The sequence below is a fragment of the Colwellia sp. BRX10-1 genome, from assembly GCF_014077545.1.
GTDB lineage: Bacteria > Pseudomonadota > Gammaproteobacteria > Enterobacterales > Alteromonadaceae > Colwellia_A.
Genome location: NZ_JACGWC010000005.1, coordinates 1 through 57,671, shown reverse-complemented (window position 1 = coordinate 57,671; position 57,671 = coordinate 1). Strand labels below are relative to the sequence as shown.

The following is a 57,671-nucleotide window of genomic DNA, read 5'->3' as shown; positions in this document are numbered from 1 at the left end:
AAAAATCACTCGCGATAAATTCAAATTTCACTCCATCACCAGCGTTAGTGTCTATGGCATCGATAAATCCTGAACCACTGATTTCAGCAGTACCTTCACCGTTTTTCATACCGTCATAGGCATAACTTTGATCAAGTGAACCAATCGCTTCAGCGACATCTTCCATTTCAGCAGTTACAGAATCACGCATTGTTGTTAACCCTACGGTTAAACCAATAACGATAGTCGTAGACAACAACAATAATTCTGACGTCATCACAAAACCGCCTTGCTTTTTCTTCATGTTCTTTTTATTGATATTAGCTTTCATAGTGTTTACCTCTGGTAGTGTTAAAAAGATATCGGCTCATCATTTGTTATTAATTTAATGAGCCTATTAAGGTTATTGCCATTGCTGTGCCAAATATAAAAAAAAACAATAAAATCACACAAAAAACATAAAAAACCAATAAAAAACAGTGTAGTAAGTTGGAAGTAACAAAAACATTTAGTCATGCATATTTACGAAGATTACCGCAATAAGTAATTTGATTTGCAAAATACAAATCAAATTATAACGAGTTACCTCTATCAAAAATGATTTATAAATTTCACTTATGGTAATGCTGTAGATCCAGATAAGAAGTTTCGATGGGTCAATAAGTACCTGTTAGGGATGTGCAAATAGCCTTTTTGGTTCCAAACAAAACCTAAGTACTCACTTCCCTGTGACCACAGGTTTTTAGTTCCAAACAAAACCTAAGTACTCACTTCCATGTGAGCACAGGTTTTTGGTTCCAAACAAAGCCTAAGTACTCACTTCCCTGTGAGCACAGGTTTTTGGTTCCAAACAAAACCTAAGTACTCACTTCCCTGTGAGCAATAATTTATGAAATGGGTATAACGATTAAATATAAAAAGGTGTACTAGTATTAAAAAAAAATCCGATTCAATCAATGTAAGACTAAACCGGAAAATTACTCAGGAGAGAGTAGAAATATTATTGTTACTACAAGTTTTGTTAATTAATAACCTGCACTCTTGTGCGGTGCACACCTGCTACCATTTCAACATTACGAAAACGTTGTTTAGGATCAATACTATATTGAGTGCCTTTTGCCATATCATGTGCACTGTGGAAAATCATCGCTACAGCGTCGCTTGCTCTAATACTGGTTAAGGGATACACATCCGATGGTCTTACGGCAACAACCAACGACAAACCGGGTTGATTACCTGCTTGTTTACCTTTAGGCATCAACATATTTTTCAGACCACTATTATCAGCCTTTCGGGCTGCAGGATGGTTGATACCAATGAGCTGCACATCTCGTGCAACCGTACGTACACCATTTCGAGCTCTTACAACCACATCAAAACGATCACCATCACTTAACTGTTCGTAAGGCATACCTTTTTGAATATGCTCTAGGGTGTATAACACCCGACCTGGTGGAATAGCATGAGATAAAGATTTTTTTTCTTTGACCTTTAAGTCACTCGGGGAAATTGTACTACCCGCACTCTTATTAACTTTTAATGTTTGGCCCATCAATCGACGGGGGTTTTGAATCGTCCCTACAAGGTTATCCAGATCAATACGTACTTGTTTAAGCAGTCCTGAAGTGATCACTTGACCTGACTGTAGATTGCTACTTACTATCCACGCCGGCTCAGTTGTCAGCTTGTCAAATTGACGCAGTCCTAGCACTGAAGCTAGCATACCCGATGCCGCAAAAAGGATCATGGCACCTGTAGCACTACCGGTTAATTTAGCTTTCATATGTCACCTCATTAATCAGATTAGAAAAACGAGGACAGGAGCGAAATACTTATCCTGCCCTTTGAGCCACGGATTAATTCAAGCTACCAACATTGTTAGCAGAAGCCGCGGCGGTGCTTGCAGTGCCACTTATATCATTAGCTGATTCAGAAAAGTCAGTATTTATAAATTCGAACTTCTGACCGTCACCAGCGTTAGCATCTACTGCATCGATGAAACCTGAACCACTGATCTCAGCAGTACCCTCACCATTTTTCATACCATCAAAAGCGTAGCTCTGGTCGAGTGAACCAATAGCTTCTGCAACATCTTCCATTTCAGCTGTTACTGCATCACGCATAGTACTTAAACCAACCACAAGACCAATGACTATCGTAGTAGATAACAACAACAACTCTGAAGTCATTACAAATCCGCCTTGCTTCTTTTTACTCGGTGTATTGTTTTTAATCGCTTTCATAGTGTTTACCTCTAAGGTTATAAAATTAGTCGTTTATAAGCCCAATTAATTTGAGCTTACATAGACTATTGCGATTGCTGTGCCAGCTTGTAAATAAATGTAAAAATCAAATGACAACACCCTGATAACTCCTTGTTAAACAACATGTTGAGTAAAAGTCACATTCATACTATTTAAGTTTACAATACCAAGAGGATCACTATCTAAAGCTAAAGTGACAAATTGATTAGCAATTTGCAAAGCAAATTTAATGAATAAATACCATGAAGTTTTGATCTTGATGTATGAAGAAAAAATAAATCAAGATTATGAGCTAGAATGATCTCTCACGATTTACGGTGATTGAGCCTTTAGTTCCAGACAGAACTTAAGTACTCACATTCACGCGTGCAGCATTGGTTGGCTGGTCTATCTTAACCAGTTCACATGAGAAAAATTTTATGAAATTAGTATGAATAACTTGAAATTTATCGACAATTACTGTGATGACTGTGCGCTAAAAAATAAAAAACCCAAGCGCTTAATAAACGGTTTGGGCTTATTTAATAAGTGGTAGTATTAGGGGGTTACCACCAATTTCAAATGCTAAGCTGGATTAACATAACAACCAATATGTTCTCTTAGTAACAGTATTTTTGCACTCATCATCTGGTTATCTGGCTGTTCTCTTAGTACACCGGTATACTCCTTACAAGCTTTATACCACTGCTGCTGCGCTTCATAAATTATGCCTCTGTGGTAATTAATACGCCAATCACTTTCCATAAAGCGTTCGGCTGATGTTATAGCTTGTAATGCTTTAGTATATTTTCCTTCAAGATAATAGTATGCCGCTTGAAGTTCATAAAGGTGCGGATTATAGGGTGTTACACTCAACTGTCGTTTGACTATTGTTCTGGCTAAAGTCAAGTTCCCTTCTTCCATTGCTATTCTACTGCGCAAAATAGCCGCTTCAGGAAATGCACCACGCTTAGACAAAATCAAATCTAATAACTGCTGGCTTGTATTAGTGTTACCAATTTCAAATTCCACTAATGCACTAGTCATCATAATTCGCTTATGATTTGGATATTTCAGATACAAGGCGTTCAATTCAGATGCAAATCGAAAACAATCAACTATCGGTTTACTATTATCATGACAGTTAAGATTAATCATTAACGCTTTAACATCGATTAAATTATGATCTTTCGCTTTTTTACAATTAGAGTTGCTTGCGAGGTTATTCAAACACATTTCTTCGCGGTTAAATGATGTCATTCGACACTTTATTAATTGTTGCGTTCGAGTTTGACACTTAGGCTTAGGTACTTTTATTTTTACATACCTAGTTAAAAGCTCATCTAACTGCTCATTGGGCGCATAAACTTGGTTACTTGTACTCTTGTTCGCACAGCCAGTGATAAATAAACCACTGAATATCATACAAATTGAAAATAATTTTTTAATATTCATTTTACTGTCTCCTTTTCTGAGGCATTGAATGCCTGGTTGACATTAAAAACCGATTTTTGTAGTAGAAACTCAGTTGAAGGGAACTGCCATAAGTTGACTTCATGCTTCATCTCACGAACGATGGTAGGTGTAACAATGATAAATAGCTCACGTTCTGTATCTGAATCGGAAGTTGACTCTGCTAATTTTCCAAGTACCGGCACGCGACTCGCACCAGGTATAAAGTCTCGATTATTGTTAATGTCACGACTGACCAGCCCTCCAATAACCATAGGTTGTCCATCACGCAAACGTGTTGATGTGCTAATACTTCTAACATTAAACGCTGAGGTATTTAATCCGCTACCTGTACTACTCGAAATTTCCTGAGTTAGAAGCGTATCAGGTGTAGAAATTGTCGGGTTTAAGTCCAAAGTAATACGGTCATGTTCGTCGACCATAGCGCGAACCTGTAACTGAACGCCGAATGATTTAAATGTTGTCCCACTAAAAACACCAGAAGTATTCGCCCCAACTTCATCACCACTTACAATGCCACTTGGTGCAAATGCAGTTGGTACAGGCACTTCACCACCTGCTGAAAATACAGCTGATTCACCAGCTAATACAGTTAAAGTAGGACGAGATAAGGTTTTAGATATTCCTTCCTCTTCTAACATTGAAAACAATAAATCAAAGGCAAAATCTTTACCTGCTACTTGCAAATTATTTACTAGCCCGCCACCTAACACCTGCAAGGCATTATTAACTTTTGTCGATGATGATTCATTAGGGCTAGCTCCTGCTAAGCCAAAATTACCACTCGTTTTATCATAGCCCTTACTAAGTACTGAAAAATCTGGACGCCACTGTTTCAAGCGACGATGGTTAACTTCGTACATTTGAACCGAGACGCGAATTAGCGGTAAATCTCGTACTTCAATCACCGATAATAATTTACCTCCAGCAATGGACAATAATTTCGCGCGGCCAATATTTGAAGCAAGGTTATTATCTGAACTTCCGCTGGATCCAGACGAACCACTAATACCAAGTCCTGCCGGGCCAGCTGAGCTTTTCTTGCTATTACTCGTAAACAGCCCGCCTGACTCGTTCGCTAGAATCGTAATAATGGCTTCTTTAGATTTTTTACTTTCTTCTCCGGTCACGAGTCTAGATGCAACAGTAAGTACTCTAACTAATTCAACTTGGTTATCTACATAACCTTTTAGTAATAAAGTGTCTTGATTAGCATTAGGAACATCTCCATGCTGAACACGTGTTACAGTGACAGACTCGCCCCCCACTAAGTTAATATTATTTTTCACCCGAGTAACAATATCTTCAGGTAATATTTCAACCTTGATTAAGTTTATAATAGCGGCTGATTTAGTCTTTCTTTTTAGCGTATGCTGAACATCTTTGTCCTGCATACGCAAATTATTAACCAATGATGCAATTGCCGATGACTGCAGCAAAACATTATCATTGTCTCCTTGACCTGCTTCGAAATAGTTACGGGCCGCCGCTTCAGCTGCTATTCGGTATTTAATAGTAGGTACTTTTCCACGTAACACTAGCGCATTACGATCAGGAGCTAGTGTCAACGAGATGTTAGGATGAATATCTTTAATGGCGTGATGTAATACACTTAAATCTGAAGTAACAGTAAATAGAAAAGTTTCTGATGTATTATCAGTATACCAAACCATAACACTAGTTCGGCCCACTTTTTTGGCCAATGCTAAAGCTTCATTTTTACTCAGTACTTCTACTTGTAAAGTTTCTTCTTGCCCAACAGCAATTCGCTCAAGCGGTTTATTGAAGACTAATCGACTGTGTGTCCACTGCACTAGTTCCCTAGTTTCTTTGGACTTTTTACTGTCTGCGGTCTCTACAAATTTCAGGCCATCAGCTGCACATACCGTTGAGAATAAAGCTAATAACCAAATATAATTAATCAAAACTAATTTAAAAAATTTCATAATGCTCTCCTGTTACATTCGTCCGCAGCTACATACTTATGGTGTTTGTTGATACGGCGGTTACTAGCTATATCGCAACATTTAGACCAAGTTGGAGATTAGTTTAAGGATTTAGATTTAATTATTATAAAACAGTAGGTTATAAATTATATTTAAAATTTATTATCAGAAAGGAATTTATCTACATGGAAAATGAAATTGAACATTCTTATATTGAATTGCGTTTTGCAAATATGTAGATTATAAGAGGCATTTTGCAACAAGTGTGCGCATTTTTAACAATCGTTGAACTTTAGTTTCATTATTTTTTTGCTTTTTATGTTCAGGTAAGTATTTAATTAACAAGCGATGTAATTCTTTGCGAATAACAGGTTTAGGCAAGAAATCATTCATACCAGCTTTCATATAACGCTCTTTGTCACCATAGACTGCGTCAGCAGTCACCGCAATAATAGGTACATGCTTAAAGTGCTCATCGCTTGAGCGTATATGAGTAGTCGTGGTTAGACCGTCCATTACCGGCATTTGGATATCCATGAGCACTAAATCAATTTCAGAATTTTTCAACATGCGTAACGCTTCAACGCCTTGGTTAGCGATTAGCACCTGACATCCGCAAGATATTAAAAATTGTTCTATAATAATTTGATTTTGTTGGTTATCTTCCACAACTAAAATAGTCGCATTACCAAAATTAATATCACTCTTATTAACGCTGAGTGCGTCATATAACTTGATACTAGCCTTCCCTAACATCTCATGCAACTGCTCCAAAATCCTACTAATGTGAGAAACTTTGATCGGGCCATTAACCAATAATTCATTTTTACTGTGCCAATGAGTGAATTTACCACTGCCCAGCAGATCCAATATTATCAAACAAGGTGTGGAGCCATCGCTGAAGTAAGGCTTTAAATACTTTCTACAACTATCGCTTTGAGCCGGCTCAGTCACTACCAAAAAGTCAGCTAACCCAATAGAAGGATCAGGTAATTCTGAGGTGGACCTAAACACTTTATATGTTACTTTGTAACGTTTGAATATCTGCTTAATTGCATCGTTTAGATTATTATCATTCCCAATTAACCAAACAATATTGTTGCGGTTATCTGGTAGTAAAGGTAATTGATTTTGTGGAACAGAAATATCAATCTCAATTGGAATTTCAATACAAAAAGTACTACCTTTATCTAATTTAGAATTGACTCTAATTGTTCCTCCTGCAGCTTCACAAATTTGATGACAGATGGCCAAACCTAAACCACTACCGCCAAATTGACGAGTGGTAGACACGTCAGATTGCATAAAAGGTTCAAATAACTGAGACATTTTTTCTTCAGCAATGCCAATACCCGTATCAATAACCTTGATTGAAAGAACACCTTGGTTATTTTCTGTGGGTTTGTATGCTACATGAATGTTAATTTCTCCAATACTCGTAAACTTAATAGCATTGGCCAGAAGATTAATTAAAATTTGGCGAAGTCTAACATTATCACCTATGACGTTCATTGGTACATTAGCATCAATACACAAAATCAGTTTCAGCTTTTTCTTAACCGCGCTGTCAGACAAAATATCAATAGCTTCATCTATACAAATACCTAAGTCGAATTTTCGATGCTCAAGTGTGACCGCATTAGCTTCAAAACGTGAATAGGTTAACACGTCGTCAAGAATACTTAATAATGCACTTCCACTCGATTGGATCATATCAGCAAAGCGTTGTTGCTCTTGATTAAGCCCAGTATCTTGTAATATTTCACTTGAGCCAATCATGGCATTTAGTGGGGTGCGAATTTCATGGCTTATATTAGCCAGAAAACGACTTTTTGCAACAGCAAGGGTTTCAGCATGCTGCTTGGCCTCTTTTAATGCATATGCTGCTGCTACACGCTCATCAACATCAACAAGCGTAGCGGCAATAGCAATTAAGGCACCATTTTGATCAACAATTGGCGTCATACTCATTTCTGCCCAAGTATGGGAACCGCCAGCACATCTCATCTGTAATTCTAATCTGCATGTGTTGTGCACGCCATTGGCAAATTGGTTCAAAGCCTTAATAACAATTGGTTGGTTAACACCACTAACAAATTCAGTGATCTCTTTACCCATACATTGACTTTCAGGCAACTTGATTAAATCACTCCATGCATGATTCATAAAAGCAATGCGTCCGTCTGGTTGAAGGCGCAGAACAACTTCACTAATATTATCGACTACTAATCGATAACTGTTTTCAGCAGCAGATGCCAACTGTTCAGCTTTTACTCGTTGGGTAATATCAGATTGGACCGCAATATAGTGGCTAACTTGACCATTTTTACTTTTTACTGGTGATGCATCCATTGCGATCCAATAAGGCTCACCATCGCGATTATAATTGATAATTTCGACGTTAAAATTCTCCTTATTTTTAATGGCTTCAGACATAACTGTAACAACGTTCTGATCAGTCATTGGCCCTTGTAGTAACTTTCCTGGTCGCTGGCCTTTAATTTCCTCAAAAGAGTACCCAGATAGTTTTTCAAAGCTGCGATTAACCCATTCAACTTCACCACATTCATTTGTTATAATCACCAAGTTGTTGGTGTGACTTGCAACCAAAGATAATTTTCGTGCTTCTTCTTTAAAGCGTAAGCGGATTTCCATATCTTTATGAGCTTGAATATCGAACAAAGATCCTATAAACCCCTCTTCAGCGTTTCTAACCATACGCATTTCAAACCATCGGTATTCACCAGATTTATCTCTAAGTAAAACCTCAACTCGCTTAGGATCACTTTTTTCACATACTGTTTCAGCCATGTTATTACAGAAAGATTCTTTACTTTTTTCATGCAAGTAAGTTGGTAAAGCACAACCCAATAATTCGTTATCGGTATACCCTAATTGCCTATTCCAGGCTGAGTTTAAATAGGTCAGCGTAAAGTTATTATCGCATTCAAATATACATTCATCTAACAACGACAGTAATTTAGCGTGAGCTTGCTGGCTTTTTGATAGCTTCTCAATTAGGGCATATTGGATTTGTACTTGGAGCTCTTTGCTGTTATCCACGCTGACATCCTATGCTATTTAGTTGAAGCTAATTGTGACCAGTGACAAACATTGGCATATAAAGGAAAAACTTCGGTGCAATAAAAGTTCTGTTCAAAAGGTGTTCGACTAGAGGTACAATCATCCAGAACTGTTACGTTAAAGCCCAAATCTATTGCGGAACGCGCAGTGGAATCGATACAGATGGAAGTAACTGTGCCTGCAAACACGATATCGGTAATACCTTTATCATGAAGTAACTTCGCTAAATCTGTATTAGAAAATGCATTCAATCCTCGCTTACCTGGAATTATAGTAACAAAATCATCAAATTTAGACAGTTGAGGAATAACTTCTGCTCCAAACGTATTTTCTTTGAAGGCTCCAACATCTTTGATGACTTTAAGAATACCTATAGGATTTGCTAGCTCATTGTAGTCAGCGGTAAAATGAATGGGCGTGTTGACCACCATCCCAAAATCACGCCCATACTCACTAAGTAACGTAAGCGTATTTTCAAGTACTCCCGTCACTCTTGATGATTCTTCAATCACACTATATAAAATACCTTGTGGTGAAAAATAATCATTTTGATAACCTATCAAAACTAGTGCGGTATGGGATAAATTATTCATCTTTTAAACTCCAATAGTTTCATTTACTTGTGCAAGTTGAATTTTACGATATTGTTGTAAAAAATTTTCTAACACTAACTTTGTAATAGGCTTTTCAATATGATGAGTAATACCTTTTCTATATAACTCAGCAACAGAATCTCTGTCGGTGATCCCTGTCAGCGAAATTTTCGGCGTATTAGCATTTACGCCATTACCATCACGTAACTGGCTTGCAACATCACTACCAAGTAAACCGGGCATCCGTTCATCTAAAAATATAAGGTCAAATGGCTGTTTGCTGGTCAACTCCAACGCTTCAATACCATCATCTGCACCAGTAAGAATACAACCTAGATGTTCTAGCATGATTATTGTCGTCATTTTACTGGGTTGACTATCGTCTGCAACAAAAACTCTAAGTTTACGTAAATGCTTAATGTCACCCAAAAGGTTATGTAAATCACTATCAAAAAATGGCCAATATAGTGAAATCTCGTCCGTACGCTCACGCTCCTGCAATTGTTGCATAGTACGCAATACAATCGTTGAATGACTATTTGTTTTAGTTAAGTTAGCATAAACGTCAGACGTAGCTCGACAATCTTTAATTTCGATATGGCAAGGTGAATCAGCTGTTTCATTTGATGATTGCGCTATACATTCAATATTAAGGCCTTGTTCAAACGAACGAAAACAATGTTGTAATGATCTGTCGTCTGATTGAATACGGACTTTAATTGGCTCACCAATCAGCTCTGGCAGGCTTTCTTCTAGTTTAGGTTTACCAGAAATTATAGTGCTAAAATATTTTTCACTTTGGTCATCACAGTAAAAATCAAAGTGCATGTGATCATCAACAACACTGAATTTTATAGTGACACCATATTCGACACTATCTATAGCCTGTTGAATGTCTTCTGCAAGCTGTTTTGTCAGTTTATTTGCATCAAGGTCAACCATAGCTCGACTAAAACTGGTTTGGTTTAGCAATCGACAACAAACGGGTCGCCCCATTTGAGCTATCAACATAGCTCCTACACATTGAACCAATTCTAATATATCAATTCTTGAATTTTCCAAAATGATGTTCACCTTTAATGAAAAAACGATATTATCCTTAATCAAAGCAATTAACGTTCCATTATAAAGCCTATTATTTAACGTTTAAAATCAATAATTAAAAATTATTGATTTTAGATATAATCATAAAAGTCAATTTGAGTTGCAAATTGCAAATCAGAATAAAAACCAAATTGCTAAAAGTAATATATTAAATTACCCATACTAAGTTTTCCAAATAGTGTAAAAACAACTTCAAAAAATCCATCAATTTTTTGTTCTAGAGAAAATAAGCCGCTCGTTTAAGCAAAATATAAGTATTGAGATTTAATTCACAGTTATTAGCTCCTCCAGTATCTTTGTCGACTGTATAAATATCGATTAACATCAAACACACAGACTCTAACTATTAGCTATACTTTATGAAAAAAGCTAATAATCAGTCACACAATACTTTAATAAAATACATATTTGACAAATATTTACTCGATAATAAAAGAAAAAAGTATATAAGTGACGCCTGTCAAAGCTATCAAGAATTATTAACACTTCACCTTAATAATTCTTGATATATTATCTGGCATAAATAATGCTTTGTAATATTCACAGCCCATAGCTAACAAAGAATATCAATTCAGGGGTGAATTACTATGATTAATATTAGAAAGCAGGCAGGTTTTGCAGTTACCGCTGAAATGGTATTTTTGGCAACAATTATATTTATTGGTTCAATCATTGGATTAGTTGTGATCCGTGATGCTCTTGTTCAAGAGCTACTAGATGTGGCTGAAGCAATAGAAATAAGCGAGCAATATGCCTTTGATGGTATTAAAAAACCTGTTGAAGAAAGTCAAAGCACAGTAGTCATTGTTAATCCAGAATTGGAAGGTATCCAATAGTCGTGTTTGGCACTAAGCACATTAAAAATAAAATGACAGTGTAAAGTATATTATCAAATCATTTTGGATATAAAAAACTGAAAACCCTATATAACTTGGAGCTTTCAGTTTTCATTGGTTCTTATTGAACCTGTATTTGGTGCAGATAGAGAGACTCAAATTCTACCCCCCTAATGCCCCCAAAGATGGACGTCAAAAAAATTATAAAATTTTATATCAACTACTTAATTAGATCACTAAAGTAACTCTCCCATACATTTAAGTACGATTGGGTACATTAAAATACAAAGAATTTACTGTTGAATATGGTATTGAAATTGATGATGATGTCTGGAGAGAAATTAATACTATAGATTTTAGTGTAATGGTTGAAAGCACTGAGCGTTCGAGAAAATATGCTTGAGGTAATTAAAAACCTTACTGGTCCTATTATATAATAGAATGGTTTTGTCGATAGTATGGCAAAACGCCACTCTTTTAAGATAAAAACACTTTGGAGAATGTTATTATAGAGCATCTTAGCTGCACTAAACAAATTGCTGAACTTCCTCAGAAAGAGTTGCACCAAGCGCAGCTTAACGAGGCAGCTATTGCAATTAGTATTAATGGCATTAGCCAAGCGGTAATGATGGCATCTCCTGAGCATTTAAAAGACTTTGCACTTGGTTTTAGTTTAAGCGAAGGCTTAATTCATTCGGTTAACGAAGTTTTAGATATCATTGTTCATTCACATATCTCTGGATGGCAAGTTGATATTCTGGTTTTAGCACGAGTTCAGCATCGATTGAAGCAACGACGCAGAACGATGGCTGGGCCAAGTGGCTGTGGCCTTTGTGGTCTAGACTCTATTGAAGCTGCTATGTCATTAAATCAGCCTCATCAAAAAGAGGTAAAATCGTTTCAATTACCCTCTGAGAAAATTATTATTCAAGCAAGAGATGCCTTACCTAGTATTTTAAAAAAATCGGGGAGTATCCGAGGAAATCATTGCGCTGCATTTTTTGATTTATCTGCTAAAATGATCGCCTTTCGAGAGGATGTGGGTCGTCATTCAGCGTTAGATAAATTGCTAGGTTGTTTGTCGCATAAAAAATTACTGACTCATGATGGTTTTGCTTTGATAACAAGCCGCTGCAGTCATGATTTAATTGCCAAGGCTGCTCGCTTATCTCTGACAACGTTAGTCACGCTAGCACAGCCGACTGACTTAGCTGTTAATTCAGCTCGCAAATCTCAAATAGCCTTATTTTGCTTCCAACATGGGCAACTAAAACGTTACGCCTAATAAAGGATTTATATGTCTAAGTCATCAAAAAACAATCCTGCCTATTCTTCACCTGCTGGTGGTTGGGGAGCACTAAGAAGCTCAGCTAAACACTTAATTCAAAGTGAAAATGCCGCGAAAAGCGTTAAAGCATTACTCAAAGCAAATCAACCAGGTGGTTTTGATTGTCCTGGTTGTGCATGGGGTGATTCTACCACTGCCGGGAAAGTAGACTTCTGTGAAAATGGCGTTAAAGCCATTGCATGGGAAGCCACCAGTAAACGTGTTGATAGCAATTTTTTCAAACAGTATTCAATAACAGAATTACAACAATGGGATGATCATTCACTGGAGAAAAGTGGCCGTTTAACCCAACCAATGTATTACGATGGAATAAGTGATCACTACCAGCCAATTGATTGGCAAGAAGCTTTTAAAATCATTGGCACTAGCCTGCAGCAACTTTCCTCCCCCAATGAAGCATTATTGTATACCTCTGGTCGAGCGAGTAATGAAGTGGCCTACTTATATCAGTTATTTGGTCGAGTATTAGGCACAAATAACTTTCCTGACTGCTCTAATATGTGTCATGAAGCCTCTGGCATAGGCATGACAAATAGTCTAGGTACAGGTAAAGGTACGGTGACTATGGACGACTTTTCTAAAGCTGACGCCATTTTTGTCTTCGGCCAAAACCCAGGCACTAATCATCCTCGTATGTTGGGAACCTTGCGTGAGGCAAGTAAACGCGGAGCTAAAATTGTCTCCGTTAACAATTTAAAAGAACGTGGATTGCAAAAGTTTTCAGACCCACAAAGCCCAAAAGAAATGATCTTCTTAACGGGGACTACCATCAGTCAATATTATTTCACCCCTCGCTTAGGCGGAGACATGGCGTTATTACGTGGCGTCGCTAAATGTTTATTTGAAAGATTTGAGCATGATAAATCAGTACTCGATATCGAGTTTATCAATAAACATTGTCATGGTTTTGAAGCATATCAACAAAGTGTTGCGGCAAGCGAATGGGACAAAATTCTTGACCAATGTTGTTTGACTCGAGAAAATATTGAACAGATAGCAACAATCTATGCCAGTAGTAATAAGGTTATTTTCACTTGGGCGATGGGTATTACCCAACACCGCCACTCTGTCGCTACAGTACGAGAGTTAGTGAACGTACTAATGCTCAGGGGTAATATTGGCAAAGCAGGGGCTGGCGCATGTCCGGTACGCGGTCATTCAAATGTGCAAGGTAATCGTACTATGGGGATCAATGAAAATCCGTCAATGGACTTTCTTGATGCACTAGAGAATCGTTACTCTTTTAATGTTCCTCGTGATAATGGTTTTAATACCGTTGAGTCTATTCATGCCATGCTTGAGGGTAAAGCTAAGGTATTTATTGCCTTGGGCGGCAATTTTTCTGCGGCAACACCTGATACCACGCGTACTCACATGGCCTTAAAAAAGTGTGACTTAACCGTACAAATCAGTACTAAATTAAATCGAAGCCATGTGATAACAGGTAAACGTGCGCTAATTCTCCCGTGTTTGGGCCGTACAGAAATAGATCGTCAATCTAGCGGCGAACAATGTATTACGGTAGAAGACTCAATGAGTATGGTACACAGTTCAACGGGTCAAAATGAACCAGCAGCTAACACTCTTCGTTCAGAAACAGCCATTGTTGCTGCAATAGCCATGGCATCAGTAGGCGATAAAATAGTCGACTGGAATACGCTGGCCGGTAATTACGGGTTAATTCGTGAAGAAATAAGTGCTGTTATACCCGGTTTTGATGACTATAACTCCCGAATAAAAGCAGGTAGAGGTTTCCACCTAGAAAATTCAGCAGCACAACGTCATTGGCGTACTCCAATAAAAAAAGCCATTTTTAGTGATGCTAGATTACCAGACCAATTAGTACATGAGCGTGCACAGTTAATGACTAAAAAGCCGGTACTAACGCTGCAAACACTGCGTTCACACGATCAATACAACACCACTATTTATGGAATGGATGATCGTTACCGTGGTGTATATGGTGAACGTAATATCATCTTTATGAGTGCAAAAGATATAGATAAACAGGCATTAAAAAATGGAGATCATGTCAAAATAACAACGGTATCAAACGATGGCATAAAACGTTCGCTCTCTAATTTTAAAATTGTTGAATACCTTATCCCCCCAGGCTGTGTGGCTGCCTATTATCCAGAAACAAATCCCTTAGTGCCGTTAGAAAGTATCGCTGACGAATGCGGTACCCCAACATATAAATCAATACCAATATCTATTGAAAAAATGGATAACCAACAATAGGTCTTAGCTAGATATATCGGTTACCTATCAAGAACGATAAAATATGCTTCTTGATTAGTAACCGACAGAGTTAAATTTATATCGCTGAATTAAAACTTCGAGGCGCGACTGGTGTGGCCTAATAACAAACCTTTAAGTGATGTACTTTACTTCGTACCTCACTCAATGACATGCTAGGGTAATATCTAATGTTAAGCGAATATACTTATTATTAAATTTATATCGATATTGCTAAACAACTTTACCTTTTTAGATACCCTATGTAGTGGCGTAATATTTAGAAAGCCATTGAGCATTGAGGTATATCATCAGCCAAAAATAAAAATACCAGCATGAAGCTGGTATTTAATTAAAGCCACCTAAATAAAAAAGCGATTAAGGACAGTCTCCCCAGTTAACACCGTCAACACTACATTCATAAACAGTTGTGCCGTCCTCTTGCTTCGTTTCTTTACGCCACTTTCCTTCATCATTTTTATGTATCACTACATTACCTGTTGCCTTGCTTTTACGCCAGTAACTAACATCAACTGCAACTTCATCATCAAATCGATAAGGCATTGCATCAAAAGCAGTAAAGAAATCTGCTGGCACTAGATCTGCAACCTTCTCTTTAACATTTACCCAATTAGATAAAGTTTGAAAGTCAGCATTCATGTCTCTGAAATAGAACTCTGCACCATACTCATAATCAGTTTCAGAGTAACGTAAGTTAAAGTTACGCTCATAAGGGTTTTCTAAACTGGTATTTATACACTCTTCAAGTGTTGGGAAAGTGACTGTGGGTATTGAATTCCCAAGCTCATAGTGAATTCCCTCTTTTTCAAAGCTAACACGCTCAATATTGCCACAGCGATATGTTTGGTCTGCATTGATATATACATCTTCTCGAATACTTAGCCAACCTTTGAGTGACTGGTCGCCCCAGCTAATTCCCACCTCATGAAATTTAGCTAAAACAACATCAACTTTTTTTAATGACCCTGTATCTTTAAGCTTCACAAACTCAATAAAGTCTTCAGTGCCCATATAAATAATTTCATCGCGATACCAAGCATCAGTAAAGTTGTACTCTTCATCTTTATCTTTGTCTTGATAGATAACAACTCGAATTTCGGCAGCAGTTGGATATTCTTTTTCCAAGGCTTTTTTATGTTTATAAGCAGCTTTTAAGCCCGTAACAATAGACTGAGCTTTGCCATAAGCGGCGCTGTCATTATTCGCAATAAAATCTGAATAAATTTGATCAGCCGATAAATTGTAATGAGCAATCAGATTTAGTATTACATCTTCAATTTCTTGCTTAAGCTCAAGACGTAAATCAGTATCAGCTTTAAGTTCATCACAAGTTAAGTTTCCCTTGCCACTCCCTTTCAATTGACGTCGTAATTGCCCCCAAATAACAGACGTTAATGGCGATATATTACGAATATCATCATCTGATAAAGGCTCTATAGATGGGGGAAAAGACATTTGATATGCCTCAGTAACCTCGCCTAAATCTTCATCTATAGCACCAACAGGCACATCGACATACATGGTAGAGTAAGGTACACAAGAAGCTTGTTCTTCAGTGAATTCAAAACTGTAATTACCTGATTCAGTTGAAACTACTGACGGCTCAGTTTGCTTATCAAACTTACTATCACCATCTAAATCCAACCAAACCGTAGCACCTGACACGTACCCATCAATAACTTTACCCGTAAGAGAAATCGTATTAACTACTATAGGGTCAGGTTTATCAGGTGCAGGTGCAGCATCAGAACCACCACCGCCACAACCAGCAAGGGTAGCCGTCATGGCTAAAGAAATAACAAATTTACTTTTTTTAAAAAACATACAAATTTATCCTTTTTTGTATTTAAAAATTAATGCCATACGATTACAAATCGTATAATAGGAATAAGTGAGCAACTCGGGCATTTATAGTAGTTATTTTGTAACTACCTACAAAATAACTGATTAATTACATTTCAGCTAGTCTATTTCTTTTTATCATTTAATAATAAGTAGATGCTCCCGCCTCAGTAAGGCGAACTTCACTTTTAAATAAAGCTAAAATTTCTGATCTTATTTTATTAGGGGTTTCATCAAAAACGTTCTCAGCTTTAGGTTTTTTAGTTATTTTATGTGGAGCAGCCTGCATAATCTCAACCCACTTATTCTTTTTGTAACCAAATTCATCACCATTATTTAACTCATCACCTTCTAATTGCAATTCAACATCATGGTTGGTAATAGCTGAATGATTTTCAGTAATCCTATTAAACAACTAAAACCTTTCTGGAATGGTTACTTCTTCTACTGGAAATTTAAAAGCATTTTCACCATGAAGAACAAGTGTCGACTGATAATTTCCCTGTAAGACGTCTCTAAAGTTTTTACGTGCTTTTCCATAAACCAATCAATACATTCATCTAACGTTTCGTTTCGAGTTGCTTTAGAGCGTTTTGTTTGAACAGCTGGGTTAAGACCATCATTTAACAATTGTCGTAACTCTGGTATCTTCTCACACGCTTTTTTCAATGAAATATCAGGATAACGTCCCGATGCAATGCGAGATGGTTTATCATGGTAACTATATTGAAAAGTAATGGTACAGAACTCCGAAACACGTACACTTAAACTATCACGGTCAGCTATATCGAAACGTTTGGATTGTTTTTTATTTAATAAAGATTTAATTTTGAATCACTTAGTGCCATTTTTATTACCTTATAATTTTTATCATGGGTACACAAATGGGACACTTTTATTTATAACGGTAGAAAACACGATGATATCCAATGTTACACAACAACACATACAACAGAGTTAAATAGTTGATTTATATGAACAACAAAGAACGTAACGTTACACAGAGTGACACTATGAACCAGCCTACGATTCTCTGGCACGATTATGAAACTTTCGGTATATCACCGAAGTTTGATAAACCGTCTCAGTTCGCCGGTATACGAACCGATCATGATTTAAACATTATTGGCAAACCAGAAATGTTTTATTGTCGGCCGCCACAAGATTATCTTCCGCAGCCGGAAGCTTGTTTAGTTACGGGTATTACTCCGCAGAAAGCTCAGCAAGAGGGTTTATCTGAGGCTGAGTTCGCTGAACGTATTCATACGTTATTTACCCAACCTGATACCTGCGTTGCTGGCTATAACAGTATTCGTTTTGATGATGAATTTACCCGTTACCTGCTTTATCGTAATTTTTACGACCCTTATGCACGGGAATGGCAAAATGGTAATTCTCGTTGGGATATTATTGATATGGTACGAGCTTGTTATGCCCTTCGCCCAGAAGGCATAAACTGGCCAACCGTTGAGCGAGATGGCGAACAAGTGGTTAGTTTTCGTCTTGAGTTATTAACTAAAGCCAATGACATTGCTCATGAAGCCGCGCATGATGCGATGAGTGATGTTTATGCCACTATTGCGATGGCAAAGTTGATTAAAGAAAAACAGCCTAAGCTTTATGATTTTATTTTTAATCTGAGAAATAAAAAGCAGGTTGCTGAATTAATTGACGTTTATAATATGACGCCGATTGTGCATACCTCAAGTAAAATTTCATCGGAGCACGGCTGTACCAGCTGGTTCGCCCCTTTTGCTTATCATCCGGTTAATAAAAATGCCATTATCGCTGTAGACTTAGCGTTAGATCCACAGCCATTATTTGATTTAAGTAGCGATGAAATCAAAGCGCGATTGTATACTCGACACGATGAATTAGCCGATGACGAATTACCCATTCCCATAAAACTTATTCATCTCAACAAGTGCCCTATTGTTGCGCCAGCAAAAACATTATTGCCTGAAAATGCCGAACGTTTGAAGATCCCTCGCGAACTTTGTTTAGCAAATTTGGCTAAGTTAAAACAGCATTTAGAAGTAAGAGATAAATTAGCGGAAGTATTTGCTGCCGAAGACTATAGCGACCAAGCAAAGCCAGACGCTGAGCACTCTCTGTATGGTGGTAATTTCTTTTCGCACGGTGACAAAGCACAAATGGATATTCTACGTGAGCTTTCACCTGAACAATTAGCGACTCACCCGTTTATTTTTCAAGATGAACGATTAATGCCTTTATTATTTTTATATCGAGCCAGAAATTATCCATTAACTTTAAGCAGTGCTGAACAACAAAAGTGGCAGCAGCGTTGCCAAGACAAAATTCAGTTTGGTGGCAAAGGCTTATTAAGTGCTGATGAGTTTATGATCACGTTAGAAAATTTAGCGCATGAACATGAGAGCGATGCAGGAAAAATGAAGGTGCTTAAAGCGCTTTATCAATACTTACAGTCTTAAGGCTAATAATATGAATGCCTTAGATAGTTAAACGTTAACTATCTAAGGCATGAAACTTAACTATCGCAATTCATATCTAGATAATTTATAAGGTTATTTGTTGTTTCTTCAATATTACTCACGTCACATGGAATGACTAATATTGTATTATCACTCGCCATACAGGCTAGAACTCCTAAGCGCTCGCCCATATCCTCAACAATCTTTGAAATCAATGTCGCTGCACCAATAACCGTTTTGATAATTATTTGTATATGATTGTGTTTGATTTCTAGAATCACAGAGTCAATAGACTGTTTAGCTCGAGGAATGTGTTGTTTTAATGGCAACCGATAAACAGCGTCATTATTGTTATTACGAAACTTTATTGCGCCCACCTTTTTCAATAAGCGTGAAATTCGTGTTTGTGTAATATTATCAAAACCACGTAATGACAACGCACGCGTTAATTGTAACTGAGAGCCGAAACGCTGGTCATTTAACAACGATTTTACCGCATCAAGTAGCTCAGGTTCTGAAATATTAATCATAAATATTGTCTACTATTTCCGTTATATAAAACAAAGGTTTCTTCCTAATCTAATGCTTTAGCGTTATAGGTTGTTCAATAAAACGGTCAATCCCTAAATACGATGCTTGAGCGCTTTGACTGTTATAATTACTCGGTTCAACCTGTTTGCTATAAGCTGTTTGCCATTCTATCAATGCAAAATCATCAATATTAAGCGTTAACTCATCTCCATTTTCAAGAATAGCTTGAGCAATGACTCGATAACTTTTATAGCCAATTCGTGGTGAATCAAACTCTATTTCAACATTTTGCCATTCTGTATTTTCACTTAAATCTATTGAGCCAATTAAATGTTTTTCACCATTTTCAAAGGCATCAAACAGTTTTTGACGGGTTTTTCGCCCTTGCCAATAGAAATTGATTTTCACCGAAGTTTGTACATTGAATTTTGCTTTTAATGTCATCGGACTACTTGGTTTATATACTCTTTTAAAACTCTGCATACCAAAAGTATTGCTCTGTAATGGTTTTAATTGTATCGATAAGCTATGTTGTCCACTTGCACCAAAATCATTAATCGACGTACTTTCTCGGTCAAATAACCAACCGCGTTCAGGGCTATCAAAAAGCATAAAGGTTTCAAAGTCACTGCCATTAATAAGGTTTGTCCCTAAACGATAACTAACCTTGTTATTAGGTAAAACGATTTGTGTGATAGGTGCTTGCCATGGCAATTGATATAAACTGGTAACACGTTCATTAGCGCTAAACGTTAGTTGTGTTTTTGATGTGTCTTGAGGTTGAACTGTATCTAAAACTTTATTAGCGTTAATAACACCGTGACCTCCTGATTGGGTTATTTCCGTATTACGAATTTTAGACAATGTTTTAAGGCGTTTCATTACCGTATAGCGATTAGTACCTGTTGCAGGTGTTGGTTTATAACCTTTAACATAAATAGGCACTATTTCTGCGCGATGAAATTTTTCACCATCAAGCCATACATACAAAATAAAGCTATGTTGAGTCGCACTAAAGTTTTGATCGAATATAAAATTCCCCATTGAATAGGCAATTAACTTATTGTCATAAAGCTCTAAACCTTGAGTAACATGAGGATGATGGGCTATCGCTAGCGCTGCACCTGCATCTAAAGAAGATTTCAATCGTTGTTCAGTAACCCCTGTAGGGCTATTGGCGTACTCTTGGCTACCATGGTACTGAACAATGGTGATATTACCTTTTTCGACTTGCTTGGTCACAGAACTCAACATATTTTCCATTGAGCCATATGCTGCACCACCATGATCGTTATTTGCCGTTTGTGTGGGATTTGCGCTACCTTCCCAACCTACGTAACCAAGCATAGAAAAGTTATTGTTCTTTATTTTTTGTTCATGGGCTTTCAAGGCAGACTTTTCATTAATACCTGCACCAGAATAAGCCAACTGACTTTGAGATAAAAACTTTAACGTAGAATGTAATCCTGAATCCATATAATCATAAGTATGGTTATTACCGAGGGATACATAATCAATACCTGCCCAACTTAACGCATCTAATATTTCAGGTTGAGAATAAAAAGTGACTGACTTTGGTGCTCGTTCAGTCGGTTTTTCATCGGCAATTTGTGTTTCTAAATTAACGGCAGCGTAATCTGCGATACTCATGTAAGGTTTAATATGCGAGACAATAGCGCGACTATCTGCTGCTTTATTATCTGGATGTATCAATATTTCATCACCAAAATAAGGTTTATAAAACCGTCGTCCCATCATAACGTCGCCACCAAAGGCCAACATAACCCGATTTTTCGCTTTTTTAACTAAAGTTATATCACTAATGTTTTTCTCTTTATCTAGAGATTGCGATAATTCAAAATGGCTGAATGTTTGAACATTAGAGAAATAATTAGGATGGGATAAAACAATTTGGTAACTATCAGAAATATTAGCATGAATAACAAATGTGCCTTTCTGGTTTGTGGTAACTTTTTTATCTCCCACCTGCACATCAACACCAGCAAGTGATTTTCCTTGTTCGGTATTTACCTTGCCATTAATAACAAAAGTATCGTTAGCGAAACTGTTTACCGTTACCATGAATAATAAAACTGACCAGAACTTGTTCATTAAAACTCCTAATTTAAAACAATCAACATGTACTACTATATAGATTTTTCATTGAAACTTTTATTCATAAAACAAACATCCCTATAACCTAAGGGTATGGACTTAAACCTGATTAAACTCATTAGCATTACCTATAGCCTTCATTTATGAATCACCAAAATTTTATAAATATTAATGTTGAGAGAATTGAGTGAGGATAAGTCATACCCTATTAATGATGAAACAGAGGCAATAATGAAAAATTCAACAACTAATAATGATGGAGAAACAACTGAAGATAAGAAAACAGCCAATTCATTTTTTACGCGTAGTACATTAAGTGATGCACATGTTAAACCCTCACTGTCTACTTATGAAAGCGACGATATAACGCCCTTTTATATATTAGGGTATAATTAAGAAATTGAATGATTGCTTTTGGGCGGACTTGGTTGTAAATGTCAAAACAACTTTTTTAAAGATTTTTAAACTTTAGTGTTAATACGATTTAACAGCTTTATTATTGTCTAGATCCCGTCCTGTGATAACAGGAGATGTAATTAATTCATCATGAGAAAAAACGTTATTGAACTAAGGTTTAATAACGTTATGGTTTCCACTTACGTATTACTGTTATTAACTAATGAGCAAGTTAATTAACAAATTTACCGGCAAGCTTTTTCAAATACTTTCCTTGATGAATGACTAATTCACCATTTAGCATCACATGCTCTATCCCTGTTGAATATTGGTTCCAAGTAGAAAAGTCAGCCTTCGCACTAAAGGTTTTTGGATTGAATACAATAATATCAGCTTTATAGCCTTTAACTAATTTCCCTCTATTGTCTAAACCAAGAATTTCAGCCGTTTGACTTGAACTTTTTTTAATAAAGTCAGCTAAAGTAAGTAGTTTCTTTTCAACAACATACTTTTGATATTTTTTAGGGAAGCTCGCATACTTCCTTGGATGACCATTAGTTCCATCTGACGATGTAACCACCCAAGGTTGTATCATGAATTTTTCAACATCTTGTGGCGACATATTAAAAGAGGCAACACGAACATCACCTTCTTGTACTAATTGAATCGCTGTAGTAATTGCGTCTGATGATCTTTTGTTTGCCACTTCAGCTAGAGTTAATCCAACAAGCTCTTGGTTTTTAAAAGCAGTGATCAATAATGATTTTGGTCCACCGCGCCGGCGAATGTTTTCAGTAATTTCGCTACGTAGTTTTTCCGCTAACTTAGGATCATTTAATCGTTTATAAAAGGCTTCTTTTGAATCAGCCATGACCCATTTGGGCATTACTGCACTGTGTAATTTAGTGCCTGAAGCTAACCAAGGATATTGATCAGCTGAAATACTTAAACCGCTCGCTTGAGCTTGCTCTACTTTTTCAATGACATTTTTACTTTGCCCCCAAACATCAACACCCAACGCCTTAATATGAGCAAGGTGAAGATGTATATCCGCTGCACTTGCAATATGAATAGCTTCGTCGATTGCTGCACTTAAACCGATATTAAAAGTACTTTCGTCGCGTAAATGCGTATCATAAACCCCGCCATATTTACTCGCAATTTTAGCCAGCGTTACGACTTCTTCGGTATTGGCAAAACTTCCCGGTACATAATAAAGCCCGCTTGATAAACCTAGCCCGCCAGCCTCCATTGCTTTCGTCAATAATAGCGACATTTCGTCAAGCTCTTCTTTTGTTGCAAAACGTTGAGCTCGGCCCATTACTTCTTCACGCAGACTGCCGTGACCAACGAGTAAACCAACATTAGTACCAATACCATTAGCTTCGAGGTCTTCAGCTGCTTTTGCAATATCGACGGGACCTTCACCATCATTTCCATTAATAACCGTCGTTACGCCTTGGGTCAGGTAATTTAAATTATGATTTTTATCCTGACTATAAAGCTCTGCTAAGCTATGTGTATGTGGATCAATAAAACCTGGGCTAACTACTTTGCCTTTAGCATCAATGACTATTTTAGCAATTACGTTATGATCACCTTGTGGATAAACACCACAAATAATATCACCGCATAGTACGATATCTAATGCTTGTGCTTCACCATGGATACCTGTGTAAACTTGGCCATTTTTAATTAAGGTATCAACCTGCTCTTTCGGTTCAAAAGAACAAGAAAATAAACTAAGCAAACAGCCCGTTATTAATACTTGTTTAATCATTTTCTGACTCATTAACCCTGACCTATTCTTTATTATGATTAGTGTTCGACAGCATTGTTCTCATTAATAGTGTTGATGCATTTTTCGCAATAATTTTAATGTTTTCACGATTTGATTCATCACCCATCTCATAAGTAATAGCATGAACATTATAATGATCCGCAAAATATTGTTTCGACACGCCATTATTCGGTGTATTTCCTGGCTGCAGTAATACTCTAAAGTTAGGCATGGCTTTGTCTAATTGACCTAACCAATGCTTAACAAAATAAGGTTCTTCTACGCCGTAATTTACTGGCATGGTGTAAAAAACATCTTTCTGTGTTGAATGAAAATCTACGGCAAATTTGATTTTTTCACCTTTTGCTACGAGTGACCTTAGATAGTTATTTATATGCTGGGTTTCGGGTTGGCTGAAGTTAATCCAATCTCTATTCAGATCTAAACCATTGGCATTATGTCGCCAATGCCCCATAAACACACCGTCTGGATTAATATTGGGAATAACTAATACGTTATATTTATCACGAAACTGCTTAGCTAAATCGTTATCTGCAAGTAATGTTTCAACAAAAGGAAATAACGCTAAAGCGCCGGTAACTTCTGGGGGATGCTGACGCCCCAAGATCACTAGCCATTCATTACCAGAGCCTATTGATTCAATTTTGTAAATAGGACGTTTTTGTACCGATTGTCCCAATACATCAAGACCGATGTTATCGTTGCTAATCAGTTTATTCGCCCAATCTATATAGTATTGGTTATCGATAATTTCTTGACCCGCAATATAAATCGCATTTGGTGATGCTTCAATATTCATGATCAGTCGTTTACCATTAATTTTATGGGGTTGTAGCTTCCAATTTTGTCCGTCTTGGCTAACTTTAGGAAGGTATCTGTGTTTGTCCCCCTTCACTATCATCGTTATTTTAATCATTGCTGATTGCTTGGCTTGTATTTTAAATGCATACCATGGGCTTGAGTTAATAGGAGTATTTTCAGGTTTTAGTTGGATTAAATACTCGTTATTTCCAAGCGACTTACACTCATCCATACGTCCTGCAGAAAAATCAGCGGTTAAAATAACATTGCCCGAATTACATGTTTGCGTATTAATACTTTCATCATTTGAAGCACAAGCGGCAAGTAATAAGACTGAAAATGACAATGCGCAAATAAATAATAATTTTTTCATAATTAATCTTTAAAGTTGAATGGTTAATATAAAGATGGCTCGGCTAAAGTGATTTGCCAAGCCATCTTTGTTATTTTACAGTAAGAAAATATTAATATTTAAAATGATTTACTTAGATTTAAATAAACGTAACGACCACGGTTTGAGTGGTAATCTCCTGAGTAACCGTGCCAGAAGTTATCTGCTAATGGCGGCTCTTCGTCAGCAATATTTCGAACACCTAAACGTGCGTATGTACCTTCAAGAGGGCTACCTTTACCAAATTTATATGACGCATATACATTTACAGTTGTCATACTAGCAATCGGTAAAAACACTTTTACTTCATCATCATTGGTATAATCTGCACTGGTATCAATAAATTCACTGACGTAATTAACACTTATACCAGCTCCCCATTGATTAAGTTTCCAGTTTAACGACGATTTAGCACGCCATTCAGGATTACCATCTTTTAAGATTAAATCGCCGACACCTGCAACTTCTACCTCTGCAAGGTTAGGATATTTATCTAAATTTTTCTGTGCTTCAAGTACGATTGCAGAAAGACTATCAACAGATGTTTCATATTTAGTTAAATGTGCTGCATTAATGTTAAATTCAAAATCACCAAATGATGTTTCAAAATCATATACTATGCCAAAATCAATACCTGTCAATTCTTGGCTTGCTGCATTTATATATCGGTTATTTACTTGGCTAGCAACTAGTTCACCATCACGAATAACATTAGAATTACCAGTGCCTCCGTCTTGACGTATCACATAATCGTGCGCTAGCACCGTTTCATAAGGAGCAAGAAAAACGAGATTCTCTTGGTCAATATTCCAATAATCGATAGTGAACGTTAAGTTATCAGTCGGTTCAAGAACGAATCCAAAAGAGGTATTCACACTGTCTTCTGGCTCAAGGTCTGAATTACCTTGACGGTTATCAATAACCGCATAGGTTTCATCAGTTACAGGGTCATACTTAGAAGAACGACGTGGCATGCTTGCTTCTTCAGAGCTTTGTTGTAAGCCAGGTACTTTAAAGCCACCAGCATACGATGCTCTCACACTTAACCAATCTGTCGGTTTGTAAAATAAAGCAACTTTAGGTTTAAGTGCATCACCGCCATCAGAAAAATTTTCATAGCGTGCTGCTAATTGAACTTCAGCATACTGATCACCGCTGTCAATTAATGGCACGATAAGCTCTGCATAAGCTGAACCTACATTACGGCTAGCACTAGAATCAGTTGTTGCGCTACTTCCATACAATGAGCTTTCATTCACAACACCTGAAGCATCAATAAAAGGCAAGCTTCCGTCTACATATTTTGAACGGTCACTGTCGTAAGTTTCACGGCGAAACTCAATACCTACAGCAAGCCCAGCGTCACCGGCTGGCATAGAGAAAATTTCTGGGTTACTTGCTTTGAAATCAATCGACGCAAGGCTAGTTTGCGATAAAGTATGCGCTTCAATTAAAAACTGGTCGCTGATTGATGGAGACACTAAAGTTCTATTACCAATAGTATTTGGATTGTTAACATCACCACCACCAAAAACGTTATATGCGGTGGCTGAATCTGTACTGTTCACTGCTTTTTCAAAGGCATTTACATCAATACGTGTGCTTCGGTCATTCGTTTCGGCTTCACTATAAAATGCAGCACTTTCCCAATCCCATGCTCCCATATAACCTTTAAAGCCGGCAAGTACACGAAAACTACTGTCATCAACCGTAACTGTTCTTGGCCCTATATCAGTAGGACGATATCTGCGTAAAGTTACTTCTTCGCCAAATGGATTGTAAAAGGCATCTGCAGATATATTAAAGCGATGCTTACTGCCGTTATGATTTTGCTCTGATTGATTCGTCAATTCCGCTTGGTAATAAATACCTTCCGCAAAAAACTCAACATCATCATTAACTTCATGCGTAAAGTGAGTATAAAAGTTAACTCTTTTTGCATCTGAAGATAAAGGACGAGTGGTTCCTCGATCAAAACGGATATCTCTACCGGAACTGCCCTGGTCAACACAAACATTTTCAACTGTCAGTGCTGAATCTACACAACCTGATAAAGTGTCAGGTTGTAAATGAAATCTTCCTAAGCTATCACTGTCAAACTCGCCCCAAGGCGTATCTGAACTTCGATTATCTAATTGTGTATCACCAATAAATTCTTCAGGTAACCCTGCGTATTCGCGTCTATCGTGACTTGCCGAATATGGACGCTCTGTTGCCATCATGCCGTTACGGTTATAAATACTTAAAGATCCAACAAGGTTAGAAAGACCGTTATTAAGCTCGACACCACCTAAATAAGTAAAAGTTGTTTCATTTAATGGTGTACCTTGAGAACCACCATGTCTAAGGCTCACTTTGTTACCAACATATTCACTATCAAGCGCATAGTTAACTACGCCAGCAATAGCATCCGAGCCGTAAACAGCAGCAGCACCATCACGCAACACTTCTAATGAACGTAAGCCTGAAACAGGTAAAGTGTTTGAGTTAACGGTATTTACAGGTACTTTGTTAGCGCCTGATTTAGATTGTGTACCAGGATGATTTACCATTCGGCGACCATTAAGTAATACTAAGGTATTACCAGCACCTAAACCACGCAGGTTGAATGAGCCAACATCACCACGGGCATCATTGACGTTTGAAGAACCGGTAGTTTCACCAAAATTAACAGAGCCCATTTGTGGAATGGAGCGTAGTAGTTCATCTCCAGACATTGCAGCTGAGTTTTCAATATCCGCAGCCGTCATTGTTGTTACGGGCAATGGACTAATATCAGTAGCACGTTTAACGTTAGAGCCAATAACACTAATTCGCTCTACTTTCTTTTCTTCTGCTTCAGTTGATGTTTCTTCGGCATGAACTTGAAAAGTAACTTGGGCTGTTAATGCCGTGATAACGCATAAGGTTAAGTGCTTTAATTTATATGATTTTTTCGCTTGTTGTTTCATTTCTTCCACCTTGTATAATTTAATTGTGGTCATTTTTGTCGAATATTTATATCCGATCATTTTTTTATTAAACTCACCTTGCCCAAAGTCATTCAACAATACCATTACTAGAATATCCGAACCCTATAACCTAAAGTTATGTACAATCAAGATTATCATAAAGTAAGCGTTTATATATGCGATAGTTGATTGATTAGAACCTTTGGTTATGCTTTTGTTAACTTTTTGAACTGCTTATTGGTTGATTACCCTTTACAATCAGATCTCTGTTTTTGAACATACAGTTCATTCACTATAAAAATAAAAGTGTCATAAAAATAAAGGCAACGAATAACATGCAACTAGAAATATCAATAATAGAAACATTTATAATCGCTTTATTAATTCTTTTCACGGGATACTTTTTAAATAGTAAAGTGATGTTTTTAAGAAATAATAATATTCCTGAACCTGTGGTAGGAGGCATTGTGTTCTCAATACTTTCAGCCATTTTATATATATATTTTGAGGTAAACTTTCTATTCGACATGTCTTTTAAAACACCATTAATGACCATTTTTTTTACAACGGTCGGATTAGGTGCAAGTTTTGCGTTACTTATTAAAGGTGGTCCTAAAGTTTTGTTGTTCCTGGGTGTCGCCACCTTATATTTAATTGTGCAAAATGCGGTGGGTGTTTCGATAGCAATGGCTACAGGACTAGATCCTTTAATGGGACTCATTGGTGGTTCAGTTACCCTTTCTGGCGGCCATGGCAATGGTGCAACATACTCTGATTTATTCATTAATGAATATGGTTTACCTAGTAGTGTCTTTGAATTAGCGATGGCGGCCGCAACTTTAGGTCTAATTTTAGGTGGGCTTGTTGGTGGCCCCGTCAGCAAAAGATTGATCACAAAATACAATTTGAAACCCGATAATTCGTACCACGAAGAACTTGACGATACCATCACCTTTGATCCTGATGATCATGATCTTGTTACGCCAAGAAAGATGATGGAAACTTTATTTGTTATTTTAAGTTGTATGTATTTAGGTAATATCGGTTATTTAGCCCTAAAATCTGTGGATGTTGTGTTACCTGCTTTTTTAATTCCATTATTAGTAGGCGTTGTTATTACCAATTTTACCGAGTTCACTAAAACCTATAAAATTAGCCGAGCGTGTATTGATTTATGGGGTACGATGGCACTTTCAATGTTTTTAGCAATGGCATTAATGTCACTTAAAATTTGGGAGTTAGTTAGCCTAGCTGGCCCAATGATATTTATGATTCTCGTACAAGCTGTCATGCTCATGTTATTTGCTTATTTTATCACTTTTAGAATAATGGGAAAAAATTATCACGCTGCAATTATGGCTGGTGGACACTGTGGGTTCGGCTTAGGCGCTACACCAACGGCGGTTGCTAATATGGAATCTTTGGTTTCTCGTCATGGCCCTTCCCCCCAAGCATTTTTGGTTGTGCCACTAGTTGGTGCATTTTTTATTGATATTACCAATGCGTTGGTTATACAGTTATATTTAAGTTTTCCATTTATGAATGGTTAAAGTCGGACAGTATAAAACACTCATTAATATTTTGATTTTTAGGAAACACAATGCGCTTAAGACATATTGAAATTTTTCATGCTATTTATACCACTGGTTCAATCACCAATGCCGCTAAAATATTGCATGTGTCGCAACCGTCTGTCAGTAAAGTGTTATCTCATGCTGAGCTTCAATTAGGTTTTAACTTATTTGACAGGGTTAAGGGCCGACTTATCCCAACGGATGAAGCTGAAATGCTCTTTGATGAAGTTGACAAAATTTATCAACAAATGCGTTCAATCAAAAATACCGCGCAAAATATTAAAAAGTCAGAATTTGGAAGCATAAGTTTAGGGGTTTCTCCTGCACTTGGTTTTGATGTTATCCCAAATGTCATTGCCAACTTCCATAAAGACTTTCCTAATGTCACTTTCGATATTCAAACTATTCATAACGACGAAATGATGCAAACGCTATTAGAGCATAAATGTGACTTAGCGGTTTTGTTTTCTCCTAAAACACTGCCGGGGTTGACCTCTGTTTCATTAGCACAATCTGAACTGGTTATTGTCTATCCTAAAGACAAATTCCCGCATTGTCCGACAAAGTTAACCCTTAATGAAGTTTGTGATCTTGAATTTATTGACATAAGCGACAGCGGCCCCTTAGCTGAAATGCTATGGGCAAGAATTATGGAGGAAGACATTAATTTCAAATCAACAATCAAAGTTCAAACCTACTTTATTGCCGCTAGATTAGTCGCTAGAGGCGTAGGTGTATGTGTTGTCGACCGTTTTACTGCAGAAGGTAACTTAAGCGATAATGTCGCTATAGCATCTTTCGAACCCACTTTAGCTTTTAATATAAATGCTGTTCATCTTGAAAACCGTAAGTATTCAAAGGTTATTGATGAGTTTATGCCATACCTAACCCAAGGATTTTAAAGGAATAAAACACAAACATAACCCTAGGTTATGATCAATTAAAACCTTGTCACTTTTAATGCATGCTCACTAAGTTAAGCTCTGGATACAAATAAAAATTATCCACGTTTAACTTTAGGAATACAGCTATGCATATTGCTTCTCCATACTTATTATTTATCGGCGACGCCACCGACCAACTGTCAATAAAAATGGCGCGTGGTGTTTCAGATTGGCGCCCAGAACTATGCATTGGTGAATATGCGGTTACTGGTTGTAAAGTTTCAACGGGAATTAAAAAATTAAATATCAAGCAAGCCGCGGAGAAAGGCGCAAAATCTTTCATTCTTGGCTTTGCCAACAGTGGCGGTGTACTAGATAAAAAATGGCTACCCTATATTATTGAAGCTTTAGACAACGGCATGGACATAGTTAGTGGCTTGCACAATAAACTTACCGATTTCCCAGCAATTGTCGCTAAAGCTAAAGAAAAAAACCGAAAATTACTTGATATTCGTCATCCTAAAGCCGAATTTATTACGGGAACTGGCGTTAAGCGCACCGGTAAAAGGCTCCTTACGGTAGGAACTGACTGCTCGGTTGGAAAAATGTATACCTCTCTAAGCTTAGAGAAATCAATGAAAAAACATAAAATGAATGTTGATTTTCGTGCAACAGGACAATGCGGAATTTTAATAGCAGGTACTGGTGTAGCTATTGACTGTGTTATTTCAGACTTTTTATCAGGGGCCGCTGAGTCTTTATCTCCGAATAATGATAGCGAACATTGGGATATTATTGAAGGTCAAGGGTCGCTCTCTCACCCAGCTTTTGCAGGGGTTAGTTTAGGTTTACTGCATGGTTCTCAACCTGATGCTTTGGTTATTTGTCATGACTTAAATCGTAGTTATATGCGCGGCTTACCTCATAGTAAATTTCCGAGCATTGAGGCAACCATCAACTTAAATTTACAAGCCGCAAAATTAACCAATCCAAACACTAAAGTTGTCGGTATTACGGTGAATACTTCAAGTGTTAGCGTCGAAGAAGGGCAACGTATTTGTGCTAAACTAAGTGAGGAATTTTCGCTTCCTTGTGTTGACCCATTAAGAGATGGTACAGATAGCATTGTGGCTACTTTGTAATGGTGACAGAAAATAAAGCAAGTGAAAAACAGCATTCAGTTAACAAACTGACAATCAACGTTTTCAATGAACAACTGCGATTAAAAAGTGTTTTTCGTATTGCTCGAGGCGCAAAAACTCAAGCAAATGTGGTTGTAGTAACAATAGATGATGGAACACATTGTGGTTGGGCGGAAGCAGTACCATACGCTCGTTATAATGAATCTGTGGATATTGTTATGGAACAAATTAGCGCGCTAGCTTTAACCGAGATAACCAATAAAAACATTGGTGAAACGCTTGCTTCCTTACCTGCAGGAGCAACACGAAATGCTTTAGATTGTGCTTGGTGGGATCTACAAGCTAAAAAACTAAACACAACGGTCGAAGAATTATTACACCTTGATCCTGCTAAAGCTTGTATTACAGCTCAAACACTCAGTATAGATACGCCTGAAGCTATGGCTGAAGCCGTTACTAAACTTAATAACCCGCCATTAGTTAAAGTTAAGCTTGATAATCAAGATATTATCAAAAAAATGACAGCTATCGCGCAGGCAGCGCCTAACAGCGAATTCATTGTTGATGCTAACGAAGGCTGGTCAATTGATGATTTGGCGAACAACTGTGCACAGCTTAAAGCGTTAAACGTTATTTTAATTGAACAACCCCTTCAAGCTGGACATGATCAAGCCTTAATTAATTTTGACTCACCCATTCCTCTTTGCGCTGACGAATCCTGTCATACTCGTGCAGAGCTTGATTATTTAAAAGGTCGTTATCAAGTTATTAATATAAAACTCGATAAAACAGGCGGCTTAACCGAAGCAGTTTTGCTGGCTCAGCAAGCAAAACGTCAAGGCTTCGAAATTATGCTCGGGTGTATGGTTGGAAGTTCTTTAGCCATGGCCCCAGCTGCATTACTTGTTAACAAAGCACGTTATGTTGACTTAGACGGTCCATTACTTATACGCGATGACCGAGAGTTTGGTTTCAGTTTTGACAAAGGGGTGATGCAACCTCTTCCACCGATTTTATGGGGCGGTCCGCATACATTGCAAGCAGCGAGTAATTTACTTATTGATTAATTTTTATGTTTCTCTTTATTCCCTTAAAGACTTCAATTTTTTGAAATGTCTAAGCCCTGCTTGCAGGGCTTTTTTTTAAGTTTTAATTAGAAATTAAAATGAATCGCCAGGAATACGTACCCAACCTTCCATTAATACCCGAGCACTTCGGCTCATTACGGCTTTATCAACAATCCAGGCGCCATTAACTTCACTGGCTTGTGCGCCCACTTTAAGCGTGCCTGATGGATGACCAAAAGTCACAGATTCTGAGCCTTCACCTGCAGCATTACCCGTAGCAAGAGCAACTAATGTGCCCGGAATAGCGGCTGCTGCGCCAATAGCGACTGCCGCTGTGCCCATCATCGCATGGTGTAATTTACCCATAGACAATGCGCGCACGTGTAAGTCAATATCGCTTGCTAAAACAGCTTTACCACTTGAGGTAACATAATCTTTTGCTGATGCAACAAAAGCAACTTTGGGCGTATGTTGGCGAGCCTCGGCTTCTGAAATTTCAGTAATTAAGCCCATTTTAATCGCGCCATAAGCACGAATCGTTTCAAAGCGTTCTAGTGCTGCAGGGTCGCCATTAATGGCTTCTTGTAACTCGGTGCCGGTATAACCAATTTCATCTGCATTTAAAAAGATGGTTGGAATACCTGCGGTGATCATGGTTGCTTTAAAAACGCCAACACCGGGTACCTCTAGGTCATCAACAATATTCCCCGTTGGAAACATCGCCTCTGATGGATCAACGGGCGCGATAAATTCAACCGGTACTTCTGCCGCAGGGAAAGTAACCCCGTCGAGCTCGAAATCACCAGTTTCTTGTACTTCACCGTTGGTGATAGGTACTTGCGCAATAATCGTTTTCGAGATGTTTTTTTGCCAAATACGTACGGTACAAATTCCGTTTTCAGGAATACGCGTTGCATCAACAAGACCAGAATTAATCGCAAATGAGCCAACCGCAGCGGTTAAGTTACCGCAGTTACCACTCCAATCAACAAACGCTTTATCGATAGCCACTTGGCCAAATAAATAATCTACATCGTGATCGGCTTGGTTTGATTTTGCTAAGATAACGGTTTTGCTGGTGCTTGAGGTTGCGCCGCCCATACCATCGGTTTGTTTGCCGTAAGGATCTGGACTACCAATAACGCGTAGCAGCATATTATCGCGTGCTTCGCCGGCAACCTGACAACGTTCAGGTAAATCAGTTAAATTAAAAAACACGCCTTTTGAAGTGCCGCCACGCATATAAGTAGCAGGAATTTTTACTTGAGGTATGTGTACTTGGGGAGTATGAATCATCAGTTTTCCTTCAATATTTTTCGCTTCTCAAAAGACGCTTTAGCTAGGTTGAATGATGTCACATAGCGGTCTATGCTGCTGCCATTATCTTTACTAAAAAGCTTTTTGCTTTGCGATTTATTCACTAATAAAAAGCAGCAAATTAGTTACCTAAATTGCTGCTTTAATTAAAATTACACCGAGTTGATTTTTATAAGAATTGTTTTATCAAGGCCAACGCGCCGATGACTAAGGTCAATGAGCACTTTAAACCTAGATAAAACATTAAAAATCAATTATCTATTAGACTCCAAGAAGTCATTCGCAAACTTTTGTAATACGCCACCTGCATTGTAAACTGACACTTCTTCGGCGGTATCTAAACGACACTTAACTGGTATCGTTAATAATTCGCCGTTGGTACGGGTCATTAACACGTTCATTTCAGCGCCCGGTGACATTTCCCCGTTACCTGCAACATCAAACGTTTCGGTACCATCAATATTGTAGGTATGGCGTGTTTCGTTATTAACAAACTGCAAAGGTAAAACGCCCATGCCCACTAAGTTAGTACGATGAATACGCTCAAAACCTTCGGCAACGATCACTTCAACGCCGGCTAAACGAACACCTTTAGCCGCCCAATCACGTGATGAACCTTGACCATAGTCAGCGCCAGCAACGATAATTAACGGTTGCTTACGCTCCATGTAGGTTTCAATCGCTTCCCACATACGTGACTCGGTGCCCTCTGGCTCTATACGCGCCAGTGAACCTTGTTTAATGTCACCGTTGTCATCACGACACATTTCATTTAACAATTTAGGGTTAGCAAAAGTTGCTCGTTGCGCGGTTAAATGATCGCCGCGATGCGTTGCATAAGAGTTAAAGTCTACTTCGGGTAAACCCATTTTATCTAAATAAGCTCCTGCAGCACTATCGAGTTGAATAGCATTTGAGGGTGATAAATGATCTGTGGTGATGTTGTCACCTAAAACTGCTAACGGACGCATACCTTTCATGGTACGTTCACCCGCTAAGGCGCCTTCCCAATAAGGTGGACGACGAATGTAGGTGCTCATTTCTCGCCAATCGTAAAGCGGAGATTCAGCCGGTTCAAAAGCGCCTAAATCAAACATCGGCGTATAAATTTTCTTGAACTGCTCTGGCTTAACACAGCTTGCAACTATCGCATCTATGGCTTCGTCAGTTGGCCAAATATCTTTTAAGGTAATATCATTACCTTGTTGATCTTGTCCGAGTACATCTTTTTCAATATCGAAACGCATTGTACCGGCAATAGCATAAGCAACTACTAACGGTGGTGAAGCTAAAAAGGCTTGTTTAGCATACGGATGAATACGTCCATCAAAGTTACGATTACCCGATAAAACCGCTGTTGAATAAAGATCACGGTCGATAATTTCTTGTTGAATTTTTGGATCTAACGCGCCCGACATGCCGTTACAAGTCGTACAAGCGTAACCGACAATACCAAAACCCATTTTTTCCATTTCAGATAATAAGCCGGCTTCTTCTAAATAAAGTTTCGCGACTTTTGAACCTGGTGCAAAAGATGATTTAACCCAAGGTTTGCGCAATAAGCCAAGCTCGTTAGCGCGTTTAGCCACTAAGCCTGCCGCCACAACGTTGCGAGGGTTCGAGGTATTAGTACAACTGGTTATAGCGGCAATAATAACCGCGCCATCTGGCATCTCTCCGGCTTTTTCTTGTGCTTTACAGGCATCAAGGTCTTTCGCTATGCCTTTTGACGACAATTCGCTGGTCGGTAAACGACTGTGCGGATTAGACGGGCCAGCCATATTACGACCAACTGATGATAAATCAAACTCAATAACGCGGTCATATTCAACGTCAGCTAAGTCATCAGCCCATAAACCGGTATGTTTAGCATAGGTTTCTACCAGTTCAACTTGCTCTGGCTCACGGCCGGTCAGTTTTAAATAATCAATGGTTTGTTGATCAATATAAAACATTCCTGCTGAAGCGCCATACTCAGGTGTCATGTTCGAAATAGTAGCGCGGTCACCTATAGTTAAACCTTTGGTACCTTCACCAAAGAATTCTAAGTAACTTGATACCACTTTTTGATTACGCAAAAATTCAGTAATGGCTAAAACCAAATCAGTAGCCGTAATACCCGGTTGGCGTTTACCCACCAGTTTTACGCCAATAATATCAGGTAAGCGCATCATCGACGGGCGACCTAACATGACAGTTTCAGCTTCTAAACCACCGACACCAATAGCTATAACACCTAAGCAATCGATATGCGGGGTATGGCTGTCGGTGCCAACACAAGTATCAGGAAAAGCAACACCGTCACGGAGTTGAATAACCGGTGACATTTTTTCCAAATTGATTTGATGCATAATGCCATTACCCGCAGGAATAACATCAACATTTTTAAACGCTGTTTTGGTCCATTCAATAAAATGGAAACGGTCTTCGTTGCGGCGGTCTTCAATGGCACGATTTTTTTCAAACGCATCACTTTCAAAACCAGCATGTTCAACAGCAACAGAATGATCAACAATTAATTGCGTCGGTACAACCGGGTTTACTTTTGAAGGATCACCACCTTGCTCGGCAATCGCATCACGCAGTCCCGCTAAATCAACCAAAGCCGTTTGACCTAAAATATCATGACAAACAACACGTGCCGGATACCATGGAAAATCAAGATCTTGCTTACGCTCAATTAATTGCTTAAGTGAATCTGTTAAGGTTTCAGGTGAACAACGGCGTACCAATTGTTCAGCTAATACGCGTGAGGTATAAGGTAGTTTTGCGTAACTACCGGCGCTTATTGCTTCAACCGCCCCTCGAGTATCAAAATAATCTATATTGATGCCGCCAATTTTATAACCGGGCAGCGGTTTGCGATGTTCATAATTCATAGTCATTACCTTTCGCTGATAGGTGGAACCGTTCTCGGCTTAGCGCCTTTGTAGTCAGCACTTGGACGAATAATACGGTTATTTGAACGTTGCTCCATAATGTGAGCAGACCAACCTGTTACGCGTGAACAGACAAAAATAGGGGTAAACAATTTAGTTGGAATACCCATGTAGCTGTACGTTGAAGCATGGAAAAAATCAGCGTTACAGAATAACTTTTTGGTATCCCACATGAATTCTTCACAAGCCACTGAAATATCGTAAAGTGACGTATCACCATTTTCAGCCGCTAACTTTTCAGACCATGCTTTAATAATGACATTACGTGGGTCTGAAGTACGGTAAATTGCGTGACCAAAGCCCATAATTTTTTCTTTACGTTCAAGCATACCCGCCATTTTTTCTTTAGCGTCGCTTGGCGATGAGAATGATTCAATCATATCCATCGCGGCTTCGTTAGCACCACCATGAAGTGGACCACGTAATGTGCCAATAGCGCCGGTGACACATGAAAACATATCAGACAAGGTTGAAGCACATACACGCGCCGTGAAGGTTGAAGCATTAAACTCATGTTCTGCATATAAAATTAATGATACGTCCATAACACGTTGATGCTGTGCTGATGGGCTTTCACCATTTAGTAAGCGCAAGAAATGTCCGCCTAAAGAGTCTTCGGTTGAAGTACAGTCAATTTCTACACCGTCATGGGAGAATTTATACCAGTAACACATGATGGCAGGAAATGCGGCTAATAAGCGATTGGCTGCTTGATTTTGCTCGCTAAAATCATTTTCTGGCTCTAAATTACCTAAAAATGAACAACCGGTGCGCATAACATCCATTGGATGAGTTTCTTTTGGGATCAGTTTTAATACCGCTTTTAATGCTTGCGGTAAGTCGCGCATGGCAAACAACTCAGTTTTATAAGTGGCGAGTTCTTTTTCATTAGGGAGTTCACCATGAAAGAGTAAATAAGCGACTTCTTCAAAGGTACTGTTTTCAGCTAAGTCAGCAATATCATAACCACAATAGGTTAAACCTGAGCCTGACTCACCAACGGTACAAAGCGAAGTTTCACCCGCACTTTGACCACGTAAGCCTGCGCCACCAATTTTTTTATCTGCTACTTTTACATCTGACATACTATTTTCCTCATATTCTTTTGTTGGGTTAGTCGCTTTTATCGCTGCTAACTTAGTTTTATTTTATTATAATATCTGTTACTTATTTTTGCCTTCGGTGAACAAAGCATCAAGCTTTTGCTCGTAGTCGTGGTAACCCAAGTAATCGTATAAATCCATACGCGTTTGCATATTGTCGATTTCAGCTTTTTGGTCACCATCATCAAGTAAGGTTTTGTAAACCGACTCTGCCGCTTTATTCATCGCACGAAATGCTGATAATGGGTAAAGTACCATCGCACAACCCCACTCACCTAGTTGCGCTTTGTTCCACAATTCGGTTTGGCCAAATTCGGTAATATTAGCGAGCACTGGTACATCTAACGCTTCGGTAAAAGCGCGATAATGTTCTTCTGTTTTAACTGCTTCGGCAAAAATACCATCGGCCCCAGCTGCCACATAAGCTTTAGCTCTTTCAAGTGCCGCTTCTAAGCCTTCTTGAGCAAAAGCATCGGTACGAGCCATGATAAAGAAGTCTTTATCAATACGTGCATCTACAGCGGCTTTAATACGGTCAACCATTTCTTGGGTTGAAACAATTTCTTTATTTGGACGATGTCCACAACGTTTCTGTGCCACCTGGTCTTCAAGGTGAACCGCGGCTGCCCCTGCTTTTTCCATATCGCGAATAGTTTTAGCGATATTAAACGCGCCACCCCAACCGGTATCTATATCAACCAGCAAAGGCAAACTTGAAGCAGCAGTAATACGCTGAACGTCAGCAATAACATCATTTAATGACGTCATACCTAAATCTGGTAAACCATATGAAGCATTGGCAACACCACCACCTGAAAGGTAAATCGCTTGGTGACCTAATTGCTCAGCCATCATCGCGCAATAAGCGTTGATAGTACCCACTACTTGTAAAGGTTTATTGTTTACTAATGCTTGACGGAATTTAGCGCCAGGTGAAAGTTGCGTAGACATAGGGTTTCCTCTTAGTTTTTGTTAAATAATTGTTGTGCTATTTGTTAAAGCCACTGGTCAGCTTTACTTTTATTTATTGTGTCGCGCTATTTTGTAGCGCTATTTTCTTTTCGATATTTTTTCTTGATGCGGCAATATGACGTCTCATCAAAATTTCAGCAAGTTCGCCATCTCGGTCACAAATCGCTTGAATAATATGTGAATGTTCTTCAAAGGCACGGGTTGCGCGTGGGCTATGCATGCCAAATTGAATACGGTACATACGCACTAAGTGGTAGAGCTGCCCGCAAAGAATATTGATTAATTGTTGATTATGGCTACCTAATATCACTTTATAGTGAAAGTCTAAGTCGCCCTCTTCTTGATAATAAGCAACACCATCAATAAGGTCTTGTGAGTTGGCGTGTTGAGCGAGCATATCTTGCATTTCGGCTATTTCATCATCGCTCATGTTAATTGCAGCTTCTCGACAAGCCATGCCTTCAAGCGCTTCACGAACCACGTATATTTCTAATAAGCCTTCGATGGTGCAATCAACAACTCTTGAGCCAACATTGGCTTTACGTTCAATTAAATGACATTTTTCTAAACGATTGAGGGCTTCTCGCAAAGTAGAGCGACTGATTTCATATTGCTTAGCTAACCCGGGCTCACTAATTTTACTGCCTGCCGCTATTTTTCCATCAACAATCGCATGAAGTATGGCATAGAAAACTTTGTCTGCAGTGGTCACTGGTTCTTGTAAGGTTGGATTGTCTAATGCCATAAGTATGCTAGCGCCATAATTGTCTTAATGAGGTAATTGTCGACATTTACCGATTTTAAAAATCATACTAAAGCACACAGCTTAAAAGTCAAGTAGACCAAAGTATAATTGTCGACAATTCACTCGTTAAATTAGGTATAGGCGCTGAGGGGGTTAACCAAAAAACCAATAGCAAACCGCTATTGCAGCAGTAATCCCAGCTAAATCAGCAAGTAAGCCACAGGCAATGGCATGTCGACTATATCGAATACCCACAGAGCCAAAATAAACGGCTAGTACATAAAAAGTTGTTTCTGTTGATCCTTGAAAAATTGATGCTAATCGACCGGCAAAAGAATCGGCACCATGGGTTTTCATCGTTTCAATCATCATAGCTCTGGCACCAGAGCCACTTAACGGTTGCATTAACGCCGTAGGCATCGCATCAACAAAGCGGGTGTCAAATCCTAAAAACATCACTAACTCTCTAAAACTGTCGACAATTAGTGTTAATGCGCCACTTGCACGAAAGACGCCAATAGCGACCAACATCGCCAGTAAATAAGGAATAAGTTTAATACTGGTGTCGAAACCTTCTTTAGCCCCCTCTATAAAGCTGTCGTATACATCGACCTTTTTTCGAACCGCTGCCAAAATAAAAATAATTAAGGTCGAAAAAATTAAAAAATTACCTAAAAATGACGACTGTTCGGCAAGTGCTTGTGAGGTCAGCATCGAAAAATAGACCACTAAACCTCCTACTAAAGCAATTGCTGCAGATAAATAGAGTAAAATAATTGAGTTATATAGCTTAATTTTTTGCACTGTGGCCACCGCTAATAAGCCAGCGAAAGTTGAAGCAAACGTTGCCAATATAATAGGGACAAAAACATCGGTAGGGCTAGCAGCTCCCTGCTGAGCGCGATAAACAAACACAGCAACAGGAAAAAGTGTAACGCTTGAGGTATTTAAAACCAGGAATAATATTTGCGCATTGGTTGCGGTATCTTTTTGGGGATTTAATTGCTGAAGATCTTGCATGGCTTTTAAGCCAAGCGGCGTTGCTGCATTATCTAAACCTAAAAAGTTAGCCGATAAATTCATCGTCATAGAAGCAATAGCCGGATGACCTTTAGGGACGCCTGGCATTAAACGGGTGAATAACGGCGAAATAGCGCGCGCAAGCTTATCCATTAAACCGGCGTTTTCAGCAATTTTCATCATACCTAACCAAAAGCTTAAAATACCAATTAAGCCAATAGCAATGTCAACAGTTACTTTTGACATTGAAAAAAGCGCTTGCACGAGTTCTTCAAAGATTAAAAGATTATCAAGAAAAAACCATTGATAAAGCGCCGAGCCAAAAGCAATAAAAAAGAAACTGATCCACAAACGATTTAACACAAAGATAATCTTATTAGTCATAGATAATGAAATTATCATGACATATTAACCGCAGTAATTACAGTCAAATACGCTTGTAGACAAGTGGAGAGAAATAAAGGAACACTAGCGGTATGGGTGTTAGCCGTAAAATACAAGACAACAAAACAAATAATATTTATCAGTAACTTATAATAAATTAAATTTAAATTAGCTTTTAAAAAAGTTTACACTACAATTAATCACACAGTGTAAATATCAATCAATTGCTCGCGATTTTTAATTTTTATTTTACTGATTTTTATCGATGTAAATAGTGTTTATTAGCGCACGGCTCATGCTTTACGAGCCATTCCCTTGGGCCCGAGCTAGCAATAGTTTCGGGCACTTTTTTGCCTTTATTTTAGCTTAAAAAGTCGTTTGAAATTTGCCGTTGAAAGCTCGGCTATCGTTTCAACTGACTGACCACGAACGCTTGCTAAAAATTTAGCGACATCGACTACATAAGCGGGTTGATTTTGCTTTCCTCGATGAGGAACTGGCGCTAAGTAAGGTGCATCTGTTTCAATTAAAAATCGATCATCGGGGACAAGTTTAGCAACTTCACGTAATTCACTGGCATTTTTAAAGGTAACGATACCAGAAAATGAAATATAAAAACCAAGGTCAATCGCTTGCTCTGCCATATCCCAAGTTTCGGTAAAGCAATGTAAAATACCACCAACATTTGCGGCATTTTCTTCACGAAGAATATCTAAGGTATCTTGCTGAGCATCACGAGTATGAATAATTAGCGGTTTATTTAATTGATTCGCAACACGGACATGCTTGCGAAAAGAATCGAGTTGCACCGCTTTAGTTTCAGGGGCATAAAAATAGTCTAAGCCAGTTTCACCAATCGCAATAACTTTGTCGGTTTGTGATAAACGGGCAAGCTCTTCTTGGTCAATTAAATCATCTTGATTTAGTGGGTGAGCGCCACACGACAGCCAGACATTATCATATTTAGCCGTTTTTTCTACCATGCTAGGAAATTCCGCTAAGGTTACGCTAACACACAAAATTTCGTCTACTTGAGCGGCGGCGGCGGCTTTTAAAACATTGTCTAACTCGCCATCAAACTCGGTTAAATCCAGTCTATCTAAGTGGCAATGTGAATCTATAAACAAACAACTTTCTCCAATAATTTTTTAATTAAAACAAAACCCTACATTGATAATGTTGGCTCTGAAGAGCTCAGTAAGCGCCCTATCAACTTTTCAATTTGATTACGTACATTGTCATTATCTTCTTCAAAACTAACACCAATACCCGCTGGTGTACCATTTTGAGCACCTGTTGGCGTTAACCAGCATACTTTGCCTACAACACTTGATGGCTCTAGGGCGTCAGGCAAGGTGACTTCAAGTGTTACCTCATCGCCCAAATTAAATTGCTCTGTACTGCGAACAAATAGCCCACCATTTTTAACAAAGGGCATATAGTATTGATATAATTCTCTGTCAGATAAAAATTCTAAGCTAAATTGTTTCATCATTTTTCCTCAAAATTTATCTTATGAGCTAGTTATTATAATCTTATTTTTCTTCGATAACTGCTGTTATGTCAACCAGTAGCTTTTCAAAGATGAATTGAGCTAATATTGCTTGCTATTCGCGCGTACTTATTTTTCTATTTTTCTTCTATAACTGCTGTTATGTCAACCAGTAGCTTTTCAAAGATGAATTGTTTGTTTGCTTGCATTAACAATTTAAGTTGTTTAATAGCAGACAAAACTAATTGATATATTGACCATATTACCTGCTCATTCAAGATAATGTCGCCTTTTAGCCAATTATATTGTTGGCGCATCAACTTAACCATGACTTTTTCTAACCAGCGAACGCTATTGGTGTTATCAACCAGTAAGCTTAATATTTCACTACGTTTAATGGTTTTATTTTGCAAAAAAGTAAAGAAACAGCTCTCAAAATGTTGGTATTGGTCATTAACAAAACTGTCAGAGAGTTCTTTTAAGTGACTCAAATTAACAAAAGGGTCGCTACCAGATTGCTTAAGCTCAGCTAATAATTTTTCACCAACCGGCGGCCGAATATCAATCACATAACAACGACTAATAATGGTCGGCAATAACGTTTCAACTTCAGAGGTTAATAAAACAATATAGTTATTAGCATTAGGTTCTTCGAGGGTTTTTAATAAGGCATTGGCCGCAGAGATAGTCATATGATGTGCTGCGGTTATTAATGTCGTTTTACAATGACCTATTTGCGCTGTTTTTTCGAAAAAACGACTCGCTTGTCTCACTTGATCAACACCAATACTTTTTCCGCCACTTTCAATAAGCAAATGGTCTGGGTAAGTATGACTTTTATGCAGTAAGCACGCCTTACAGACGTTACACGGTAAGATAATACCCTGCGAGTTTTGGGGTTTAGTACAAGACAAAACCTGAATAAGCCACAGCGAAAGATCACTTTTACCCGCGCCTTCGACACCATTGATCAAGATGGCATGCGGTAATTTTATTTGCGTTATTTGCTTTGATAACAAAAGTTGCTGTTGCTCTAACCAACTGTGCATTAGTGTTTCCTGCTAACGGTGATAGTCATTAATGACTTTTTAAAAATTCGTTTACCGCTAAGCGAATATTATTATGTACAACAGGCATAGGCGCACTGGCATCAATAATTTTAATCGTTTCATCGGCTAACGCAATTTCAAGATACTTATTACGGACACGATGAAAGAATTCTATTTTTTCTAATTCGATACGATCCAATGCCCCTCGAGCTTGCGCTCTTGCTAAACCTAGCTCAGGAGATATATCTAAATAGAGTGTTAACTGCGGCTTAAAGCCTTTTAAGGTCACTTGAGCAATCGTGTCCATAAGTTCATCGTTAAATTGTCTGCCACCCCCTTGATAAGCCCTTGAGCTTAAATCATGGCGGTCACCGATGACCCATTGACCTTTTTCTAATGCCGGAAGAATTCGATTCGCCATTAGCTGACTGCGGCTAGCGTACATCAATAATAATTCAGTTTCTTGTGTCAATATTTCTTGGTGATCGGCAGATTTCACGATATCGCGCAATGACTCCGCTAAAGGAGTGCCTCCCGGCTCTCGAGTATTAATAAAATCAATACCATGCTCGGTGAGTATTTTTTTAACCACTGAAATAGCTGAAGATTTTCCTGCCCCTTCAATACCTTCAATGACGATAAATTGACCTTTATTCATTTTTTACTTCTTATGCAATTTTTAGTTCAACTGATATTTTTTTACTGCCGCATTATGATCTTTTAAATTAGTTGAAAAGATATGCTGACCTTTGCCATTACTGACAAAATATAAATAATCTGTTGTTAATGGGTTTAACGCGGCATGTATGGCACTTTTACCAGGCATAGCGATAGGTGTAGGTGGCAAACCATTAATTCGGTAAGTATTATACGGTGTTTTCTCGCGCAAGTGACGATATTTGATGTCTCCTTGATAACGTTCACCTAAACCGTAAATAACGGTTGGGTCAGTTTGCAGGCGCATCTTTTTGTTTAAACGGTTAAAAAATACCGATGAAATAATGCCATGCTCGGCATTTTTGCCACTTTCTTTCTCAATTATCGATGCCATGATCAACGCTTGATACTTATTTTTATAAGGTAAAGGTTCGGCGCGATTTTGCCACGCTAGATTTAATTCAACGGACATTTGTTGTTGAGCACGTTTTAACAGTTCTATATCGGTAGTACCGGCAGTAAACGCGTAAGTTTCTGGGTAGAACAGCCCTTCGGGATTAACGTGTTCAATATTGAGTTTACTCGCGATATCAGCCACCGAAGTTTGCTGAAGCGTATGCACTAGGTTATCCGTTTCACTCAACTGCACTAACCATTCCTTAAAGGTTGTTCCTTCAATAAAAGTCACGGTAAATTGATGCTCTTTACCGGCAACTAATTGCGCCAACAAAACCTCGACAGAAACGTCTTTATTAATTTGATAAGTGCCCGCTTTTATATTCGCATACTCGGGCTTAAGTCGAACATAATTACGCATCCAAAAGCGCGTATTGAGCCAGCCATTTTTGATCAGTTGTTCTGAAAATCGACTAAACGAGGTTCCGTCTTTAATGGTTAATAGTTGGGTGGATGAAATATTGAGCGGCTGTTTCATTTGATAAAAGGTATAGGCAACTAAAGAGGCGCTTAACATCACCACGGTGAAAAACGACACAGCAAATATTATCTTAATTTTTTTCATTTTTAGCAAATATCCTCAATAAACTTAGCCATATCACGACAAGGCATTAATGCTAATTTTTGATGTTGAAATTGTCTAACCGGCATAATACCCATAACACTGTTGCAAATAAACATCGCTTGGATATTAACAAGCGCAGCAAGTTTTACGTTAACGATCTCAATTTTACAATAATTACCCGTAGTCTGTAAGATATGATTACGCATTAACCCTTCGACACCTGACTCTTTTAGTTCTGGTGTGTACCAAACATTATTTTTCAGCCAAAAGACATTCGCCGCACTTGCTTCAACAATATTATCAAAATAATTTAGTACTAATAAATCATCTTCTGCTCGGTTATCGACTTCCTGGCGAACAAGCACCTGCTCAAGACGATTAAGGTGTTTTATCCTTGAGAGTAAAGAGCTAATACCTAACTTCAATGAAGATACGCCCAAATGAAGACCTTGTTGTTGCATGTTTGCATAATGTTCAGGAAAAGGGTGAAAAGTAATAATAACGTTACTTGTTTGGCAGCCTTGTCGAGAATATCCTCGCCCGCCATCACCTGCCGTTATAATCACTTTTGCTACAGACAAAGTATAACGCTCTGCTACAGCCATTAATTCAATAATGACTTTATTCATATCTGGCAAGGGAATATTGAGCGTTTTACAGCTCATGGTTAATCGTTCAATGTGAGCAGCTAATTGTTCAACTTTACCACCGAGCACTTTCGCAGTAGTAAAAACGCCGTCACCATAAGCTAAGCCGCGATTATTGATTGAAAGGTGTTGCTCTACTTGACCATTAACACTTTGATAATACATATTGGGTTTCATTAGAAATAGAAAAGCCTGAATACTGATGACTAGTATTCAGGCTTAAACAATTAACTGCAAGGTTTAGTTGATGATATATCTCGGTTATTGCGCTTAAACTTTTTTAAAGATTAATGAACCGTTCGTACCACCAAAGCCAAAAGAATTACATAAAGCATATTCTAAATTGGCGTCACGTGCCGTATGAGCAATATAATCTAAATCACAACCTTCGCTGGGATTATCTAAATTTATTGTCGGTGGTACCACATTATTCATTAAGGCTTGCACCGTAAAAATAGTTTCAACCGCACCTGCTGCGCCCAACAAATGACCCGTCATTGACTTTGTAGAACCCATCATAAGTTTATAAGCATTGTCGCCAAATACCGATTTTACTGCGTTGGTTTCGGCAATATCACCTGCGGGTGTTGATGTACCATGAGCATTAATATAACCAATTTTACTTTGGTCAACTTTTGCATCATTAATTGCATTAATCATCGCGCGCGCGCCACCTTCGCCATTGGCAGGTGGCGAGGTCATATGGTAAGCATCTGCACTCATACCAAAGCCAACCAGCTCAGCATAAATTTTTGCACCACGCGCTTTTGCATGTTCAAATTCTTCAAGCACTAGAACACCTGCGCCATCGCCCAGTACAAAACCGTCACGGTCTTTGTCCCAAGGACGTGAAGCTTGCTCTGGTGCATCATTACGCGTTGATAACGCTCGTGCAGCACCAAAACCGCCAATACCCGTCCGTGTTGAAGCTTTCTCAGCTCCACCGGCTAACATAGCGTCAGCATCGCCATAAGATATCATACGAGCCGCATGACCAATATTATGCACACCACTTGTACAAGCCGTTGCAATAGAAATATTAGGACCTCTTAAGCCGTGCATCATCGACAAGTGACCAGAAATCATATTTATAATGGTGGATGGCACAAAAAATGGTGATAACTTGCGAGGACCTGCATTAAGCATTTTCTCAACGTTTTCTTCAATTAATCCTAGGCCGCCAATACCAGCACCAACAGCAACACCAACTCTGTGGGTGTTTACATCATCAATTTCAAGACCTGAGTCTTTAAAAGCCTGTATACCTGCGGCAACACCATATTGAATAAAAAGATCCATTTTCTTGGCTTCTTTTCGTGCAATATAATCTTCTGCATTAAAGTTTTTAATTAAACCTGCAAACTTAGTGGTGTATACAGAGGTATCAAAATGTTCAATATTACTAATGCCACTTTTACCCAGCAGTAAATTTTGCCAAGTAGATTCAGGACAGTTGCCCAAAGGGCTTAACATACCAAGACCGGTAACAACAACGCGTCTCATGACTATGTGCCTCCGCTAAGAGTTTATAAGGAAAAGAAATCGTTATATTCTCATGTTGAGAAAGTAACAATATATACCCGATCCACTTCAAGATGCAGTTTCAGAATTAAGCTAGGAAGTCAGACAAGGCGCGATACGAGGACAGTAGTTATTCCCTTACCAAGTATTGTAACGCTGAGCTCGCTTTATAGCTTATCTGCAACGTTATTGATTTCAACAATAGAATAACTATTCTCTTCAATCAATGTTTTGGCCATACGGATATAAGTACTTAAGTTATGTGTGGAACGATAACCTGTGTCGCTTACTCTTTATCGACTGCTGAAACCTGCATCTTGAAGTGGTACGAGTATGAATCGTAGATAAAAAAACAGGCGGTAAAAACCGCCTGAATGTGTACTTTAAATTCTCATTTAAAAGCCTGGCTTGAAAACCAGTAACTAAAAACTAATAATTAACGTTGTAATTATTGGTTAGCAGTAACGTAATCAACAGCTGCTTGTACAGTTGTGATTTTTTCAGCTTCTTCATCTGGAATTTCAGTATCAAATTCTTCTTCTAACGCCATGACTAATTCAACAGTGTCTAAAGAGTCAGCACCTAGGTCGTCAACAAAAGAAGAGCTAATTTTAACTTCTTCTTCACTTACACCTAATTGTTCAACTGTAATTTTTCTTACGCGTTCTTCAATAGTACTCATTTTTTTTCCTTTCTAGAAAATATAATTTTTCGTAATTGTGTGTAGTTTATTCGTCAACAGCCTAGCTTGCAAGCTTCTAATTTTAATTTTCGTCTGGTCTAACCTGTTGACTGCTCTAAATTTGTTCAATTTATTGGTTCAATAATATTAAGCCAACTAATTAAACCATATACATACCGCCGTTTACATGCAATGTTTCGCCAGTAATATATGCTGCACCATCGGAAGCTAGAAAAACAACTGCGTTAGCAATTTCTTCTGGCTTACCTAAGCGATTTGCCGGTACTTGAGAAAAAATACCTTCTTTTTGCTCATCTGTTAAGGTTTGTGTCATATCGGTATCGATAAATCCCGGCGACACAGTATTAACAGTTATGCCACGAGATGCAACCTCACGCGCTAATGATTTTGTAAAACCAATCAATCCAGCTTTTGCGGTTGCATAGTTTACTTGCCCAGCATTGCCCATAGTGCCAACTACTGAGCCAATATTAATAATGCGACCATTGCGTTTTTTCATCATAGCGCGAATAACCGCTTTACTGATTTTAAACACAGATGAAAGATTAGTATCAATAATATCTTGCCATTCATCATCTTTCATTCGCATAAATAAATTGTCACGCGTAATACCCGCATTATTGACTAAGATATCAATGCCACCATGATTCTCTTTGATCGCTACAAACATAGCGGCAATAGAATCATTGTCAGTAACGTTAAGCACTAAACCATGACCTTCGCCTAGATATTCACTAATGTTATCAGCGCCATGTGCAGATGTTGCCGTACCTAATACCGTTGCACCTAAAGCTTTAAATTGGCTTGCAATGGCTTTGCCGATACCGCGACTTGCGCCAGTAACTAAGACGACTTTTCCTTCAAAAGAAAACATAATTTACCCTATTTAATTGTTTCTAATGCTTTAGTTAATGATACTTGATCATTAACTGAAACACTGGTGATTGTTTTGTCGATGCGTTTAATTAACCCTAGTAACACTTTACCTGGACCAGCTTCTACGACGAGTGAAACACCGCTTTTTGCGAGTAGCTCTATCGTTTCTGTCCAACGTACTGGACTGTACAATTGCTTTATCAAGGCTAATTTTATTGCTTCAACATCTGTTTCTGCAACAACATCAACATTATTTACTACGGGAATTTCTGGTGTATTAAAAGTGATATTATTAAATGCTTCAGCGAGCTTGTCTGCGGCATCTTTCATCAATGCGCAATGCGATGGCACGCTTACCGGTAAAGGTAGCACGCGTTTTGCGCCCGCTTCTTTACATAAGACACCGGCACGTTCTACCGCAGCTTTATGACCGGCAATAACGACTTGTCCTGGCGAGTTAAAATTAACAGCCGCAACTACTTCGTTATCTTGTGCTTTTTCACAGGCATCAATAATCGCTTGGTCATCAAGACCAATAATAGCAGCCATAGCGCCGACGCCCTCAGGTACAGAGGCTTGCATAAATTCGCCACGTTTCTCTACTAACTTAACACCTTCTGTTAAAGAGATAACACCCGCACAAACTAATGCCGAATATTCCCCTAAACTGTGACCCGCTAACATTGCCGGTTTACAATCAGACTGTGATGACCATAAACGCCATAATGCAACACTGGCCGTTAATAGTGCCGGTTGAGTAAAGTTTGTTTGATTGAGCTTTTCAACAGGACCCTGCGCAACTAATTGCCAAAGGTTATAACCTAAAGCAGCAGACGCTTCTGAAAAAGTATTTTGTACGACTTCATTGTCAGCAAAATCAGCTAACATACCAACAGTTTGTGAACCTTGGCCGGGAAAAACAAACGCTAAATTATTTTGCATTTTATTACCTAATGTTTATTTGTGTTTTAATTAAAGGTGTATTGATGATACTTAATGGATTATTTTCTTGATAAAAAGATAATGCTTTAAATACGCTTTACGTTAACTCAATACTAATAATTTATTTGCGACCACAAGCAAAACCATTTTCAAGTTTGTCTTTTATTTTTTCTGGCACTTGACGTTCAATTTCTTTTATCGCCTCTAATATCGCCATATAAAAAGCTTTTGAACTGGCATCACCGTGACTCTTGACCACAATACCGCGTAATCCTATCAGACTTGCGCCGTTATACTGGTCGGGGTTCAGGGGTTTAAAGAGTTTTTTTAACGTTGAGGACAATAAACGTCCAACAATTCGGGTAAAAAGGTTGCGAGACAGCACAGTATTCATTTTTTGGTAGACTAAACGAGCAACACCTTCACAGGTTTTCAGTGCAACATTACCGACAAAGCCATCACAAACAATCACATCTGCTTTGTTGGTGAAAATATCATTACCTTCGACAAAGCCGATATAATTAATGTCACTGTTTTGCGCTAATTTTGCTGCGGTTTGTTTTATATGGTCACTGCCCTTCATTTCTTCTTCACCCATATTCAACAAAGCTATACGTGGCGATTTAATGCCATCGACCTGCTCAGCCATAACAGAGCCCATAACAGCAAACTGATACAAAACATTAGAGTCACAAAAAACATTTGCACCTAAATCGAGCATAAAAACATGTTTGTTTTCATCATGAGTAGGAAGAGAAGAAATTAATGCTGGACGTTCAACACCAACAAGTGTTTTCAAAACGAAATGGGCCATTGAAAAAAGTGCACCGGTATTGCCAGCACTTACACAGGCTTGTGCTTTGTTTTCATGAACAAGGTCAAGTGACTTTCGCATTGAAGAATTTTTTTTGTTACGCAAGGCAACAATAGGTTTATCGTCCATAGCCACTATTTGAGTGGTTGGAAAGATGGTTAGTTGGGGGTGGTTAGCACACTGACGTTTGGATAATTCAGCGTTAATAATATCGACATCACCGCAAAGAATGAGATGAAGTTCTGGAATGTTTTTCACTGCTAAGATGGCAGCAGGAATTGTTATAAGGGGGCCTTTATCGCCCCCCATAACATCTAACGCTATGGTTAGACTTTTCAAAGCAATCAGCTTACTTGTTGATTACTTGAACACCTTTGTAAAAGCCATCAGCTGTTACATGATGACGACGGTGTGTTTCACCAGATACTGGATCTACTGATAAGTTTTCTGTTGTTACTGCGTCATGTGAACGGCGCATGCCACGTCTTGAACGAGACTTTTTGCTCTTTTGAACTGCCATTAGCTACTCCTAAAAATCGGTTAATCGTTATTAATTAAATAAGTTGTTTATTTAAATTTCTGTAATATATCAAATGGGTTTGGTTTTTCAAGCTCTTCAGGCAATTCGCCCCATACACTGTCAACTGATGCCTGACATTGACTGGGCTCATGCATTGCAATTAACGGAATTGCGAGTAATAACTCTTCTTCCACTAATTCTAGCAGGTTAACTTCACCATTTTCATCTAATTCTATTGCGTCATAATATGACGGCAATGCTTCAGCGGCTTCATCATCTTTAGCAGGACTTAGAGTAAACTCTACATCCAAATCTATTATCAATGGTTCAGTACAACGCTGACAAGTTAATGCTACTGATACGGATCCTGTTCCTGATATGACATTCAAGCCGAGATCGTCCACATCAAAATTAACATTAACCTGCATCTGCTCATTGCATGGAGTACACACTTCAAGCAATCTATTCATCCCCGACACTTCAAAGAAGCCGTCACACACCAACCTGCGTTGGGCGCTCTTTCGGGGGTTTATCATTATCGGGAGTTTAAGATTTTGCATAAGGCGCGCATATTAATGTGCTTGCCCCCTGCTGTCAAAAGAAAAATAACAATTTTTGTTTAAAAATTAAAGAAAGCCCACATATTATTGTATAACTGTTTATATTTTGAGTAATTCCTGTGAAAACTTTAGTTTTAGCTTCTACATCGCCTTTTCGAAAAATTATTTTAGAAAAGTTAAATTTAGCTTTTGATTGTGCAAAACCTAATGTCGATGAAACACCATTAATTAACGAAACAGCCATTGAACTTGTCGAACGTTTAGCCGTAGAAAAAGCAAAGGCTGTTGCCAGTCAATTTCCGAATGCGCTGATTATTGGTTCAGATCAAGTGGCTTTGTCTGCAGGAAAGATATTAGGTAAACCGCATAATTTTGAAAATGGCTTTAAACAACTGAGCAGCTTTAGCGGCAAAGCGGTAGAGTTTCATACGGGTTTATGTGTGTTCGACAGTTCAACAGGAAAAAGTCTCTCGTTGGTTGATTTATTCACCGTACACTTTAAAGAACTTTCTGCACAAGAAATTACTGCCTATTTGCATGCCGAAGAGCCTTATAACTGCGCAGGGAGTTTTAAAAGTGAAGGACTAGGTATTTGCTTATTTGAAAAGCTTGAGGGGGATGATCCTAATACCCTAATAGGTTTACCGTTAATTAGACTGATTAGTTTACTTAAAGCGCAGGGGTTAGATGTGTTACAAGAGCAACGAAAACAGCAATAGTACCCGTCGTTTAATCGGTGTGTATAATAGCCGAGTTAACTGAGCTTAGTTGCTGGCAGCAACGTTTGCTATTTGACTAAGCAATCAAATAGCAAACAGTTAATGACAATAGCGACAGGTGTTACCCCTTAACCGCCCTATTTAACAATAATTGATGTAGTTCAGCCAATGAGCCAACAATCGCTTTTGGTTGATACTTTGACAGCACGTCTTCATCGTGGACACCATAAGTTACCCCAATACTATCAACCCCTGCTCTTTGCGCCATTTCAAGGTCAAAAGAAGTATCACCTATCATCACCGCTTGATGCTTTTCAATCTTTAATTCTTTTAACAAACTATTGATCATATCTGGATCAGGTTTAGAAATACTTTCATCGGCACATCGAGAGGCATGGAAAAAGTGTTCGGTATCACTCGTTAACCAAACACGTTGTAAACCTGCTCGCGCTTTTCCTGTCGCAACCGCTAAAAACTTATCTTCATTTTTTAAATTAACTAATAATTCAAGCGCATGATCAAATAATGGGGTTGGCGTAGTATTTACTTCAACATATTGGTGCTTATATTGTGCCGTTAATAATTGTACCTGCTCTTCATTAGCCTCAGGAAATAACGTTGCAATTGCTTTAGGTAGACTTAAGCCGATAATTTGTTTCGCTTGATGATAACCCGGTGGTGCAAGTGATAATGCAACAGCTGTGGCTTGCATTGAGAAAACAATACGATCGACAGAGTCCATTAATGTGCCGTCCCAGTCAAAAATCACTAATTTATAGTTGTGCATATTTTCTCTTTTAGTCATTTAATAATTAAGGTCTATTTGCTAAGAAGTGTTTAGGTTTATAAGGAAGATAATGGCGTGAAGCTAAATTTACTTTAGTATCACGCCAGAGGAATTACTTTAGTTTTGTTAGTAAATTTTGTAAGGAATGCTCTAACGGTGCTTCTATTTTAATTCTTTCATCGGTACTTGGATGAGTAAATTCGATACTAGCCGCATGTAAAAATAAGCGCTTAAGTCCTAGTTTTCTCATATCTTCGTCAAAGTTTTCATAGCCATATTTTGAATCACAAGCGATAGGGTGACCTTTAATTTGACAATGCACACGAATTTGATGAGTACGACCCGTAACCGGAAAGGCGCGAATGAGTGTGGCATTTTCAAAGTTTTTTAACACTTTAAAACGCGTTTCTGATTCTTTACCATTAATGTTATCGACAACAACGACACGTTCACCCGATTTTAAATCATTCTTTTTCAAGCCTTCCGTTACACGGGTTAATTTCGTCGACCATTGCCCCTTAACTAAGGCATGATAAAATTTCTGCACCGTTTTATTACGCAACTGTTCATGTAAGTGACGTAAAGCTGAACGTTTTTTAGCAATAACTAAACAGCCTGAAGTATCTCTATCGAGTCGATGAACAAGTTCAAGCATTCTTGCGTCGGGGCGTAAAGCTCGCATGGCTTCAATTAAACCAAAACTTAAACCACTACCACCATGAACTGCCATGCCGGAAGGTTTGTTAATAACAATTAAACGGTCATCTTCGAACAATATTTGTTTTTCTAAATTAGCGACAATATTTAACTTAGTAGACACTTCATTAGTATTTTCAGAAATACGAATGGGCGCAACACGAATCAGATCCTCATCTTGTATTTTGTATTCTGGTTTAGTCCGTTTTTTATTAGCCCTTATCTCGCCTTTTCTTAATAGGCGATAAATCATGCTTTTCGGCACACCTTTTAAGGTTTTTAATAAAAAGTTATCTATTCTTTGACCAGCGTCTTCGCTATCGATTGTATAAAATCGAACTTGGGGTTTTGTATTTTCATTCATAAAAGCGAGTTTAACATATATATTTTCATTTTAGCGTAATTAACTCAGCGATTTAATTGCCTTTTGCCTCAATTAAGTGGGATAATCTTGGTGTTATTGTTTATTTAAGACAATAAGGTAAAAAATAGAAGCTTTTAGCGAAACGTAAGAGGCAAAATGCGGCCACATTAATGTGCGTTATCACGATAAATTATTATCGACGACACATTAACCGAACGGCCTATTGCAAGAATTGACCTGAATAACAAGTCAAAAAACGGCATAAACATTTTAGTCCCGCGCAACGAAAGCTATTTTGTAATGATATAAACCAAATTAGATAAATTTCCATCGAGCAACAAACCGAATAGTAAGCCAAAACGCCGAATTTCAAACTGCTCAACAAATATCAATTTGATAATATCGAGCACAGCACAATTTGCTGCGCGCATGAAGAAACAATTTTTCTTGGGTGAATATCACCTGAGAGTACAATCAGATTAAATAACAGCTTACAGCGCACTATGGCGCTGTAATATGACACCCGAGAGGCTGACAAATTGCTGTTACCATAGCGATAAATTGCTTTGTGTTCGAAGCTTATAGTGTTGTGACTAAAATGAGTCACTAAAACTATGAAACGTATGTTAATTAACGCTACACAATCGGAAGAGTTACGTGTAGCACTTGTCGATGGTCAACAACTTTATGATTTAGATATCGAAAGTCCTGGTCATCAACAAAAGAAATCAAATATTTATAAAGCAAAAATCACGCGTATAGAGCCGTCTCTAGAAGCTGCATTTGTTGACTATGGCGCCGAACGTCATGGTTTCCTACCGATGAAAGAAATCGCACGCGAATATTTCCCTAAAGGTTATACCTTTCAGGGTCGTCCAAATATCAAAGAAGTCTTGCGCGAAGGCCAAGAAGTTATAGTTCAAATTGATAAAGAAGAACGCGGCCAGAAAGGCGCAGCGTTAACGACTTTCATCAGTTTAGCCGGTAGTTACTTGGTATTAATGCCAAATAATCCTCGTGCTGGTGGTATTTCTCGTCGCATTGAAGGCGATGAACGCACAGATTTAAAAACCTCTTTAAACAAATTAGAATTACCTAAAGGCATGGGCTTAATTGTTCGCACTGCTGGTGTTGGTAAAGACTATGAAGAATTAGACTGGGATTTAAACGTTCTTTTACACCATTGGAAAGCCATTTCAGAAGCGGCAGAAACTAAACCTGCTCCCTTCCTAATTCACCAAGAAACTAACGTTATCCTTCGTGCTATTCGTGACTATTTACGCCGCGATATCGGTGAAGTATTAATTGATCGCCCGAAAACATTCGAAAGTGTTAAAAAACATATAGAAGTGGTTCGTCCTGATTTCTTAAGTAAAATAAAACTCTACACGAACGATGTTCCCCTATTTACCCATTACCAAATTGAAACACAAATCGAATCTGCGTTTCAGCGTGAAGTAAGACTTCCTTCTGGTGGCTCAATTGTTATTGACCCAACTGAAGCAATGACATCAATCGATGTTAACTCTGCCCGCGCAACTAAAGGTAGTGATATAGAAGAGACCGCATTTAACACTAACTTAGAAGCTGCTGAAGAAGTTGCTCGTCAATTACGTTTACGTGATTTGGGTGGTTTAGTGGTTATTGATTTTATTGACATGACACCTGTGCGTCATCAACGTGAAGTTGAAAATCGCATGCGTGATGCTGTAAAACAAGATAGAGCTCGTATTCAATTAGGTCGAATTTCTCGTTTTGGTTTATTAGAAATGTCGCGTCAACGTTTACGCCCTTCTATCGGTGAAACTAGCCAAGGCGTTTGTCCTCGTTGTAATGGTACTGGACACGTACGTAGTGTTGAATCATTAGCCTTGTCTATTTTGCGTTTAATGGAAGAAGAAGCCATTAAAGAAAATACGCAACATGTACAAGCTCAAGTACCTGTACCTGTAGCGACTTATCTTTTGAATGAAAAGCGTCGTTCAGTATTTCATATCGAAAAACATCACGGCGTTAATATTCTTATTATTCCTAATCCTCATATGGACACACCACAATATGAAGTCATTAGAGTAAGAACCGACGAGAGTGTTGAAGAAGCAAGCTACGAAAGAACCATTACTGAAGCTTCAGTTGAAGAAGCTGTAATGCCTAAATTCGATAAGCAAGCCGCTAAACGTGACGAACCAGCCTTACAAGGCATGTCTTCACCTAAGCAATCAGCACCGTTAACCGCCGTAAAACCTGTAGCGCCTGTAGCTCCAGTAAAAGCATCTGCGGGCTTATTTGATGGTTTAATTAAGTGGGGTAAATCACTCTTCGCTGCTGAAGAGGAAGTTGCACCTAAAGTTGTTGAACCTGCAAAGAAACCTGAAAGCAACAACAGTGAACGTCGTCCGCAACGTGGTCGTCAAGGTCAACGTCGTAACAATAATAATCGTAACGAAAACCGCAACGATAACAGAAATGTTAATCGTAACGACAAACGTAATGATACTCAAAATGAAGATCGTGCTGATATCAAGCCAGTCATTAATGACAATAAAGACAACATTAATGAAAATAAAGATAACAAGCCGAATAAACAGCCTCGTAAAGCGCCAGTAGAGCGTAATACTAAGCCTAAAGAAGAAAAAACTACAGTACGTCGTCAACGTCGTAACAACAGTAAAAAAGTACGTATTGTTGATGAAAACTCAACGGTTGTTAATAACGCTGCGTTAAGCAAAATAGCCGCAGAAGAAAAGGCTCAAGTAGTCGCGACTATCGACGAAGCGGTAACCGTTGAAACAGCAGCTACACAAGCCGATGCTACCCAGCCAGAGCTTAGTGAGACTAAAACTAGTGATGAACAGCGTCCTAGAAACCGTCGTTCACCTAGGCACTTACGCTCTAATGGACAACGTCGTCGTCAACCTGCTGAAAATCAGGCAGTTGATGTTAACGCAGCAGTAGTAACAACTGAAGTTAGTGAAGACCCTGTTGAAGCAAGATATCCTGAAACGCCTGT

General features: G+C 38.4%; 48 protein-coding genes (1 of these 48 running past the window's edge). 11 read left to right on the top strand and 37 right to left on the bottom strand.

Annotated features, from left to right (window positions below; all coding sequences use genetic code 11):
- From H4J75_RS06505 to H4J75_RS06470, 8 genes are all read right to left on the bottom strand, one after another.
- A protein-coding gene (locus H4J75_RS06505) for a hypothetical protein (protein ID WP_182216384.1) crosses the window boundary here: on the bottom strand, positions 1-310 show its 5' portion. Its footprint begins 80 nt before the window's first position; the window shows 310 of its 390 coding nt (coding positions 1-310); it begins with the start codon at positions 308-310; the stop codon falls past the left edge of the window.
- A 690-nt stretch (positions 311-1,000) separates the two neighbouring features.
- Positions 1,001-1,762: an SAF domain-containing protein gene (locus H4J75_RS06500; protein WP_182221671.1), complete on the bottom strand. Its 762-nt coding sequence runs from the start codon at positions 1,760-1,762 to the stop codon at positions 1,001-1,003.
- A gap of 73 nt (positions 1,763-1,835) precedes the next feature.
- Positions 1,836-2,222 (bottom strand): hypothetical protein, encoded by a 387-nt coding sequence (locus H4J75_RS06495; protein ID WP_182216380.1) that lies wholly within the window; start codon positions 2,220-2,222, stop codon positions 1,836-1,838.
- A gap of 585 nt (positions 2,223-2,807) precedes the next feature.
- On the bottom strand, positions 2,808-3,677 hold the full coding sequence (locus H4J75_RS06490; protein ID WP_182216379.1) for a M48 family metallopeptidase: 870 nt from the start codon (positions 3,675-3,677) through the stop codon (positions 2,808-2,810).
- On the bottom strand, positions 3,674-5,641 hold the full coding sequence (locus H4J75_RS06485) for a pilus assembly protein N-terminal domain-containing protein (protein ID WP_182221670.1): 1,968 nt from the start codon (positions 5,639-5,641) through the stop codon (positions 3,674-3,676). Before H4J75_RS06485 ends, H4J75_RS06490 begins: the two co-directional genes overlap by 4 nt.
- Before the next feature lie 240 nt (positions 5,642-5,881).
- Positions 5,882-8,704: a PAS domain-containing protein gene (locus H4J75_RS20385; protein ID WP_182221669.1), complete on the bottom strand. Its 2,823-nt coding sequence runs from the start codon at positions 8,702-8,704 to the stop codon at positions 5,882-5,884.
- 14 nt (positions 8,705-8,718) lie between these two features.
- Positions 8,719-9,318 (bottom strand): cysteine hydrolase family protein, encoded by a 600-nt coding sequence (locus tag H4J75_RS06475; RefSeq protein ID WP_182221668.1) that lies wholly within the window; start codon positions 9,316-9,318, stop codon positions 8,719-8,721.
- Between the two features lie 3 nt (positions 9,319-9,321).
- Positions 9,322-10,329 carry a response regulator gene (locus tag H4J75_RS06470; RefSeq protein ID WP_182216373.1) on the bottom strand — a complete coding sequence of 336 codons (1,008 nt, stop codon included), beginning with the start codon at positions 10,327-10,329 and terminating at the stop codon, positions 9,322-9,324.
- A 680-nt stretch (positions 10,330-11,009) separates the two neighbouring features.
- On the opposite strand from H4J75_RS06470, the gene H4J75_RS06465 reads away from it, so the two are divergent.
- The 3 genes from H4J75_RS06465 to H4J75_RS06455 all read left to right on the top strand — a co-directional run bounded on the left by H4J75_RS06465 (position 11,010) and on the right by H4J75_RS06455 (position 14,847).
- Positions 11,010-11,258 (top strand): hypothetical protein, encoded by a 249-nt coding sequence (locus tag H4J75_RS06465; protein ID WP_182216371.1) that lies wholly within the window; start codon positions 11,010-11,012, stop codon positions 11,256-11,258.
- A gap of 493 nt (positions 11,259-11,751) precedes the next feature.
- On the top strand, positions 11,752-12,543 hold the full coding sequence (gene fdhD / locus H4J75_RS06460; protein WP_182221667.1) for a formate dehydrogenase accessory sulfurtransferase FdhD: 792 nt from the start codon (positions 11,752-11,754) through the stop codon (positions 12,541-12,543).
- A gap of 12 nt (positions 12,544-12,555) precedes the next feature.
- Positions 12,556-14,847 carry an FdhF/YdeP family oxidoreductase gene (locus H4J75_RS06455; RefSeq protein WP_182221666.1) on the top strand — a complete coding sequence of 764 codons (2,292 nt, stop codon included), beginning with the start codon at positions 12,556-12,558 and terminating at the stop codon, positions 14,845-14,847.
- Positions 14,848-15,222: 375 nt separating this feature from the next.
- Here H4J75_RS06455 and H4J75_RS06450 read toward each other — a convergent pair whose 3' ends face one another.
- The 3 genes from H4J75_RS06450 to H4J75_RS20485 all read right to left on the bottom strand — a co-directional run bounded on the left by H4J75_RS06450 (position 15,223) and on the right by H4J75_RS20485 (position 17,535).
- A complete protein-coding gene (locus H4J75_RS06450; protein ID WP_182221665.1) occupies positions 15,223-16,689 on the bottom strand; it encodes a hypothetical protein in 1,467 nt (488 codons plus the stop codon).
- Between the two features lie 160 nt (positions 16,690-16,849).
- The gene (locus tag H4J75_RS06445) at positions 16,850-17,122 is read right to left on the bottom strand and encodes a hypothetical protein (RefSeq protein WP_182221664.1); all 273 of its coding nucleotides are present in this window, start codon (positions 17,120-17,122) and stop codon (positions 16,850-16,852) included.
- Between the two features lie 29 nt (positions 17,123-17,151).
- Positions 17,152-17,535: an Arm DNA-binding domain-containing protein gene (locus tag H4J75_RS20485; RefSeq protein ID WP_182221725.1), complete on the bottom strand. Its 384-nt coding sequence runs from the start codon at positions 17,533-17,535 to the stop codon at positions 17,152-17,154.
- 146 nt (positions 17,536-17,681) lie between these two features.
- On the opposite strand from H4J75_RS20485, the gene sbcB reads away from it, so the two are divergent.
- Positions 17,682-19,160: an exodeoxyribonuclease I gene (gene sbcB, locus H4J75_RS06435; protein ID WP_182221663.1), complete on the top strand. Its 1,479-nt coding sequence runs from the start codon at positions 17,682-17,684 to the stop codon at positions 19,158-19,160.
- 56 nt (positions 19,161-19,216) lie between these two features.
- Here sbcB and H4J75_RS06430 read toward each other — a convergent pair whose 3' ends face one another.
- Together H4J75_RS06430 and H4J75_RS06425 are read right to left on the bottom strand one after the other, a co-directional pair.
- Positions 19,217-19,690, bottom strand: a complete 474-nt coding sequence (locus tag H4J75_RS06430; protein WP_182216839.1) for an ArgR family transcriptional regulator — start codon at positions 19,688-19,690, stop codon at positions 19,217-19,219.
- Between the two features lie 49 nt (positions 19,691-19,739).
- On the bottom strand, positions 19,740-21,803 hold the full coding sequence (locus tag H4J75_RS06425; protein ID WP_182221662.1) for a CapA family protein: 2,064 nt from the start codon (positions 21,801-21,803) through the stop codon (positions 19,740-19,742).
- 234 nt (positions 21,804-22,037) lie between these two features.
- Here H4J75_RS06425 and H4J75_RS06420 point away from each other — a divergent pair, with 234 nt between their 5' ends.
- Positions 22,038-22,202, top strand: a complete 165-nt coding sequence (locus H4J75_RS06420; RefSeq protein WP_182221661.1) for a hypothetical protein — start codon at positions 22,038-22,040, stop codon at positions 22,200-22,202.
- A gap of 232 nt (positions 22,203-22,434) precedes the next feature.
- Here the strand turns inward: H4J75_RS06420 and H4J75_RS06415 are convergent, their stop codons facing one another.
- The 3 genes from H4J75_RS06415 to H4J75_RS06405 all read right to left on the bottom strand — a co-directional run bounded on the left by H4J75_RS06415 (position 22,435) and on the right by H4J75_RS06405 (position 28,146).
- Positions 22,435-23,994, bottom strand: a complete 1,560-nt coding sequence (locus tag H4J75_RS06415) for an amidohydrolase family protein (protein ID WP_182221660.1) — start codon at positions 23,992-23,994, stop codon at positions 22,435-22,437.
- Between the two features lie 10 nt (positions 23,995-24,004).
- Positions 24,005-25,177, bottom strand: coding sequence for a M14 family metallopeptidase (locus tag H4J75_RS06410; RefSeq protein WP_182221659.1), 1,173 nt, complete (start codon positions 25,175-25,177; stop codon positions 24,005-24,007).
- Between the two features lie 98 nt (positions 25,178-25,275).
- Complete coding sequence (locus tag H4J75_RS06405) at positions 25,276-28,146, bottom strand: TonB-dependent receptor domain-containing protein (protein ID WP_182221658.1); 2,871 nt, start codon at positions 28,144-28,146, stop codon at positions 25,276-25,278.
- Positions 28,147-28,481: 335 nt separating this feature from the next.
- Between H4J75_RS06405 and gltS the strand changes: the two genes are divergently transcribed.
- The 4 genes from gltS (at position 28,482) to dgcA (ending at position 32,813) form a co-directional block, all read left to right on the top strand.
- The gene (gene gltS / locus H4J75_RS06400) at positions 28,482-29,696 is read left to right on the top strand and encodes a sodium/glutamate symporter (protein ID WP_182216851.1); all 1,215 of its coding nucleotides are present in this window, start codon (positions 28,482-28,484) and stop codon (positions 29,694-29,696) included.
- Positions 29,697-29,746: 50 nt separating this feature from the next.
- Positions 29,747-30,622, top strand: coding sequence for a LysR family transcriptional regulator (locus H4J75_RS06395; protein WP_182221657.1), 876 nt, complete (start codon positions 29,747-29,749; stop codon positions 30,620-30,622).
- 128 nt (positions 30,623-30,750) lie between these two features.
- A complete protein-coding gene (gene dgcN, locus H4J75_RS06390; RefSeq protein WP_182221656.1) occupies positions 30,751-31,746 on the top strand; it encodes an N-acetyltransferase DgcN in 996 nt (331 codons plus the stop codon).
- Positions 31,746-32,813, top strand: coding sequence for an N-acetyl-D-Glu racemase DgcA (gene dgcA, locus H4J75_RS06385; RefSeq protein WP_182216857.1), 1,068 nt, complete (start codon positions 31,746-31,748; stop codon positions 32,811-32,813). The genes dgcN and dgcA overlap by 1 nt, the downstream gene beginning before the upstream one ends.
- A gap of 93 nt (positions 32,814-32,906) precedes the next feature.
- On the opposite strand, the gene prpF is transcribed toward dgcA, so the two are convergent.
- From prpF to yceD, 19 genes are all read right to left on the bottom strand, one after another.
- The gene (prpF, locus tag H4J75_RS06380; protein ID WP_182221655.1) at positions 32,907-34,109 is read right to left on the bottom strand and encodes a 2-methylaconitate cis-trans isomerase PrpF; all 1,203 of its coding nucleotides are present in this window, start codon (positions 34,107-34,109) and stop codon (positions 32,907-32,909) included.
- Between the two features lie 275 nt (positions 34,110-34,384).
- The gene (acnD, locus tag H4J75_RS06375) at positions 34,385-37,009 is read right to left on the bottom strand and encodes a Fe/S-dependent 2-methylisocitrate dehydratase AcnD (RefSeq protein WP_182221654.1); all 2,625 of its coding nucleotides are present in this window, start codon (positions 37,007-37,009) and stop codon (positions 34,385-34,387) included.
- Between the two features lie 5 nt (positions 37,010-37,014).
- Positions 37,015-38,154: a 2-methylcitrate synthase gene (gene prpC / locus H4J75_RS06370; RefSeq protein ID WP_182221653.1), complete on the bottom strand. Its 1,140-nt coding sequence runs from the start codon at positions 38,152-38,154 to the stop codon at positions 37,015-37,017.
- A gap of 78 nt (positions 38,155-38,232) precedes the next feature.
- Complete coding sequence (prpB, locus tag H4J75_RS06365; RefSeq protein WP_070376509.1) at positions 38,233-39,123, bottom strand: methylisocitrate lyase; 891 nt, start codon at positions 39,121-39,123, stop codon at positions 38,233-38,235.
- A 73-nt stretch (positions 39,124-39,196) separates the two neighbouring features.
- On the bottom strand, positions 39,197-39,889 hold the full coding sequence (locus H4J75_RS06360) for a GntR family transcriptional regulator (protein WP_182169907.1): 693 nt from the start codon (positions 39,887-39,889) through the stop codon (positions 39,197-39,199).
- Positions 39,890-40,042: 153 nt separating this feature from the next.
- Entirely contained in the window at positions 40,043-41,272 is a 1,230-nt protein-coding gene (locus H4J75_RS06355; RefSeq protein ID WP_182216861.1) for a nucleoside recognition domain-containing protein, read from the bottom strand.
- Between the two features lie 377 nt (positions 41,273-41,649).
- Positions 41,650-42,420 carry a TatD family hydrolase gene (locus H4J75_RS06350; protein ID WP_070376507.1) on the bottom strand — a complete coding sequence of 257 codons (771 nt, stop codon included), beginning with the start codon at positions 42,418-42,420 and terminating at the stop codon, positions 41,650-41,652.
- Positions 42,421-42,458: 38 nt separating this feature from the next.
- The gene (locus H4J75_RS06345; protein WP_259369263.1) at positions 42,459-42,788 is read right to left on the bottom strand and encodes a PilZ domain-containing protein; all 330 of its coding nucleotides are present in this window, start codon (positions 42,786-42,788) and stop codon (positions 42,459-42,461) included.
- Positions 42,789-42,922: 134 nt separating this feature from the next.
- Positions 42,923-43,834, bottom strand: a complete 912-nt coding sequence (locus tag H4J75_RS06340) for a DNA polymerase III subunit delta' (protein ID WP_182221652.1) — start codon at positions 43,832-43,834, stop codon at positions 42,923-42,925.
- A gap of 28 nt (positions 43,835-43,862) precedes the next feature.
- Positions 43,863-44,492: a dTMP kinase gene (gene tmk / locus H4J75_RS06335; protein WP_070376504.1), complete on the bottom strand. Its 630-nt coding sequence runs from the start codon at positions 44,490-44,492 to the stop codon at positions 43,863-43,865.
- Positions 44,493-44,513: 21 nt separating this feature from the next.
- Positions 44,514-45,512, bottom strand: a complete 999-nt coding sequence (mltG, locus tag H4J75_RS06330; protein WP_182216867.1) for an endolytic transglycosylase MltG — start codon at positions 45,510-45,512, stop codon at positions 44,514-44,516.
- 2 nt (positions 45,513-45,514) lie between these two features.
- Positions 45,515-46,336, bottom strand: a complete 822-nt coding sequence (gene pabC, locus H4J75_RS06325) for an aminodeoxychorismate lyase (protein WP_182221651.1) — start codon at positions 46,334-46,336, stop codon at positions 45,515-45,517.
- A gap of 93 nt (positions 46,337-46,429) precedes the next feature.
- The gene (fabF, locus tag H4J75_RS06320) at positions 46,430-47,668 is read right to left on the bottom strand and encodes a beta-ketoacyl-ACP synthase II (RefSeq protein ID WP_182216877.1); all 1,239 of its coding nucleotides are present in this window, start codon (positions 47,666-47,668) and stop codon (positions 46,430-46,432) included.
- A gap of 460 nt (positions 47,669-48,128) precedes the next feature.
- Positions 48,129-48,362 (bottom strand): acyl carrier protein, encoded by a 234-nt coding sequence (acpP, locus tag H4J75_RS06315; protein WP_070376501.1) that lies wholly within the window; start codon positions 48,360-48,362, stop codon positions 48,129-48,131.
- Between the two features lie 160 nt (positions 48,363-48,522).
- On the bottom strand, positions 48,523-49,257 hold the full coding sequence (fabG, locus tag H4J75_RS06310; protein WP_070376500.1) for a 3-oxoacyl-ACP reductase FabG: 735 nt from the start codon (positions 49,255-49,257) through the stop codon (positions 48,523-48,525).
- An 8-nt stretch (positions 49,258-49,265) separates the two neighbouring features.
- The gene (gene fabD / locus H4J75_RS06305; RefSeq protein ID WP_182216871.1) at positions 49,266-50,201 is read right to left on the bottom strand and encodes an ACP S-malonyltransferase; all 936 of its coding nucleotides are present in this window, start codon (positions 50,199-50,201) and stop codon (positions 49,266-49,268) included.
- Positions 50,202-50,322: 121 nt separating this feature from the next.
- Positions 50,323-51,324 (bottom strand): phosphate acyltransferase PlsX, encoded by a 1,002-nt coding sequence (plsX, locus tag H4J75_RS06300; RefSeq protein ID WP_070377233.1) that lies wholly within the window; start codon positions 51,322-51,324, stop codon positions 50,323-50,325.
- 40 nt (positions 51,325-51,364) lie between these two features.
- Entirely contained in the window at positions 51,365-51,535 is a 171-nt protein-coding gene (gene rpmF, locus H4J75_RS06295) for a 50S ribosomal protein L32 (RefSeq protein WP_070376498.1), read from the bottom strand.
- Between the two features lie 47 nt (positions 51,536-51,582).
- A complete protein-coding gene (gene yceD, locus H4J75_RS06290) occupies positions 51,583-52,095 on the bottom strand; it encodes a 23S rRNA accumulation protein YceD (RefSeq protein WP_070376497.1) in 513 nt (170 codons plus the stop codon).
- 119 nt (positions 52,096-52,214) lie between these two features.
- Between yceD and H4J75_RS06285 the strand changes: the two genes are divergently transcribed.
- Entirely contained in the window at positions 52,215-52,814 is a 600-nt protein-coding gene (locus H4J75_RS06285) for a nucleoside triphosphate pyrophosphatase (protein ID WP_070376496.1), read from the top strand.
- A gap of 121 nt (positions 52,815-52,935) precedes the next feature.
- Here H4J75_RS06285 and H4J75_RS06280 read toward each other — a convergent pair whose 3' ends face one another.
- Together H4J75_RS06280 and rluC are read right to left on the bottom strand one after the other, a co-directional pair.
- On the bottom strand, positions 52,936-53,601 hold the full coding sequence (locus H4J75_RS06280) for an HAD-IA family hydrolase (protein ID WP_182221650.1): 666 nt from the start codon (positions 53,599-53,601) through the stop codon (positions 52,936-52,938).
- Between the two features lie 112 nt (positions 53,602-53,713).
- Complete coding sequence (rluC, locus tag H4J75_RS06275; protein WP_070376494.1) at positions 53,714-54,661, bottom strand: 23S rRNA pseudouridine(955/2504/2580) synthase RluC; 948 nt, start codon at positions 54,659-54,661, stop codon at positions 53,714-53,716.
- Positions 54,662-55,275: 614 nt separating this feature from the next.
- On the opposite strand from rluC, the gene rne reads away from it, so the two are divergent.
- Positions 55,276-57,671 (top strand): ribonuclease E (gene rne, locus H4J75_RS06270; RefSeq protein ID WP_182221649.1); only part of this gene is annotated, 2,396 nt, incomplete at its 3' end.

Coding starts and splice junctions, on each gene's coding strand:
- rluC (WP_070376494.1), bottom strand. CDS start 54,661: ATGAATGAAAATACAAAACCCCAAGTTCGATTTTATACAATCGATAGC.
- H4J75_RS06485 (WP_182221670.1), bottom strand. CDS start 5,641: ATGAAATTTTTTAAATTAGTTTTGATTAATTATATTTGGTTATTAGCT.
- H4J75_RS06415 (WP_182221660.1), bottom strand. CDS start 23,994: ATGAGTCAGAAAATGATTAAACAAGTATTAATAACGGGCTGTTTGCTT.
- yceD (WP_070376497.1), bottom strand. CDS start 52,095: ATGCAAAATCTTAAACTCCCGATAATGATAAACCCCCGAAAGAGCGCC.
- H4J75_RS06395 (WP_182221657.1), top strand. CDS start 29,747: ATGCGCTTAAGACATATTGAAATTTTTCATGCTATTTATACCACTGGT.
- tmk (WP_070376504.1), bottom strand. CDS start 44,492: ATGAATAAAGGTCAATTTATCGTCATTGAAGGTATTGAAGGGGCAGGA.
- H4J75_RS06475 (WP_182221668.1), bottom strand. CDS start 9,318: ATGAATAATTTATCCCATACCGCACTAGTTTTGATAGGTTATCAAAAT.
- H4J75_RS06500 (WP_182221671.1), bottom strand. CDS start 1,762: ATGAAAGCTAAATTAACCGGTAGTGCTACAGGTGCCATGATCCTTTTT.
- pabC (WP_182221651.1), bottom strand. CDS start 46,336: ATGAAACCCAATATGTATTATCAAAGTGTTAATGGTCAAGTAGAGCAA.
- prpB (WP_070376509.1), bottom strand. CDS start 39,123: ATGTCTACGCAACTTTCACCTGGCGCTAAATTCCGTCAAGCATTAGTA.
- prpC (WP_182221653.1), bottom strand. CDS start 38,154: ATGTCAGATGTAAAAGTAGCAGATAAAAAAATTGGTGGCGCAGGCTTA.
- H4J75_RS06410 (WP_182221659.1), bottom strand. CDS start 25,177: ATGAAAAAATTATTATTTATTTGCGCATTGTCATTTTCAGTCTTATTA.
- H4J75_RS06420 (WP_182221661.1), top strand. CDS start 22,038: ATGAAAAATTCAACAACTAATAATGATGGAGAAACAACTGAAGATAAG.
- acpP (WP_070376501.1), bottom strand. CDS start 48,362: ATGAGTACTATTGAAGAACGCGTAAGAAAAATTACAGTTGAACAATTA.
- H4J75_RS06340 (WP_182221652.1), bottom strand. CDS start 43,834: ATGCACAGTTGGTTAGAGCAACAGCAACTTTTGTTATCAAAGCAAATA.
- H4J75_RS06280 (WP_182221650.1), bottom strand. CDS start 53,601: ATGCACAACTATAAATTAGTGATTTTTGACTGGGACGGCACATTAATG.
- H4J75_RS06430 (WP_182216839.1), bottom strand. CDS start 19,690: ATGATTAATATTTCAGAACCTGAGCTACTTGATGCGGTAAAATCGTTG.
- dgcA (WP_182216857.1), top strand. CDS start 31,746: ATGGTGACAGAAAATAAAGCAAGTGAAAAACAGCATTCAGTTAACAAA.
- gltS (WP_182216851.1), top strand. CDS start 28,482: ATGCAACTAGAAATATCAATAATAGAAACATTTATAATCGCTTTATTA.
- H4J75_RS06490 (WP_182216379.1), bottom strand. CDS start 3,677: ATGAATATTAAAAAATTATTTTCAATTTGTATGATATTCAGTGGTTTA.
- sbcB (WP_182221663.1), top strand. CDS start 17,682: ATGAACAACAAAGAACGTAACGTTACACAGAGTGACACTATGAACCAG.
- H4J75_RS06345 (WP_259369263.1), bottom strand. CDS start 42,788: ATGATGAAACAATTTAGCTTAGAATTTTTATCTGACAGAGAATTATAT.
- H4J75_RS06465 (WP_182216371.1), top strand. CDS start 11,010: ATGATTAATATTAGAAAGCAGGCAGGTTTTGCAGTTACCGCTGAAATG.
- H4J75_RS06455 (WP_182221666.1), top strand. CDS start 12,556: ATGTCTAAGTCATCAAAAAACAATCCTGCCTATTCTTCACCTGCTGGT.
- H4J75_RS06495 (WP_182216380.1), bottom strand. CDS start 2,222: ATGAAAGCGATTAAAAACAATACACCGAGTAAAAAGAAGCAAGGCGGA.
- H4J75_RS06450 (WP_182221665.1), bottom strand. CDS start 16,689: ATGTTTTTTAAAAAAAGTAAATTTGTTATTTCTTTAGCCATGACGGCT.
- acnD (WP_182221654.1), bottom strand. CDS start 37,009: ATGAATTATGAACATCGCAAACCGCTGCCCGGTTATAAAATTGGCGGC.
- fabD (WP_182216871.1), bottom strand. CDS start 50,201: ATGCAAAATAATTTAGCGTTTGTTTTTCCCGGCCAAGGTTCACAAACT.
- fabG (WP_070376500.1), bottom strand. CDS start 49,257: ATGTTTTCTTTTGAAGGAAAAGTCGTCTTAGTTACTGGCGCAAGTCGC.
- H4J75_RS06470 (WP_182216373.1), bottom strand. CDS start 10,329: ATGTTGATAGCTCAAATGGGGCGACCCGTTTGTTGTCGATTGCTAAAC.
- H4J75_RS06425 (WP_182221662.1), bottom strand. CDS start 21,803: ATGAACAAGTTCTGGTCAGTTTTATTATTCATGGTAACGGTAAACAGT.
- prpF (WP_182221655.1), bottom strand. CDS start 34,109: ATGATTCATACTCCCCAAGTACACATACCTCAAGTAAAAATTCCTGCT.
- H4J75_RS06360 (WP_182169907.1), bottom strand. CDS start 39,889: ATGGCATTAGACAATCCAACCTTACAAGAACCAGTGACCACTGCAGAC.
- plsX (WP_070377233.1), bottom strand. CDS start 51,324: ATGGGGGGCGATAAAGGCCCCCTTATAACAATTCCTGCTGCCATCTTA.
- dgcN (WP_182221656.1), top strand. CDS start 30,751: ATGCATATTGCTTCTCCATACTTATTATTTATCGGCGACGCCACCGAC.
- H4J75_RS06405 (WP_182221658.1), bottom strand. CDS start 28,146: ATGAAACAACAAGCGAAAAAATCATATAAATTAAAGCACTTAACCTTA.
- rpmF (WP_070376498.1), bottom strand. CDS start 51,535: ATGGCAGTTCAAAAGAGCAAAAAGTCTCGTTCAAGACGTGGCATGCGC.
- mltG (WP_182216867.1), bottom strand. CDS start 45,512: ATGAAAAAAATTAAGATAATATTTGCTGTGTCGTTTTTCACCGTGGTG.